47 protein-coding genes and 1 pseudogene are annotated in these 49,346 nt (G+C 69.6%); 13 read left to right on the top strand and 35 right to left on the bottom strand.

Annotation, left to right across the window (positions count from 1 at the left end):
* Positions 1–59: 59 nt before the first annotated feature.
* The 29 genes from AB0D66_RS28425 to AB0D66_RS28285 all read right to left on the bottom strand — a co-directional run bounded on the left by AB0D66_RS28425 (position 60) and on the right by AB0D66_RS28285 (position 33,899).
* Positions 60–836, bottom strand: a complete 777-nt coding sequence (locus AB0D66_RS28425; RefSeq protein ID WP_362309456.1) for a hypothetical protein — start codon at positions 834–836, stop codon at positions 60–62.
* Positions 837–912: 76 nt separating this feature from the next.
* Positions 913–2,034 (bottom strand): hypothetical protein, encoded by a 1,122-nt coding sequence (locus AB0D66_RS28420; protein ID WP_362309453.1) that lies wholly within the window; start codon positions 2,032–2,034, stop codon positions 913–915.
* Between the two features lie 278 nt (positions 2,035–2,312).
* Entirely contained in the window at positions 2,313–2,477 is a 165-nt protein-coding gene (locus tag AB0D66_RS28415; protein ID WP_362309450.1) for a hypothetical protein, read from the bottom strand.
* The gene (locus AB0D66_RS28410; RefSeq protein WP_362309447.1) at positions 2,420–2,707 is read right to left on the bottom strand and encodes a hypothetical protein; all 288 of its coding nucleotides are present in this window, start codon (positions 2,705–2,707) and stop codon (positions 2,420–2,422) included. Before AB0D66_RS28410 ends, AB0D66_RS28415 begins: the two co-directional genes overlap by 58 nt.
* Positions 2,704–3,108: a hypothetical protein gene (locus tag AB0D66_RS28405; RefSeq protein ID WP_362309445.1), complete on the bottom strand. Its 405-nt coding sequence runs from the start codon at positions 3,106–3,108 to the stop codon at positions 2,704–2,706. The genes AB0D66_RS28410 and AB0D66_RS28405 overlap by 4 nt, the downstream gene beginning before the upstream one ends.
* Positions 3,098–3,334 carry a hypothetical protein gene (locus AB0D66_RS28400; RefSeq protein ID WP_362309442.1) on the bottom strand — a complete coding sequence of 79 codons (237 nt, stop codon included), beginning with the start codon at positions 3,332–3,334 and terminating at the stop codon, positions 3,098–3,100. The genes AB0D66_RS28405 and AB0D66_RS28400 overlap by 11 nt, the downstream gene beginning before the upstream one ends.
* A 264-nt stretch (positions 3,335–3,598) precedes the next feature.
* Positions 3,599–3,955: a hypothetical protein gene (locus AB0D66_RS28395; RefSeq protein ID WP_362309439.1), complete on the bottom strand. Its 357-nt coding sequence runs from the start codon at positions 3,953–3,955 to the stop codon at positions 3,599–3,601.
* Positions 3,956–4,419: 464 nt separating this feature from the next.
* On the bottom strand, positions 4,420–4,755 hold the full coding sequence (locus AB0D66_RS28390; protein ID WP_362309436.1) for a hypothetical protein: 336 nt from the start codon (positions 4,753–4,755) through the stop codon (positions 4,420–4,422).
* Between the two features lie 83 nt (positions 4,756–4,838).
* Positions 4,839–5,408, bottom strand: coding sequence for a helix-turn-helix transcriptional regulator (locus AB0D66_RS28385; protein WP_362309433.1), 570 nt, complete (start codon positions 5,406–5,408; stop codon positions 4,839–4,841).
* 120 nt (positions 5,409–5,528) lie between these two features.
* Complete coding sequence (locus AB0D66_RS28380) at positions 5,529–5,990, bottom strand: hypothetical protein (RefSeq protein WP_362309430.1); 462 nt, start codon at positions 5,988–5,990, stop codon at positions 5,529–5,531.
* Between the two features lie 40 nt (positions 5,991–6,030).
* Positions 6,031–8,298 carry a hypothetical protein gene (locus AB0D66_RS28375; protein ID WP_362309427.1) on the bottom strand — a complete coding sequence of 756 codons (2,268 nt, stop codon included), beginning with the start codon at positions 8,296–8,298 and terminating at the stop codon, positions 6,031–6,033.
* On the bottom strand, positions 8,298–11,009 hold the full coding sequence (locus AB0D66_RS28370; protein WP_362309425.1) for a hypothetical protein: 2,712 nt from the start codon (positions 11,007–11,009) through the stop codon (positions 8,298–8,300). The genes AB0D66_RS28375 and AB0D66_RS28370 overlap by 1 nt, the downstream gene beginning before the upstream one ends.
* On the bottom strand, positions 11,009–11,413 hold the full coding sequence (locus AB0D66_RS28365) for a hypothetical protein (protein ID WP_362309423.1): 405 nt from the start codon (positions 11,411–11,413) through the stop codon (positions 11,009–11,011). Before AB0D66_RS28365 ends, AB0D66_RS28370 begins: the two co-directional genes overlap by 1 nt.
* A gap of 238 nt (positions 11,414–11,651) precedes the next feature.
* On the bottom strand, positions 11,652–12,758 hold the full coding sequence (locus AB0D66_RS28360) for a DUF4417 domain-containing protein (RefSeq protein ID WP_362309420.1): 1,107 nt from the start codon (positions 12,756–12,758) through the stop codon (positions 11,652–11,654).
* Positions 12,755–14,071 carry a ParB N-terminal domain-containing protein gene (locus AB0D66_RS28355; RefSeq protein ID WP_362309417.1) on the bottom strand — a complete coding sequence of 439 codons (1,317 nt, stop codon included), beginning with the start codon at positions 14,069–14,071 and terminating at the stop codon, positions 12,755–12,757. The genes AB0D66_RS28360 and AB0D66_RS28355 overlap by 4 nt, the downstream gene beginning before the upstream one ends.
* 55 nt (positions 14,072–14,126) lie before the next feature.
* The gene (locus tag AB0D66_RS28350; RefSeq protein WP_362309414.1) at positions 14,127–15,143 is read right to left on the bottom strand and encodes a replication-relaxation family protein; all 1,017 of its coding nucleotides are present in this window, start codon (positions 15,141–15,143) and stop codon (positions 14,127–14,129) included.
* Complete coding sequence (locus tag AB0D66_RS28345) at positions 15,140–17,614, bottom strand: ATP/GTP-binding protein (protein ID WP_362309411.1); 2,475 nt, start codon at positions 17,612–17,614, stop codon at positions 15,140–15,142. The genes AB0D66_RS28350 and AB0D66_RS28345 overlap by 4 nt, the downstream gene beginning before the upstream one ends.
* Positions 17,615–17,635: 21 nt before the next feature.
* Positions 17,636–18,151 (bottom strand): hypothetical protein, encoded by a 516-nt coding sequence (locus tag AB0D66_RS28340; RefSeq protein ID WP_362309408.1) that lies wholly within the window; start codon positions 18,149–18,151, stop codon positions 17,636–17,638.
* A 324-nt stretch (positions 18,152–18,475) separates the two neighbouring features.
* Positions 18,476–19,513: a bifunctional lytic transglycosylase/C40 family peptidase gene (locus tag AB0D66_RS28335; RefSeq protein ID WP_362309405.1), complete on the bottom strand. Its 1,038-nt coding sequence runs from the start codon at positions 19,511–19,513 to the stop codon at positions 18,476–18,478.
* Between the two features lie 13 nt (positions 19,514–19,526).
* On the bottom strand, positions 19,527–20,183 hold the full coding sequence (locus tag AB0D66_RS28330) for a hypothetical protein (protein ID WP_362309402.1): 657 nt from the start codon (positions 20,181–20,183) through the stop codon (positions 19,527–19,529).
* Positions 20,184–20,269: 86 nt separating this feature from the next.
* The gene (locus tag AB0D66_RS28325) at positions 20,270–22,900 is read right to left on the bottom strand and encodes a hypothetical protein (protein ID WP_362309399.1); all 2,631 of its coding nucleotides are present in this window, start codon (positions 22,898–22,900) and stop codon (positions 20,270–20,272) included.
* The gene (locus AB0D66_RS28320; RefSeq protein WP_362309396.1) at positions 22,897–25,485 is read right to left on the bottom strand and encodes an ATP-binding protein; all 2,589 of its coding nucleotides are present in this window, start codon (positions 25,483–25,485) and stop codon (positions 22,897–22,899) included. Before AB0D66_RS28320 ends, AB0D66_RS28325 begins: the two co-directional genes overlap by 4 nt.
* 41 nt (positions 25,486–25,526) lie before the next feature.
* Positions 25,527–26,135: a hypothetical protein gene (locus AB0D66_RS28315; RefSeq protein WP_362309393.1), complete on the bottom strand. Its 609-nt coding sequence runs from the start codon at positions 26,133–26,135 to the stop codon at positions 25,527–25,529.
* The gene (locus AB0D66_RS28310; protein ID WP_362309390.1) at positions 26,132–26,449 is read right to left on the bottom strand and encodes a hypothetical protein; all 318 of its coding nucleotides are present in this window, start codon (positions 26,447–26,449) and stop codon (positions 26,132–26,134) included. The genes AB0D66_RS28315 and AB0D66_RS28310 overlap by 4 nt, the downstream gene beginning before the upstream one ends.
* A gap of 27 nt (positions 26,450–26,476) precedes the next feature.
* Entirely contained in the window at positions 26,477–27,616 is a 1,140-nt protein-coding gene (locus tag AB0D66_RS28305; protein ID WP_362309387.1) for a conjugal transfer protein, read from the bottom strand.
* The gene (locus tag AB0D66_RS28300; protein ID WP_362309384.1) at positions 27,613–27,894 is read right to left on the bottom strand and encodes a hypothetical protein; all 282 of its coding nucleotides are present in this window, start codon (positions 27,892–27,894) and stop codon (positions 27,613–27,615) included. Before AB0D66_RS28300 ends, AB0D66_RS28305 begins: the two co-directional genes overlap by 4 nt.
* Before the next feature lie 101 nt (positions 27,895–27,995).
* Positions 27,996–28,934: a hypothetical protein gene (locus AB0D66_RS28295; protein WP_362309381.1), complete on the bottom strand. Its 939-nt coding sequence runs from the start codon at positions 28,932–28,934 to the stop codon at positions 27,996–27,998.
* 1,239 nt (positions 28,935–30,173) lie between these two features.
* Positions 30,174–31,865, bottom strand: coding sequence for a hypothetical protein (locus tag AB0D66_RS28290; protein ID WP_362309378.1), 1,692 nt, complete (start codon positions 31,863–31,865; stop codon positions 30,174–30,176).
* 1,305 nt (positions 31,866–33,170) lie between these two features.
* Positions 33,171–33,899 carry a GntR family transcriptional regulator gene (locus AB0D66_RS28285; RefSeq protein WP_362309375.1) on the bottom strand — a complete coding sequence of 243 codons (729 nt, stop codon included), beginning with the start codon at positions 33,897–33,899 and terminating at the stop codon, positions 33,171–33,173.
* A gap of 166 nt (positions 33,900–34,065) precedes the next feature.
* Between AB0D66_RS28285 and AB0D66_RS28280 the strand changes: the two genes are divergently transcribed.
* The 10 genes from AB0D66_RS28280 to AB0D66_RS28235 all read left to right on the top strand — a co-directional run bounded on the left by AB0D66_RS28280 (position 34,066) and on the right by AB0D66_RS28235 (position 40,727).
* Positions 34,066–34,353 carry a hypothetical protein gene (locus AB0D66_RS28280; protein ID WP_362309372.1) on the top strand — a complete coding sequence of 96 codons (288 nt, stop codon included), beginning with the start codon at positions 34,066–34,068 and terminating at the stop codon, positions 34,351–34,353.
* 165 nt (positions 34,354–34,518) lie between these two features.
* Positions 34,519–35,175 carry a WhiB family transcriptional regulator gene (locus AB0D66_RS28275; RefSeq protein ID WP_362309369.1) on the top strand — a complete coding sequence of 219 codons (657 nt, stop codon included), beginning with the start codon at positions 34,519–34,521 and terminating at the stop codon, positions 35,173–35,175.
* A gap of 94 nt (positions 35,176–35,269) precedes the next feature.
* A complete protein-coding gene (locus tag AB0D66_RS28270) occupies positions 35,270–35,638 on the top strand; it encodes a hypothetical protein (RefSeq protein ID WP_362309367.1) in 369 nt (122 codons plus the stop codon).
* A 52-nt stretch (positions 35,639–35,690) separates the two neighbouring features.
* On the top strand, positions 35,691–36,794 hold the full coding sequence (locus AB0D66_RS28265) for a DUF2637 domain-containing protein (protein ID WP_362309364.1): 1,104 nt from the start codon (positions 35,691–35,693) through the stop codon (positions 36,792–36,794).
* 397 nt (positions 36,795–37,191) lie between these two features.
* A complete protein-coding gene (locus AB0D66_RS28260; RefSeq protein ID WP_362309361.1) occupies positions 37,192–37,377 on the top strand; it encodes a hypothetical protein in 186 nt (61 codons plus the stop codon).
* Positions 37,374–37,925, top strand: coding sequence for a hypothetical protein (locus AB0D66_RS28255; RefSeq protein ID WP_362309358.1), 552 nt, complete (start codon positions 37,374–37,376; stop codon positions 37,923–37,925). The genes AB0D66_RS28260 and AB0D66_RS28255 overlap by 4 nt, the downstream gene beginning before the upstream one ends.
* 144 nt (positions 37,926–38,069) lie before the next feature.
* Complete coding sequence (locus AB0D66_RS28250) at positions 38,070–38,216, top strand: hypothetical protein (protein WP_362309355.1); 147 nt, start codon at positions 38,070–38,072, stop codon at positions 38,214–38,216.
* Positions 38,213–38,431, top strand: a complete 219-nt coding sequence (locus tag AB0D66_RS28245) for a hypothetical protein (RefSeq protein ID WP_362309352.1) — start codon at positions 38,213–38,215, stop codon at positions 38,429–38,431. Before AB0D66_RS28250 ends, AB0D66_RS28245 begins: the two co-directional genes overlap by 4 nt.
* A gap of 64 nt (positions 38,432–38,495) precedes the next feature.
* Positions 38,496–38,768 (top strand): hypothetical protein, encoded by a 273-nt coding sequence (locus AB0D66_RS28240; protein ID WP_362309349.1) that lies wholly within the window; start codon positions 38,496–38,498, stop codon positions 38,766–38,768.
* A gap of 213 nt (positions 38,769–38,981) precedes the next feature.
* Complete coding sequence (locus tag AB0D66_RS28235) at positions 38,982–40,727, top strand: hypothetical protein (RefSeq protein WP_362309346.1); 1,746 nt, start codon at positions 38,982–38,984, stop codon at positions 40,725–40,727.
* Between the two features lie 1,023 nt (positions 40,728–41,750).
* On the opposite strand, the gene AB0D66_RS28230 is transcribed toward AB0D66_RS28235, so the two are convergent.
* The 3 genes from AB0D66_RS28230 to AB0D66_RS28220 all read right to left on the bottom strand — a co-directional run bounded on the left by AB0D66_RS28230 (position 41,751) and on the right by AB0D66_RS28220 (position 43,402).
* Positions 41,751–42,011, bottom strand: coding sequence for a hypothetical protein (locus AB0D66_RS28230; RefSeq protein WP_362309343.1), 261 nt, complete (start codon positions 42,009–42,011; stop codon positions 41,751–41,753).
* A 79-nt stretch (positions 42,012–42,090) separates the two neighbouring features.
* Complete coding sequence (locus tag AB0D66_RS28225; RefSeq protein WP_362309340.1) at positions 42,091–42,534, bottom strand: hypothetical protein; 444 nt, start codon at positions 42,532–42,534, stop codon at positions 42,091–42,093.
* A 382-nt stretch (positions 42,535–42,916) separates the two neighbouring features.
* Complete coding sequence (locus tag AB0D66_RS28220; RefSeq protein WP_362309337.1) at positions 42,917–43,402, bottom strand: hypothetical protein; 486 nt, start codon at positions 43,400–43,402, stop codon at positions 42,917–42,919.
* A 541-nt stretch (positions 43,403–43,943) separates the two neighbouring features.
* On the opposite strand from AB0D66_RS28220, the gene AB0D66_RS28215 reads away from it, so the two are divergent.
* Genes AB0D66_RS28215 through AB0D66_RS28205 form a run of 3 tightly spaced genes read left to right on the top strand, consistent with a single transcriptional unit; the run spans position 43,944 to position 47,182 of the window.
* On the top strand, positions 43,944–45,425 hold the full coding sequence (locus tag AB0D66_RS28215) for a Mu transposase C-terminal domain-containing protein (RefSeq protein ID WP_362309334.1): 1,482 nt from the start codon (positions 43,944–43,946) through the stop codon (positions 45,423–45,425).
* Entirely contained in the window at positions 45,422–46,180 is a 759-nt protein-coding gene (locus tag AB0D66_RS28210) for an ATP-binding protein (protein ID WP_362309331.1), read from the top strand. Before AB0D66_RS28215 ends, AB0D66_RS28210 begins: the two co-directional genes overlap by 4 nt.
* Before the next feature lie 15 nt (positions 46,181–46,195).
* On the top strand, positions 46,196–47,182 hold the full coding sequence (locus AB0D66_RS28205) for a hypothetical protein (RefSeq protein ID WP_362309328.1): 987 nt from the start codon (positions 46,196–46,198) through the stop codon (positions 47,180–47,182).
* Positions 47,183–47,463: 281 nt separating this feature from the next.
* On the opposite strand, the gene AB0D66_RS28200 is transcribed toward AB0D66_RS28205, so the two are convergent.
* From AB0D66_RS28200 to AB0D66_RS28190, 3 genes and pseudogenes are all read right to left on the bottom strand, one after another.
* Positions 47,464–47,718 carry a helicase associated domain-containing protein gene (locus AB0D66_RS28200; protein WP_362309325.1) on the bottom strand — a complete coding sequence of 85 codons (255 nt, stop codon included), beginning with the start codon at positions 47,716–47,718 and terminating at the stop codon, positions 47,464–47,466.
* Complete coding sequence (locus tag AB0D66_RS28195) at positions 47,715–48,866, bottom strand: Helicase associated domain protein (protein WP_362309322.1); 1,152 nt, start codon at positions 48,864–48,866, stop codon at positions 47,715–47,717. Before AB0D66_RS28195 ends, AB0D66_RS28200 begins: the two co-directional genes overlap by 4 nt.
* A gap of 174 nt (positions 48,867–49,040) precedes the next feature.
* Positions 49,041–49,346: pseudogene (locus tag AB0D66_RS28190) on the bottom strand (IS701 family transposase); the annotation flags it as partial.

Raw genomic sequence — 49,346 nt, 5'->3', positions numbered from 1 at the left:
GTGGGCCCAGGGAGAAGTCCCTGGGCCCACGCCCCGTTCTGCTGCCACATCACCAACGGTCAGCTCTTCTTGTGCGTGCGCCGGGTCCGGCCGGCACGTAGTCGCCCTTGCCCCCTGCGCGAGTACACGTGCCTGGTGATCGTCTCCAGGAACCACATGTCCTCGAAGACCTCAGGCTTCTTCCGGTCGCCCGGCCTACGGTCCGGCGGCTCCAAATGCCCTTGCCGTTTGTACGTCTGCGCCGTCGCGCGGGGCAGCGGCTTGCCCCGGGTCGCGTTGCCGAGGATTTCGCCGTACCCGCCGACATCGTAGAGGTCCTTCGGGTCCCCGTCCGGAGGCGCGACCACGACCTTGGGGCCTTCGCCCGTGATCTCCGCCCAGACGTGCGCCCGGTGCTTCGCGACCCACGAGTCGACGACACCGGCTCGCCAGCGTCCGGGCTCAGCCTCCTCCGGGAACACGTTGGCGCCCGTGACACGGGTCCACGTACCCACCGTCGCTTCGGAGACCTGATACCGAAGCACCAGGCCGGCCTTCCCCAGAAGCTCGTCGCCCCCGCCGAGGCCCTCTGCTGCCTCGGCGACCAGCTCAGGTTCCCCCTGCACCGCCGGCTCGGACGCTGCGGTGCCCGACTTAACGCTCCGGGCCGGCCAGGACTGAGGCCGGCTCGCCTTCACCCAGTCGTCGACCTGCTGCGCGTCCCACTCCCCGTCGACGACGGGGCTCGGGAAGTTCAGCAACTTCACCCAGGCATCGACGATCCGCGGCACTTCACCGTAGGTCTCGCCGATTCCCGCGCGGTCGATCCGGGGCGCGGAACGCCTGCTGGGGCTCATCGTTCCACCATCCTGTCGTGCTGAGCGTGGGGCTGGGACGCCGACGCCCGGCGCCGCGGCGCCGGATCGTAGGCCATCAGCGGGCCCCGCCGAGCTGGCCGGGGCGGCGGATGAACGTGTAGGCGGTGGAGCGGTACCACTTCGGTTCGTCGACGGCCGGCTCCTGGCCGTCGCCGGGCACCCGGTCCGCCTTCGCCAGCAGCCCGTTGTACAGGTAGGTCCGCATGGTCGTCACGGTGGTGGCCTTGCCGCGGCCGCGGGCCTTCCCGTCGATCTTCCCGATCTCCTGCAGGGAGAGCAGGTCGGTGTCCGCACCCGCCGGCAGTTTCAAGTCCTCGCGCAGCGGGCCCCGCTCCTCGGCGACCGCGCGCGGAGCACGGGCAGCTGCCCCAAGGCGGCCGGGGCGGCGGATGAACGTGTAGGCGGTGGAGCGGTACCACTTCGGTTCGTCGACGGCCGGCTCCTGGCCGTCGCCGGGCACCCGGTCCGCCTTCGCCAGCAGCTTCTGGGACAGGTAGTTCTTCAGGGTGCCGACGGTGGTGTCCTTCCCGCGGCCGCGCGCCTCGCCGTCGAGCTCCCCGATCTCCTGCAGGGACAGCAGGTCCGTGTCCGAGCCTGCCGGCAGGTCCAGGTCGAGCAGCGCATCACCGGCGCCCGCGCGCGGCGGCTGCCCAGCCGGACGCTCGTTCGTCTGCCCCGCGGTGGCGGGCGACGCACGGCGAGTCCGGCGCGGTCGGCCGATGTAGGCGTAGGCGGTCTCGCGGAACCACATCGGCTCCGTGACCGTAGGCTGCTTGCCGTCATCCGGCGTGCGGTCGGCCGGCGCCAGGATCCCCTTGGACGGGGACAGGTAGCTGCGCAGGGTCGCGATCGGCGTGGCGTCCCGGTTCAGTGCCCGGCCCTCGAGCTCTCCGATCCGGCGCAGCGTCAAGAGGTCGCGCGGACCGCCCTTGGGGAGGTCGAGGGGGTTCTTCTTGCCCTGCTGCGACTGCAGCCACGGGCCGAGGTGGTGCTCGCGCACCCAGTCGTCGACAAGATCCTCGTCGTAGATCTGCAGTCCGCCCTGGCCCGCGGTGAACAGGACGTCCGGGAACCCTTCTTCCTGGGACCACTTCGCGGCCGCGGTGCGGTCCACGCTGTACCGCGCCGCCATCTTGTCGTAGTTGGTGTGGTTGCGCTCTGAACCTGCGGGAATCATGGTCGCTCCATCGGTGGGCCAGCTGGGCCGGCGGGTAGTGCCGGCTGGCCCCGCGCGGGGATGACCGGGCTCTGCTTGTGGTCACGGTCGGCGGATCCTTCCGCCGGCCGCTCTTGTGCGCTGGCCGTGAGGCGCAGGGGGCCTCGCGAGCGAGATTATCCAAACTCATAGACTTTCGCAATCCGGCCGGCGTGGCGCGTGTGAGGCGCCGGGAACGCCGGGAGGGCGGGCCCAGCCGAATGCTGGACCCGCCCTCACCTCCACGACGGCGGCCGAATTTATGACGCCAAACGGAAGGACCGGTCTGCGGCTCGCTTCTTCTTCTCCGCCAGCTTGGAGTCCAGCGCCTGCTGGAGACTGCCGAAGGTTTCCTCCCCCTGACGCTTCAGGAGATGCGGGATCCGATTGGCTGGAATCCCAACAAGGGGGGACTTGCTGAGCACAGCGAGAAGGTCGGGCTCGGTCTGATCGGAGTACCCGGCGGTGATGAGGGCCTCGACATTAGTGACGCCTGTGGGCATACATTGAAATTTGTGCCATCCGGAAGTTTCACGGCAAAAGCTGGAAGAGTCCAATTGAAGATACCCTCCTTTCGGAGCTGGGAATTCTGTGTGAGAAGCCACTTCCGGGCGCTCGCCTTCTGCGGTTCGGTGATCTCGGAAGTGTCGTTCACTTCATCGCCTTCGTAAGGTCAGGAGCGTCAGATCGCTGCGGGCAGTGGGGGTGCGGGGCGGTGCACGCGTGCACGCCGAGCGCGGTGACCCCGCCTTCGGCGCGGGCGAGGATCGCGAAGCCCTTGGCCAGGGCGGTCCGGGATGAGCCCTGGTGCTTGCCGCCGAACTGGAGGTCGTCGCCGTGGCTGGCTATCTGCTCCAGCGCGTAGGCCCGGGCCCGATCGATCTCCTCGGGGGAGGCATTGCGCTGCTCCGCGATGAACAGCGGAACCATGAAGAGCAGCCAGTCGGCGAGTCGCTCGCGAAATCCGTCGTCACGCGCGGACCGGCTCCGGGTCGGGCTGCGCTCCCCCGGGGCGAGCATCGCGCAGCCGAACGGGCCGTGGGATTCAGCGACCATCGCGAACTCCGGCGCCGGCTTCCTCGGTAGGAGCCGCAACGCCGAGCACCTCGACCAGGGCGATGTCGGCGACCTGGTCCAGGTTGGCGTCCGTGCACGCCGCGGCGAGCACGCCCGGCTGGAGTTCTTCGATGTAACGACGGATCGCCCCGGGCTGGGCAGCGAGGCCGTACGGCAGGCTGAACATGAGGGTGATGTCGTGCACGACGGTTCGAATCGCCTTCACGCGCACGACTGCGGTGACAGGGGCAGAGTCCATGGCTGCTCTCGCTTCTGGGGGCGGGCGGGTGTCCGGGGAGGCGCCGTACCGTCGGCAAGGCGGGCTCGCGCCGACTTGGGGGCGGTCGTTTGTCCGGCCGGGATACGCCGGCGAGTGGGGTGCGGTGCGCCGTTCATGCAGGGCGCCCCCGACTCGAAGAGCCAGGGGCGCCAAGGGAGTGCGGGTCGATACCGGAGAGGAGGTAGCCTCCGGTGGCGGACGGACGGAAGGTCAGTTGCCGCGCACGGGGCAGCCGGTGCGGTGGACGGGGGAGGTACGGAACTGCTGGGCCTCGTTCGCGCTCCGTGCCCCAAGGAGCCAGTCGCCGAAGTCCGCCAGGTTGTCGATCGTCACGCGCGGGACCGACGCGAGGCAGTCCGGGCTGGGTGCGATCACGCTGAAGGTGAGACGGGGTTCGCTTGCCTCGTAGGTGGCGATGAAGGCGTAGCCCTCGCGGCCGTGTGAGAGCTGGATGCCGGTGGCGCGGGTGTACCGCGTGCCGGGGAAGAGTCGGTGGTCCACGTCGTCGTAGACGCTCAGCCGGACCTTGTCCTCCAGGCCGAGTCGGTGGCGCAACACCGCTGCCACGCCTTCTCGTTCGGAGTCCGCACCCAGGATGGAGGGCTTCGTTCCTGTCGGTGCCGTGGTGGGCAGACCGGCGGCACGAGCGATCGCGGCCCGACGGGCCGCCTCCTCTATCGCGTCCAGATCAGGGCTGATGGTTCCGTACACGTCGTCTCCTCGATGCCGATCTCAGAAGGGGGCGCGGCCCGGACCGGCCGGAGGGGTGAGTCCGGTCCGGGCCACGTGGCCCCGCCGCCAGGGGGAGTGGCGGAGGGGCGAGCCGCACGAGGCGGCTCCTACAGGGTGGTTCGGAGTGGGGCGTTCTCGCCCTCACAGAAAGAACCATACCGACTTTCATAGAATTAAGCAATTTCTGATTTCTGGGGAGTAGAACTCCACCAGCGGCCGAACCCGGACGTGTAGCGCCTGGTGTCGCACAGCGGCGGCCCGATATCCCGCGAGCGGCGCCAGGGCATCGTGCCGACCCCCTATGCGGCGAGCGAACCCACCCGGTCCAGGATGTCCTGCGCGCAGGCGAAAGCCTCGAGCTTGTGCCCGTAGGACGGCACCCGTAGGTGCATGCACTCATGGGCGAGGGCACGGTCGGCGTCCGCTCTCGTCCCCACCCGGGCCAGGTTCAGCGCCATGAGCGGCACCTTCAGCCGGCTCCCGGGTTCGCCCCGAAACACCTGCGCCACGTAGTGGGAGTGGAACGGCAGGCCGGTGGCCTCGGCGTATCTGGCTGTGTCGAAGGTGAGGGCGAACGGGCGCTCCGCAGCCTCCTTGAACAGTTCCGCCCGCGCCCGAAGCCAACGCGTGTCCACGGGCAGCAGCGATTCGCACGCGGAAAGCGGGCTGCGCAAGGCCTCGTGGCGCGCAACAGTCAGCGGGTGCCCTCGGTGGTACGTCACGCGACCTCACCGACCCCGTCGCCCGCCAGCCGCTGCGCCAGGTCCAGGAGCTCCTCGGGGGCGATCGCGAAGTGCGTGGCCAGCCGCTCCAGAAGCCGACCCTCCAGGACCAGGGGCGTCGGCCGCGCCAGCTGGCCGGCCACTGCCTCAGCATGCGCGGCGATCACGGTGTCGACGTCCTCGTCGAACAGCCCGGCGAGAGCGTGGGCCACCTGCGGGGTCAGAGTCTTGGTCCGGCCCTGCTCGAGCATCGCGTACGTGCTGCGCTTCAGACCGGTGGCTGCGGCCGCCCCCACCTGGCCGGCACCCGCGCGCTCGCGCAGATCACGCAAAGTTGCGCGGGCCGGCCGCCGGAGGTATTCGACGGGGCAGCCGAGCGCCTCGGCCAGGCGGGCCAGCGTGCCAAGCTCCGGTGACCGTTCCTCGAGCTCGTACTGGTTCAGCACCGTCACCGTGACGTTGACCTCGGAGGCCAGCCGGCTCGGTGTCCATCCCTTCCGGGTACGGGCCTGCGCCAAGCGCCGGCCGTCGAAGTTGCTGACGCCGCGTCGTCGCTCGGTGCGCACGCTGCCACCTCCTGTCCTGTCTCGATGCCGGCTCGGGAGCCGACGGACCGCGGCCGGCGTGCTGCCGGCCGCGGAACCATCATGCCAAGACGCTCGGAGCGGCCCGGCCAGTGGCGTGGTTCACGAGAACTGCCCGTGCCACGAGTCCGCGTCCAGGGCGTTGAGTTGGGCTTCCTCCTCGCGGGTGAGGCGATCGGCGAAGTGGTCCCACCGCTCGAGCTCCGCCAGCTGCTCCCCTTCGGCCGGCTGGATGATGGCGGTTTCTCCGGACTCCAGGAGCAGTGTCACGTCCCCGTTCTCCTCCAGGTGGGCCCGTGTCCAGTTCAGCCCTCGGCGCCGGGCCGCACTGAGGTTGAACACGTAGCCGAGTTCAGCGGACTCGCCCCCGCCGACCAGAGGTCGTATCCATATCAGCGGCTCATCACGTTCCATGCGGTGGTGGCGGGCGAGGGCCTGCAGGAAGACCTCGTATCCCTCGTCGTGGATGATCCTCAGCTGGGCGCCGGCGTCGACCGGGTCGCCGGTCTCGCTGTGGTTGCCGGCGATCAGGTCGGCGAATCGGGTCTGCCAGGTGCTGCTCATACGGTCGTTCTCCTTGCGTGCAATGGGACGGGGGAGGCCACTACTTGGTCTTGACTACATCCTCGACGGGCTTGCCGCCCAGGTGGGTGATGCCGCGGGCCTTGAACGACTCCAGCAGGGCCGTGCGCTGGTGTGGCTGGTGGCACACGATGCGGCTGGGGGCTTCGGCGCCGAGCAGGTCGATTCCGTCGCGGAACATGATTTCGTTGTTGGACGCCCCGTGTGTGGCGATCGTCAGGGGGTCGCGGGTCAGGCCCGAGGCCTTCTTCTTGTCCGGGCTGACGCCGTACTTGTCGCCGTTGTAGGCGTAGTAGTCGGACCGGCGCATCAAGACGGAGGGGTCGTCCCAGATGAGCTGGCCGCCGAAGCCGGACTTCGGGGTGTTCGAGACACGGAGGAAGACGGAGTTGGCTCCGCCGGTGTACTTGTCCTGCTGCTCGGACATGCCGACGCCGCCGCCGATGCCCATCACCGCCCGCTTTTCCGTGGACGCGAGGACACCGGTGCCGAACAGGGCGACCATGTCGCCGCCGCCGATGCTGTGCGTCAGCGACCGTCCCTTGAACGCCTCCTTGATGTGCGCGGTCTTGCCCGTGACGTCGAACCGGGACCACGTCAGCCAGCCTCCGGAAGTCGCCGGCGTGGGGTCGTACCCGGCGCTCGTCGCCAGGGCATCCCCGCTACCGAAGCCGGTCGCCTTGGCCACCGCCTCCCGGAGTACTTTCACCTTCTTCGGCAGCACCTTCTGCGCGGCCTCCAGCTGGATTCGCTTGACCTGGTAGTGGAGCTCGTCCTCCCCGAGCCCGATCAGCGACTCGGCCCGCTGGTGGACGATCTCCTGCACCTGCAGGTCCCCCAGTCCCTTGGCCTCGGCGAAGGCGGCCTTCATCCCGGGGGCGTTCGTCAGGCTCTGAGCCGTCACGTTGTTGGCCAGATAGGTCCATTCGCCCTCGGCGGCAGTCATCGGTGCGTTGACCAGGTGCAGCTGCTCCAGGCGGTCCACGAGCTGCTTGCCGTGCCCGGCGCCGACCGGAGCGTGGACTTCGAGCTGCCCCCGCATGCTGAACTCCGTGCTGTTCGGATCGTTGGCCGCGTACGGTCGGTAGACCGCGCTCCAGCCGTCGCCCAGGTCGATCGCGTATTCCTTTCCGTTCGCCTTGCTGCGGCTCTTCCCGTCCCAGGACGTCTCGCCGCTCTGCTCGTCGAGCGAGGCCTTGATGCGGCTGGCGTCACGCAGCTGCGCCGCGAGGGTTCCCGGCTCCGGCTCATCGGCCGGCGCGGGTATCTGCTTGGTCACCATCTTGGTGACCGGCAGCCCGTGCGCCTCGAAGTGCGCCATCTGCGCACCGCCGTTCTGGATCTTCTCGCCGACGGTGTTGACCTGGTCCAGGTAGTACTGGGCCATCGCCTTCTCGTCGTCCGTCAGGTTCGGCTTGTTCAGGACGGCGTTGACGGCGTCCAGTGCCGTCTGGTGCTTCTGGATCGACGCCTCGGACATCGCCTCGCCGGTCTTGAGCTTGTGCTGGACCGAGGTGGTCGCCTTGGTCACCAGCTCGGCGAGCTTCTCCTTCTTGTCCAGGGCCAGGCGCTCCTTGGACGTCTCCTCGACCTGCACGTCCACCATCTTGGTGCCCGACACGCTCAGCGCGTCGAGCAGCTTTCCCTCGGCCTCCTCGCTCACGTGCGCGAGAAGCACCTCGCGGGGCCCGTCCGGCGAGACGTAGGAGACCAGAGCTGCCTGCGAGTTCAGGAAGTCCTCGCCGCCCACCAGGATCGGCGTGCCGACAGCGACACCGACGGGTGGAGCCTCCGGAACAGGCGTCAGCGGCGGGTCGGTCTGCTCCGGCTCCTCCTCGGCAAGCTCCTCAACCTCCTCCTTGGCCGCCGGCCCCGCGCCAGCCACCCCCTCGACGGTGCCCTCCGCCTCCTCCGCCACAGCTACGGCCGCGTTCTCGCCCTCGCCCTCGCCCTCCTGTGGTGCAGCCGGTAGATCGTCCGCCTCGTCGACGACGGTCACCTCCACCGGTGCGGCATCCGTCTCCGGAGGCGCCGCGGCGGGCATCTCGCCGGCAGCCTGCGTGCCGAACACCTGCTCACCGTCGAGCGTCCAGGCCCCTCCTTGCTCGGCGAGCGGAATCTCCCCTCCCCAATCGAGTGCCTCCGAGAGCGAGTTCAGCATCGTCGGGTCAATCTCGATGACGGGCTCGGGGGCCGTGGCCGAGAGGTTCGGGGGTGCCGGCGGTGCCTCGGTCACGACCGTCGGGGAGACGGCGTAGGACTCGTGGCTGCTCTTGGAATTCGTGCCCATCACTCAGCTCCGTGCTTCAGCGAGGCCCCGTGGGGCATGTTCAGGTCCTTGACGAAGAAGTCCGCGAATGCCGTGCGAAGGCTGTGCTTGCGTTCCACGGCGTGGTCGAGGAAAGCCTCCGCGATCTGCTCTGTGCTGACCTTCGCGGCCGGGATCCCATGCTTCTTGGCCGCCTGCTTGCGCATCGCGGGCACCCAGTGCACCCCGCTGCCGGACTTGGCGCCCTCGTGCGCGGTGGAGTGGAGCATGGAGCGCCACTGGCTGTCCGGGATCGCCTCGACGTTCTTGATGACCGTGTGGGCCACGGCGGGGTTGACCTTGACGCCGTCGGCCAAGCTGCCGCCGAGCGCGGCGGTGTAGAGCTTCTGGTGCACTGGGTCGTACGAGCCCCCGCCGGATGGGGCGTAGCCGAGGGAGAGCTTGTCGGTGCCCCAGTGCTTGAAGGCCTGTCCCCGGTCGATGTGCACCAGCCCGCCCGACGCGGTGCGAAGGACGTTGGCCTGGTGGCCGTCGTGATCGCCGACGAGCCAGGAGCCGACGTGGGAACGCACGATGGAGTCCACCTCCGGCTGGGTCCACTTGTGCGGATCGGAGGAGAAATGGGTAGCGCCCTTCAGCATCGGCTGGACGCTGCCGACCTTGCCGCCGATCTCCTTGACGTACACCGGGACCGCGGGGACACCGGCCAACGACAGGGCGTGGGACGCGGCAGCTTCGGAGTGGGCAATCACACCACCGTTGTGGTCGGCCTTGAACAGCCAGCTAGACCCGTCCGGCGCCGCGTGCAGGGTCTTGCTGTAGGTGCCGCCGAGGTTGGCCGGCGCTCCGGCGCCGAAGGTCCAGGAGCCGACTACGTCGGAGTCGATGCGGGCCGGCACATCCTGTGCGGTGGCCTTGGCCTGGTGGAGGGCGGCGACCAGAGCTTGCGCCTTCGCGTTGAACGAGCCCGGCGCTGCCGGCTTCTTCGGTGCCTTCGGAATCGCCTTCGGCGCCGGGGCCGCGGGCGCGGCCTGGGAAAGTTTCTGCGCCTGGACGGGACTGGCGCCCATCTTGATCGCGGCCTCGACCTTGCTCTCCTGTGTCAGACCGCCACCGACCGCGGCAGACTCGGCGGCGGCCCCCGCGGCCGGCGCGAGTTTGCCGTTGAGGGCGTTGACCGCTTCGTCCGAGGCGAGCGGCGCCGACGCCTTGGCAGCGGCGGCGGCCTGCTTCTTGGCGACGCCCGCCTGGACCTTGGCGTTGATCGCGTCCTTGTCCAGCGCCGGGTTGAAGCTGGCCGTGATGTAGCTCTGCAGGTGGGACCGGTTGGCGTTGTCGGTGTCCGGCATGCCCAGCTCACTGGCGACCGCCCGGAGATCGGCGACCTTCTGGGTCTTCGCCCACGCGTTCACCTCGGTCGTCAGCGCCTTGGGGTCGACCGTGTGCGAGGTGAGGAGCGCGGGGTTGGCGAAGCCGATGTCGACCGGAGACTGCAGGGTCTCGTGGATCCACCCCTGCGCGTCCTGCTGCATCGTGTGCAGCTCACCGGTGCTCTTTGCCCAAGCCGCAACCTGGGACACGGCTTCGGGATTGCCGGCGAGGTCGGGAAGTGTGAGCTCGGTATGGACGTCGAGCTTGCCGGTCTTGTGAACATCCAGCGCGGTGTCGAGGGCTTGGAGCTGGTCCTTCCGTCCCTGAGCGGTCGCCTTCAGGCTCTCCTTCTCGGCCTCGGACGTGCCGGTGCGCAGCAGCCCGACGAGCTCGACCGGCTTAAGGTGCTGCGCCTCGGTCAGCGACACCTCCCCGGACGCCAGGGCGTCCTTAACCAGCGGCTTCACCGTCGCCGTGTTGATCTTGGCGTGCGCCAGGGGGTCCCCGGTCCACACCTTGATCTGGTTCTGGATGGTCTCCAGCTCGGGCATATCGGGCGAGTGCGCGGTGAGGACCTGCTTCTCTGCGTCGAGGAGGTTCTTCAGGTTCTCGCTGTCCAGGACGCCCTTGGAGTAGGCCACCTCGTGGCTGGCCTGGTTCCATGCCTCCTGAGCGGCGTTGACCTGCTCGGGTGTCGCCGTCCATGTGCCCGGCGGGCTCTCGGGCACGCTGGTGGTGCCCTCGATCTGCTGCAGGTCGGCCAGGGTCATGCCGGCGACCGTCTGGCCGGCCGCGAGCTGCTCGTACCTCTTCTGCGCGGCGGCCTGGATCTTCTGCTTCGAGGAGATGTCGTCGCTGTAGTACGGGTCCAGCCAGTGGACGAGCGGGTGCTGGCCTTTCCCGGACAGGCCCACGAGCGCGGGGTGTTCGAATCCCTTGGCCGCGGCGATCTGCTGCAGCTCTTCGGGATCGAGCGTGTTGAGGTAGGAGAGGGACTGCGCCCGCAGGGCGTCAAGCTGGGCCTTGACCTCCTCGTCGCTGGCGCCCTCCTCCTTCATCTTCTCGATGGCTGCGCGGGCGGCCGCGATCTGGTCGGCGAAGATCTCGTACCGCTCGACCGGGTCGTCGGGGAGCTCCGGGTAGTTTCCCGTCGAGACGCCGTCGCCGATCTCGAGTGCGTCCAGGTTGTCCATGGCCACCATCAGCTCGGTCTTCGCCATGACGAGGCCGTCGCTGAGCTCGGGCTCGGGTGCGTCCGCGACGGGGGCCTGCCCGGCCCCGCCTAGCCCCTCGACGGCGTCCGGGGCATCGCTCGGTGCGATGGCGTACGACGCGTGCGAGCTCTTGGAGTTGGTACCCATCAAGCACCGGTCCGCGGGGGCAGAGCGGGAATGACCTCGCCGAGCAGCACGTCGAGGAGGAGTTCGGCGGCATGGCGCAGGTCCACAGCGCCCTCGGGGACTGCGGCCGGCGCGATCTGGCAGGCACCGGCCTCCGCCTCCCAGCGGGCGATCCGCTCCGGGGATATGCCTTCGGCCAGGCGCTCGCGCCAGGGGTTGGCCTCGTCGTAGACCAGGGGTACCCACAGGGTGTGCTGCGCCGGGTCGGCGCCCTCGGCGGTGTCCAGCGCGAGGATGGCGACGGGGTCGACCGCCATGCCCAGGGCAGGGTGCCAGACCGTCAGGATCCACAGCTGCCAGGTGGCCGTGGCTGGCGCCGGACGCTCCTGGGGCGTCTCCGGCTGAGGCGGGGTCGGTGTCGACATGGCGGAAGCCCTCCTTTTTCGGGGTTCGATGCATAGAGGTGTCGAACCGGGCGTCCGTGTGACTGAGATCAGCAGGGAGATTTCAGCTCGGCTGGCCGGGGCCCTCGTGCCCGAACGGGATCCGCCCGCCGACCGGGATCGGTCGGCGGGCGAATTGGGTGGGCAGCGGGCGCAACGGTCGCGACCTGGCCCACATCGCGCACACGGTGGACCGAGGGGAGCCGCAGGGGCCAGCTGCTCAGCGGCGTGGGAGGAGCGAAGCCATGAACTGAACCGTGGAGGCGAAGGCGTCAGACGGCCGGGCGTGGACGTCCTCGCGGCCATTGGCGGTCATGATCGCGCCGTGGATCGCGTATTGGTGCGGGTTCTGGCTGATCAAGGTCAGTCGGTCGCCGAAGAGCGAGACGACCTGGGCGATGCGGTCAATCCGGGACAGGCCGGTAAGAATGATCGGCATGTCGGCCGGAAGGTTCTCCGCGAGCCAGTACAGACCAGGCAGCGCCCACGTGTCCCAGTTGCTGTTCTCCCTCACGGTCTGGACGTTCACGGCGATGGCCGGCGGCGGGGCGTCTTCGATCCATGCGGTGTACCGCTTCAAGTCCTCCAGCCGGAACCAGTAGACGTTCGGCACGGCCGCCACCCCGGCGTCCGCGAACTCCTGGGCGATCAGCAGGCACCGGCGCATGTTCAGCAGGTGCTCGGTGCGCGGCCAGTTGCCGTAGATCGAGTAGTTGGGGGAGAGCACCAGGTCCCAGCCTTGGGCGGCGATCTCCTCGACCAGCCCGTCGCGCTTGCGGTAGGTCCAGAACGCCTCGACCAGCGGGTCCTCGCCGTACCCGACGAGAACAGCCTTCTGCCCGTCGCGCAGGGCGAGGGCCTCGCGGGCCTGCTTGCCGGCGAAGCGGGGATAGATCGAGTGTGTGTCGGGGCTGAAGACGCGGCGTAGCCCCACACCGTAGGCAGGCCAGCGCAGGCTCGCGTCCAGCTGGGTGACGGACGAGCCGTCGGTCATCGGGATGAACGACGGCAGCTCAGGCAACGCGCCGTCGATGGTGATGTCGTCGGAGGTCAACGTGCCGCCGACGTCGGCCATCCACTGCGCGATGTCGGTCCGGGAGCCGCACCGGATCGGGCAGCCGCCGCAGGCCCCGGCTGGGGAGCCGGCCTCGGTCGCGGCGCAGCCGCAGTAGGAGCAGTCCGCGTTGGTGCCAGAGCACAACGGCTCGACGGTTGCCGGACCGCCGCGCCCGTCCGGCCCGGCCCAGAACGCGCAGCTGCCGCAGTCGCAGCCGCGGCCGGGCAGGGGAAGGCCGACTCGGGGCATCGGAAGGGAAATGCTGGTCATGCGGCGTTCTCGCTCTCTTGTGAGGGGGCGGCCTCGTCGGCCAGGTGCTGTTCGAGCTCGCGGAGGGCGAGGCGCAGCGACCCGCGGTCGTACCTGCCGACCTGGCGGCCGGACCGGACCTCGGCGAGCAGACCCCGCAATCCGTCGAGGGCACTGCGCACGAGCTTGGGGTCCACTGGGGGAGCCGGCGGCGGGGGCGGGCTCGAGTTCTCTTCGGCGGCCGGTGGTACGGCGGTGACGGGCCGTTGCTCGTCCGCCTCGGGAGCGCTGTCGTCGTCCGTCGGGCCTGGTGTGCCAACGCCGCCCGCGTCGCTCTCCGGGGCCTCGGCAGACCTGTCCGGCTCGGGCACCCGGGTGAGCTTCGCGCGCCGGTTGGCGTTGGCACGCTCCAGGCGCTCCTCGGCGGCGTCTATGACTTCTTCCGGGTCCAGTTCCGGCGTCGCCAGGCTGATGTCGACCGCGCTGGGCAGCAGGTGCAGGCGGCTGCTGCCCTTGAGAGCGGCCCAGATGTCCGACGCCGCATCCTCACGGCCGCGGCGCAGCGCCGCGAACCGGATACGCGTGTTGAGGCGGACCGCCTCCTCGTCCATCTCCTCGGTCAAGTCGCGCGGCAGTTCACGGAATGCGCGGACGAGTTCGGTGGCCTTGCGTTCGGTCAGCTGGAGGCCGAGCCGGCTCAGGACCTCGGTCCATGGCGCGGCGCAGCTCTGATCTGTGCCGCGGATCTTCTCAAGCGCCTTGAACCGTTCGACGGCGTCGGTGATCGCGTAGACCTCGCCCGGGACAGGCTTGCCGGACCGCAGCAGTTTGCCCACCAGCACAGCGCACCGCTGGTACATCAGCGCGGCGGCTTGCTCGCCCGGACGCAGCGGCTCCCGCGCGAAGTTCTCCACGAACCTCCACATGTGCCGCTCTTCGTCGCTGAGCGGCCCCGGGCACACGACGGCGGCGAGCGACGCGAAGTGCGGGTTGTCCGGCAGGTTCTGGGCTCCCCAGCGCATGGCGCGGAGTCGGCGTTCGCCGGTGACCAGGCGGATGGTCGGGGCGCGGCCGGCGACGGTGATCTCTTCCGCCAGGACGGGTTCGAGCATGCCCACGACTGACATGGACGAGATGAGGTCGGACAGCTCTTGCGGAGCGGTGGCGTCACCGGGCTTGCGCCCCTGGGGCTCGGTGAAGGGGCTGCCCGGGCCGCGCATCGGCAGCATCTCGAAACGACGACGACGCAACTTGGCGCTGCGGTGCAGGATCTCGGTCATCTGAATCATGCTGCTGCCCTCGGGCGGCGCATCTTCCACCGTGGCGATGCTCATGAGCTGGTGTCCTTCGTGGGGTGGTCGGCGCGGCCGCGGTAGGCCGCGCGCCGACTCACTGAGCGGTCTTGAGGTACAGGTCGGTCAGCGGGTGCCGGTTCTCGGGCGTGCCGCGGAGCAACGGGGTGAAGATCGGCTCGAACGGGCCGCGTTCCTGGAGTAGCTGCAGAGTCGTCACGCCGATCGACAGCCGGCCCGCCAGGCGCGCCAGGCGCGGATCCGCCCGGGTCAGGGCGTAGAGGTCCTCAGTGCGCGCGGCGAGCCGGGCGCCAAGGGTGGGCGAGGGCTGGCCGTCCAGAACCACCAGCAGTCGGGGGAAGACCGGATAGGTGTACTGCCACGACGGCCGCGTGGATGCCGCCGACCGGCGGGCCCGGTCGGGGTGCTGCGGCACGTACTCGTGCAGGCGGCCGTACGCCGCGACTTTGGCTGCCAGGCGGGCGACGGTCATGGTGGCGCGGTCCAGCTCGAGGAACAGCGTCAGCATCGCCCGCTGCCCCCGCCGCACGTGCACGTAGTTCAAAACGGCGTCGGTGATGACGTGGTCGTCCTCGAAGCGGCGCTGCCCGTCACGGATCCGGTGGGCAACCTCCGGCGTCCAGTCGAGCGGCCCGCACTCGTGGCCCAGCCTGGCGGCGTGCCGGGCGAAGGCGATGCCGGTCTCGGTGACCGCCAGAGTGTGCAGCTGGCGGGCGCCGGCGACCGCTTCCGGCGTGATCCGGTAGGGACGCGGCCGAAGCTCTCCACCGTCCTCCACGGACTGCGCGCCCTCCTCGGTCAGGAACCACAGGTACGGCGGTTTTACTGGCCGTCGCGTCTTGCCGTTCGGCTGTTCGGCCGGCGTCGGCCGGTGGCTGGCCCAGATGCGCTGTACCAGGCCGGCCGCCAGGAGTTCGCGCAACTGGCGCCGCAGATAGGACGCGTCGCCGGCCGTCGGCAGGAGCAGTCGCAGCATCTGGTCCGTGGACATCACCCGGTGCTGGTAGAGCACGTGGAGCACCCGGGTGCCGAGGCAGTGGAAGCTGGCGCGCTGCACGGGCGCGGCCGCGGGGGTGTCGATCGTCAGTGTCATACGACCACCGTGCCGGTGCCCGTGCCCTGGTCGTCGTCCTCGTCGTGAGGAGGCTCGACCTGGTCATCCACAGGCTCGTCTTCGTCGCGGGGAGGCTCCGCATAGGGGGATCCGCTGATGACAGTGCCCGGGTCCTGGCTGATGCGGACTCTCCCGCCCGCAGGCGTGTTCCCGGCCTGGGCCGTGCCGTTGGCGGCCGCGCCGGTGTCATCCTGCTCGCCGTCGGCGGGCAGGTCGTCGTCATCGTCCGGCGGCACCGGAATGGAAGCGAGGGTGCGCAAGATGCGCTTGTCGAGCTTGCGGAGGTCCTCGAGGATGTCGCGGACCGGGCGCCGGCGGAGGTTCCGGTCTACGGCCGCTGACAGCTTCGGCAGGTCCTCGGAACGGTCGTAGTCCTTGTAGAGCTCCTCGACGCTGGCGCCGCGCACCCGGAAGGGGTCGGTGCGCCCGTCGGCGAGAGTCACCGACATTACGTAGTTGTACGGCCGCAGGGCGGTGATGGTGTCCGGGTCGACCTTCTTGCCCCAGCGGCGGGTCACCAGCTGTGCCTCGTCGACGTCGCTCGCGGTCGTCGAGAGTACCGACAGGTTCTGGAGCAGTCCCTGGCGCGTCGTGGGCGACAGCCGCTGCGCCATCTGGGTCATCGCAAGCAGCTTGACCCGGAACTTCCTCAGCTGCTCGGCGATGGCGGCCAGGGTGCCTTTGGACGCCCCGTCGACCGCGGTGAGCTCGTCAATGAAGCAGTAGAAGTCCTTGCGGTCCGCCACAGGTATGTCCCGTCGCGACAGGCCGGCGCGGAAGAGGTCGTAGATCAGCAAGCAGGACACGATCCGGTCGGTGTCGCCTGTCCCCGACGGGCAGATGAAGACGATCTTGCCCTCGTCCATCGCAGTGCGGATGTCGTACGTGGACAGCGACGAGCCTAGGAACGCCTTGACCGCGTTGGAGGAGTCGAGGCGCTCGATGATGTTGGTGACGACCGGCGTCGCCTCGCTGGGGTACTTCTTGTAGGTCTTCTCCCAGAAGTCCCGCAGGTTCTTCGACAGGTACGGGACGACCGCGTCGCGCCACACCTCATCGGTGAGGATCGTGCGGATCTGGAAGATCGTCGGTGCGAGCCCGGGCTTCCCGGCCTTCGACAGCAGCAGGGACAGCTCCACCAGCGATTCCACCGACCGGGTGAGAATCGTCTTGGCACGGCCGGCCGAGTCGCTCCAGTTCAACGCGCTGGAGAACCCCGTGACGATGTACTGGACGATGTCCGGGATGTCGTCCTCCTTGCGGTTCTGCATCGACAGCGGGTTCCACGACGCGACCATGGTGCCCAAGTCGGGCGAGGTCAGGTCAATCTCCTGCAGCCGCGGCGCGATTTCGCGGTGCGCCAAGTAGGGGCGGGCGCGCTGCCATCCGTCGCCGTGCGGGTCCAGGAACAAGATCCCGTGCCCGTTGTGCGCCAGCGCGATGGCCTGCACCAGGCTCATCTCCGTCTTGCCGTAGCCCGCCTTGCCCAGGAACAACGCGAAGAGCAGGTAGCGCAGCGGGATGCCGGCGAGCCGCTCCCCGCCGCCGGGCTTCGACACCCAGCCCAGGGGCAGCAGGTCGGGCTGACCAGTCCACGACGGCAGACCCGGATGGGGCGGAGGGACCACGCCGCCGGAGCGCATCACGTTCGCGGCCCCGTTGTGCTTGGTCGGGGGCTTCAGCAGCCCGGCGATCTCCTCCCCGGTGACCCACCCGCGCCGGCGCGGGGCGAACAGCCCCGTCTCGAACCGGCGGTCGAAGTGCTGGCGGTAGATGAGCGCGTCGGAACGCAGCCGGGTAATGCCGAGGTTCAGCCCGACCGGCCGCAGGTGGTTGTCGCCGGCCCAGCCCTCCAGCGCAGCGAGAATCTGGTCCAGCAGCAGACGCGGGCGGTTCGGGTCGGTGGAGCAGGTACGCACGAGGAGCTGGAGGTCGAAGACCGGATCAACACCCGGGTGGAACTTCCCCATCGCCGCTTTCATGTCCGTGCCGTTGAGCATGCGCTGAGCCCGGGGGCGGCTGCCCGCCGAGGACCGCTGGGCCTGAGCTCCGCGCATCTCGGCGGCGATCTCCGACCCGATCGAGGACAGTCGGTCCAAGCTGAAACCCGACCCGCCCTGGCGCGGCATCCCCGGAATGGACGGCATGTCGTGCGGCGCCCGGCGCGCGGCGGCCAGGAGCCGGCTGCGCTTGCGCGCGACCTTGCCCGCGGCGACGGGCACCAGATCCAGGACGAGGTCGGCTCTCTCCTGCAGGGATTCGCGGACGTCGGCGACCGCCGCGGCCAGTGCTTCGAGCGGGTCGGGCTTCAGCGGAACGTCGCGCAGCGCCAGGTGGTCGGGCAGCGCCAGCGCCAGCTCGGCTCGCGCCACGTAGAGTCGCTGCCCCTGGCTGGGCGTGGTGTCCTTCGACAGGCTCATGGCCTGTTCTGACGGCTTCGACATGATCATTCCTTCGTGCGGTGGGGGCGGTCAGGCCGCTGCGGCTGCGGGACCGGTGCCGTCGTTGTGGACTCCAAGGCGGATGACAGGGCGCTCGGGGGTGCTCTCCTCACCGGTGACGGCGCGCAGCTCGCACTGGGCGTAGCCCTGGTGACGCAGCACGGTCGTGGCGCGGGTGGGTCCCTCGACGCGCAGGGTCAGCGGCCCGCCGACGGACATCAGCCGCACCCGCATCGCCGTTCCGCGGGCCGGCAATGCCCAGCGGGACGTGCTGCGCTGGGCCATGGAGATCTGCTTCGCGAAACGGATCACGCCCTCCAGCGTCGGATCGAAGCCGTTGGTGGGAAGCACCTCGAACGCCTGGCGGTCCTGCAGGGTTGACCGGCTCATCAGCCGCTGCACCGAGCTGAGGGTGATCGCGAAGCCGAAGACACAGCAGATGACCCACCACAGGTTTCCCAGCGCCCACTCCTGGGCGCTGGGGGCGAGCTCGGGAAGATCGTCGACGCTGCCGATGAGCTTGTCGATGATGTCGTTCGTGGTCATCGAACGCCTCTCCTTCGCGTCTGGGATCCGGGCGGCGGAGAAGTCGAAATGCTGAGGGACACGGGCGGGCTCCAGGAACGTCAGGCGGAGGACGGTAGAGGTACATAGAGGTGGTGCAGGCGGCAGGGGTGTGACATCTCGAGAGCGAGAATTTCGATCGCGGTCTCGCACGACCCGAGCTGCCCGGACGCCACGTCCTTCCGGAGGCTGATGCGACGGCCCTTGAGGGAGGCGCCCCGGTCCGCAGGCATCTGTGTTGCCGTCAAAGCAGTCCGCCCGCGGTGGGGACCTCCGCGGGCGGACCGGAACAGCGAACAAGCTGGTCTATGCGATGTGGCGCATGGCGATGATCTTGGGCGCCCATTCACTGAGGGGCTTAATTCGAACTGGGGATCCATTTTTGGGAGCTTCAATGACCTCGCCGTTGCCGATGTACATCCCGACGTGTTCGGGGCCTCTGGAGCCGGGTCGGGTGAAGAGGAGATCGCCGGGGCGGAGGAGTTCGGAGATGCTGTTGACGGCTGATCCGGAGTGGACCTGGTCGTAGGTGACCCGCGGGAGATTCACGCCGGCCGATCCCCACGCGTACTGCATGAGGCTGGAGCAGTCGCAGCCTCGGTTGCGCGCGTGATCGAACGGAGGCTCGCAGTCGCCGCCCCACTGGTACATGGTGTCCAGCGCTGTCTTCGCCGTGGCGATCGCCTGCTCGGCTCCACCCGAGCCCGGGAGAAGCGGTATGCCTCCCTTGTCGTCGACGGCGGCCCACTTGGCGGCGAGCTCGCGGATGGCTTTGACGTATCCGCGGGTTTCCTTAAGGGGCGGGATACCCCCGGCCTTCTGAACGGCGTAGGCCCCGGCGTTGTATGCGGCCAGCATGTTGTCGGTCTTGTCGCCCGGCACGTCCTTGACGTCGCCGGCCAGGAAACAGTCGTAGGCCATCTGGGCGGGGATGGCGTCCTTGGGGTCCCAGACGTCTTTGTCGCCGTCGGCGTCCCCGTCTACGCCGTGGCCTGCCCAGGTGGTCGGGATGAACTGTGCGATGCCGTCGGCGATGGGATCGCCGGTTTTGGGGTCCTTGGACTGGGCTGTCGGATCAAAGGTTGACTCGGTGTAGAGCTGCGCCGCGATGAGCGAAGGAGTGATCTCGGGACAGCCGTAAGCGCCTATGTTCTTGAGGATGAGCTCTCTGACCCAGTCGGGGACGGGAGCGTCCTTGGCGATTCCGCTGCCAAACCCCGCGTTGCCGAGGTCGTCCGCGCCTTCCTTGTCGGCAACGGCCATGGCGACGGCGATGACGGTGGCGATGATCACGCCGATGATGACGGAGCCCAGGCAGCCGAGGGCCTTCAGCACGGTCTTCACGGACGGGCCCTCCTCACGCGAAGGGCAGTGCGACGACGCACCACTTGCCGGACGGGTCGCGCCGCGCCTCCAGCGCGACCTGTTCCTCGTCGCGAGTTGGCTGCGTGCCTGCCGAGGTGACGGTGACGGTGTAGTGCACGCGCAGGTAGGCGAGGTCGGCGGTCGGGGCGGGCGCGCCGTCGGGGATGAGAACGTCGCTGACGGCGGCGGTGACCTGAGCCTTGGCGTCGGACCAGCGCTTCCACTGCCTCGCAGTTCCAGACGTCGAGGCAGAGAGCTGGTCGGCCAGTGCGGGCGATGCGAAAGCGGCGGCGCGTCGTCCGGCGTCCTCGTAGGAGGCGTCCTTGCCCTGTCGGGCATCGTGGCTCGACCAGGCTTCTACGAACGCGTGTGCGAGGTTGGAGAGTTCTGCGGGGACTGCCGCGACAGGTTCATCGCGAGCTGGTGTGGCAGACGGCGAAGGTGTTGCAGGTGGTGGCGGCCATTGTGCAGGGGCCGGGACTGTCACCGGCCCGGTGGCGGCCTTCGGTGCCTGGGGATTCGCCGTGGCGGGATTGCCGTCGAACGGCCAGATGAGAAGGCCGACACCGAGGCCGGCGAGTAGGAGAGCGGTGACCGCGATCGTCGCGGTGCCGAAGCGGCTCTTCTGGTCGCGCATGGATTTCGACATGAGGGTCCCCGGAAGCTGGTCGGTGTGGTGTGGGCCAAGAGGGGTGAGGGCCGCTTTGGTGCACTGCAACGGCCCTCACCGGTCTGTCAGCTGGTCGACCTCGGCGGTCCGGCGGGACGCGTGACGCGACGTACGCGCTTCGGTGCCGCCCGAGCCGCCTTCTTCGGAGGCTTCGAACCGACCGAGGGGGCGGCGCTCGTAGGTGTTGCCGGCCCGGCCTGAGCCGCAGCCGGAGGCGTGGCGGGAACGGACGGAATGGAGGCAGGGCCTGAAGTTGAGCTGCTCTTCGACGCTGCGGTGCCCTGACCGCCAGCACCCGCCACGGTGATCTTCACGTTCGGCTTCGGCGCTGTCTTCGGGACGGCCTTCGGCCCGGGCCCGGTCATCTTGCTGGCGGCCGGCTGGGCGCCGGCCTTGGGCTGGGCCACAGGGGGCTTCATGCCGGATTTGGCCGCCGGACCCACACCTCCGGGCACACGGGGAGCGGTGACAGCGGATGTGCTCTTGGACGGGGTGGTGGGGGAGGCGGGTACCAAAGGCTGCGCCAGACCGAGCTGCGCGTTGGCGGCGTGCCGGCCAACGAACCGTGTGGCGGTGGCGGTGTTGCGCGCGTACTCCTGGCCGAACGCCACCGCCTCGCCGACCTTCTTGTCGACGCGGGCAGCAGCCCGGTTCTTGGCCGCGACGAGCTCGCCCTTCACCGCAGTTGCCCGGGCTCCGGCGGCCTGAAGCCCCCGCTTCGTCGCGGCGACACCGCGCGGAATCCCGACGGGAGCGCCGATGGTGGCCATCAGGCCGAACTTTCCGGCCTTGACCCCGTACTTGCCGGCTATCAGCGCGGCTTTGCCGGTGGCCATGGTGGCGCGTCCGCCGCGGGTCTGGGACAGCTTGCTGGTGGCGGCAGTGGCGAGCCGCTTCTTCAGCGACTGCTTGGCCGCGTTCTGCAGGGCCAGCTTCCCCGCGGCGGCCGCGCCGCCCGTACCGACGACTGCAGCCGCGTTGCCGGCGATGCGGGCTGCGGCCCTAAGGCGGCCGCCCTTCTTTCCGGCCTGTGGCGAACCGGTCCACAGCTGCTTGGCGGTGCGTCCGATCGCGCCGAGGGGCTTGGTGACCTTGCTGGCCTCCCCGCGGGCTTCTCCCCACACCTGCTTGAGGCCGGGGGCGGTCTCGGCGAACCTTCCGTAGCTGCTGAACACGGACTGGCGGGCGCCCCCGATGCGCGCGTTGTGCAGCCGGCGGTTGAGGTTGACGGAGATCTGCCGTGCGGTCTCCTTGATCTTCTTGTGGCCGGCCAGTCCGGCGATCGCGGCGATGTCGATCGAGATGAACTTGACCGCGAGGATCGATCCGGTTTTGGCCTTGATGAGGGCGAGGATTATGAGAATGAAGATCGCCAGGAAGAGGATGGACAGCACGACCGCGACTGCGGCTTTGGTGATGGCGGCGACCCAGCGCCACAGAACAGCCCGGCCGCCGCCGGGAAGGATGCCGGCGCAGAGCGCCCAGTGCCCGCGGATGGCTTCGAAGGCAATCCACCCCTGGGCGACGAGGAAGCCGCCCGCGACCAGGCATATCAGGACGGAGACGATGATGGCGGCCAGAGCAACAAAGACTGCACTGAAGGCCATGTCAGCTGAAGCCTTCTTGGTGTCCAGGGCCTTCTTGTCGCCGTGCCCGCAGGTCTTGGCGAACTTCTCGCCGGCCTTGGTGACCGCTTCGAGGTCGGGCGTGCCGGGTGGCTGGGTGATTACGTCCAGCTTGAAGAGCGGCTTGCCGGCCTGCATCCACTTGTACTCGACGAGCTTGTATTTGGCGAAGGCCGCAGAGCACTCCTTGTCGAAGACCTCGCCGTAGAGCATGAGCTGGGTGGGCTTGACGATGAAGGCGTCGACGAGGGCGTTCGTGATGGGCTTGCTGACAGTTTCGGGTTTCGCCTGAACCTGCTTGGGGTCGTCCGTAAGAACGAGGCTGGAGACCTGCAGAGACAGATCCCGCGCTCCTCCGATGAGGCCCTCTTCTGACAGGAGCAGGGAGTTCCCGCCCGGGCTGGGCTGGTCCTGGGTCCCGAGAAGGACCTGGGCCGGGGAGATGAGCAGGGTGGTGGCGACAGCGGCGATGACGAGGGACATGCCAGCCTCGGCGAAGCCGCGCGAGCGCTGCTTGAACATGATGTGCCAGCCCGCGTACACGGCCGCGAACGTCAAGAACAGCCCCGGCAAGCCCAGTCGGTTGATCACCTGGTCGCGGATGGTGCCGGCGATGTCATCGACCGGGCCCACCAAGACCTTGGGCAGGCCGAAGTCGAGGGCCCAGTCGACGAGCCAGCCGGCAAAGCCGATGAACCATTTCGCGACGCCGAAGAAGAACTGGGCCAGCACGTTCCAGATCTTCAGGTCGATGTCGTTCCAGTCCCCCGAGTCGGACCGGACCGTGTACGCGCTGATGGGGACGCCGTATTCGTCGGTCACGTTGAAGGGCTGAAGCAGCCCGTCGCTGGCGTCCTTCGGTGGCGTCGTGACGTCAGGCGTGGGAGCCGGGGGAGTGGCCGCGGGAGCGGCAGGAGCAGTCGGTGCCGGGTCGGGCGGCGTGGGCGAGGGCTCGGCGAACGCGACCGTGGTGCACAGGGCCATGAGGAGCGTCGCCACGATGACCATCAGCCACCGCAGTCTCCATCGAGGCATTTTGCCCTGGAGGCCCGTCGAGACGCGGGCGCTCATGCGTAGCTCTCTTCAAGCAGAGCGGTCTCGTCCTCCGTCGCCTGCCCCGGCGTGGTCAGGATCGCGTCGGCTGCATGCTCGTCGGCCGGAATGAGGACCTTCATGCCGCCGATGCGCCGGCGCAGGTCCCGGTAGATGCATTCGCCGGCGCGCAGGATCCGCTCGGTGTCGGAGAGGTTGATCGGGCTGAGGTTCTCGGTGATGAGCTTGATCATTTGCTCGTCGGTGGGGTCCAGGTCGAGGAATTCCAGGCAGCGGGCTGCCAATGTCTTGCCGCGGTGGCGGAAGACGAAGACGTGGGATAGCAGGGCGCGGATCTTGTCGCCGATCTCGCTCTTCGGGCCGATGTCGTAAGGGTCGTGGGATCCCGCGAACGCCCCGGCGAAGTGCTTGCGTCCGTCTGCGATGAGCTCCAGGAGAAGGTTCGAGCCTTCGGCGCTGGAGGTGAGCCACCAGCACTCGTCCAGGAACACGCCGCAGAACTCGTTGGGGTTGGAGAAGGCAACCTCGCGGCAGAGTGCGGTGATCAGGTACATCAGGCGCCAGCCCATGCGCTTTTCGATCTCGAGGCTGGGCAGGCGGTGCTCGGAGAGCTCCTCCTTGGTCGGAAGACCGATCCCGTCCACGGCGAAGACGATGGAATCGGCGTCGGTGATCTGCACGACCGGCAGGGTCGGGTCGAAGATCACCCTGCCCAAGTCCTTCTTTGCGAGAGCGCGGAGTGTTCGTACGAGTTCCGAGGCGGCGGCGCGGACGTTGTCGTCGTTGGGCTCGTCGGGGTCGGGCGTCTTGGCGCGCAGGGCGAGATTCTCGACGAGGGAGGTCATGCTGGGGTCCGGCCCGAGCCGGGTGGTCTCGATGGCCTCGGCGAGGGTGACGCCCTCGATGCTCATGGAGCCGATGTCCAGGAGCGGGGTCAGGAAGCTCTCGCAGTAGCGGGCGGCCCGCGGTCCGCGGAAGACCCGAAGGGGGTCCAGGGAGATGCCCGCGGTCTCATCGACACGGATGATCTGGATGCTGCCCGGGCAGGCAGAGGCGAAGCGCGACCATTCCTGCTGCGGGGTCCTGTCGATGACGAGCGCGCGGCCGCGGCTGCCCACGCTGTTGGTCCGGTGGCCGGTGGACAGGATTCCGTACATCGCGGACTTCATGGCCACCGACTTGCCCGACCCGAGCTCGCCGACGAAGGCAGCCGAGGCGGAGGCGTTTACCCGCGGTCCGTGGCTGAAGTCCACGAGGACGGGGCGGACTCCGCCGCCGTTGAGCCGCAGGCCGTAGAGGTTGCCGGTGTCGTCGCCGAGGGCTGCGCCGCAGAAGGGCAGAGCCATCGCGAAGTCGCGAGCGAGGAGGTACTGGGTGTAGTCCATGACCGGCTTCGGCGTCGGCACGCCGGGCAGCATGGCGTGGAACAGGGCTTCCTGATCACCGACCGGCCTCGTCAACGTGTAGTCATTTCCTCCGAAATGGTTGGCTAGGGCCGACGCCTTCTCGTTAGCCTGGTCGGGGTCCGCGCCCCAGACGCAGGTCATGACGGTTGCGCGTATCTCCACTTCGGTGGAGGAGGCGGTGAGCCGGTCGCGGTACTCGTCCAGCGCGAAGCTGGCCTTGTCGAGGGAGGCGGGGACGCCGGCGGTCTCACCGTCGTACTCGCCGCGCTGATGGGCCAGCTCACGCTGCTGCCGGCGGCTCCTGGGCTCGGCCTTCGATCCGGACTCGATGTGCAGGCGGACCGCCCAGTCGACGGCGAAGCCAAAATCATCCAAGGCGGACAAGTACTCGGAGCCGGGGAAGATGAAAGCCTCCGGCATTTCGGAGAGGACAGAGAAGGCCTGGTAGCTGTCGCCGTGTTCGCTGGTCGCCTTCAGGTAGCGGCGGCGGAAGGGGTTGACCGGCGCCTTGGAGACGTTGTCGCTGCGGCCGCCCTCGTCGAGGATCACCTGGGTGTGGGCGGTAGCGGTGTGACCGCGGCCGCGCAGGGCGCGCGGGGTGCCTTCCTCCGGCAGCATCGGCTCGCTGATGCCGCGGCGTGCGCTGTGACCGTAGATCCAAAGGATTTCGCTCTCGGTGGCCGGGCGCAGCTTGATGCCAGTGGGCCAGGAAGCGGAGAGCCGGCGGGCCTGGTTGAAGCGGAGTTCCTCTTCGGACCGGCTCACCGGCGGGACCGGCAGGCCCAGGGTGGCCAGCAGCTCGGCCTGGGCGGCGGAGGCGGTGGCCTTCGCCGTCTGCTTGAAGTCGGCGTTCACCAGCGGCATGGCGATGAAGTCGACGCGCCCGGTGAGGTCCCACTCCTCCAGCTGGTCCAGAACCTTGAGTGAGAGGTCGATGTAGTCGGGCGACTTGTCGAGGTCGACCCCGGAGGTCATGCGGGTGACGACCGAGGCCGCGTCGACCTGCGGGCACAGCGACAGCAGGAGGACTTCGCCGCGCAGGCTCTTGAACAGGGCCTCCAGCGCGTCGAGGCGCTCTCTTTTCGTAGCGCGGGAGGCGTGGGTGTAGTTCTCGCTGTCGACCTTCCATACGCCCCACACCGCGGCGTGCTTGGTCCAGATCAGGTGGCCGCTGATGTGCCGGATGGGCAGACGCATGGCTGGTCCTTACGTGGTTCGTGGATCGGTGGTTCGGGGGCTCAGCGCTCGTCGAGCAAGGCGAGCAGGGCCTGTAGGCCCGTTCGGGCCGGGGCCGGGGGCCGGGGGCCGGCCCCGGCCGCAGGCGCGACTGCGGCCGGGACGGGCTGTACGGCAGGTGCGGGCTGTGGGACGCGCTGTCGCACCGGTGCTGTGGCCGCGGGCTGCTTGACCACGGCTGGTTCATCCGCCGGTGCCTGGGCTGTGGCCGCTTCGAGGAAGCGGACCGTGCACTGGCCGGTGGCTATCCGAGCCCGGGTCCGGCGTTGGGGCCGGCCGCCGAGCCGACCCCCGGGCGGGGCCGAGGCGTAGACCATCAGGCTGCGCACCGCCCGGGCGGGGTCTCGCCCATCCAGGCGGGCGTACCGCAGAATCCAGGCCAGCCCCCACGGGACGGCGATCATGATGAGGGCGTTGCCGATGCCGAAGTACGCCCACAGCTGCCGCGTGAGCACCAGGAGCAGGAACGTTCCTGCCATGGTCACGATCTGGGTGATGGTGTAGGGGCCGCCGGGAAGACGGCCGGCGCCCGGCAGTTTGCCGATGACCAAGGGGTGCCGGCGCGCCCGGGTGTAGGAGTGGCCGATCAGCTGCTCTTCGTCGGCGCTCACTGGGCCGGCCCGTCATCGGTGGCCGGGAGAGCGAGGACCTGGACGGTGTGGGTGCCGGCCGAGTTGATCTCGGAGCCGACCTTGCTCTGCAGGGACGGCATGTTGACGATGCCCCACAGGACGAGGGCGCCCAGGAGGAAGGCGACGGCGGTGGCCACCCAGGACTTCGTCCTCCAGTAGGCGCCGATGATGGCGACGATGACCATGACGGCGGCAACGGCCTTGACGAGGTTGCCCACGGCGGTGGTCTTGCTGTCGGCCCAGGTGAGGATGTCGCTGGCGAGGATGACGGTGTTGGGGTCGGTGGTGTGCACGGTGGTTCTCTCCGTTGGTTGTTGGGATCAGGAGGCCGACGGCGACGGCGAGGCAGGGATTTGGCTCTCTGCTGGTGCCGGGCTGTCGGAGTTCGGGGAGGCGGTCGGTGTGGGGACCGCCGGTTTGCTGCCGGGCTGCAGGAGGGGCGCGGCGCCGAGCGAGGCGACTTCCCACCGCCCGCCGCGCGATCGCAGCGTCAGTGCGTAGGTCATCGGGTGGTCGGTGCCCGTGGTGTCCGTGGCCGCGACCTTCGCCAGCACCTGCCTGGCCTTGCCGTCGCCGGGGACCGCGTTGTCGGCGGCCTTCTCGGAGTCGTCCGAGAGTTCGGTGATCTTGATGGCCGTGTACGGGGCAGGGGCCACCGGCAGCAGGACAACGCCGGGCGAGGTGTAGCGGTTGAGGTCGCCCTTGCCCGCGAGGTAGGCGCTGAGGAATCCGGAGACCGTCTGGGTCGCGGGGTCGGTCGGGTTGCTGCCGCGGCTGGTCGGGTATCCGAGAGCGCTGGGGGTGAGCGAGGCCGGAGCAGCGATCTGGGCCGGAAGAGCGGTGGCGGCGTAACCGAGGACCAACTGACCCTGTGCGGCGCCGCCGGCAGCCGGAGTGCCGAGCACCTGGACCGCGACCTGGAAGTACTGCAGGCCTGCGTCGGTGACCGTTCCCTTGGCGTCCTTGTTCGCCACACGGGCTGCGACCGTCACGCTCCAGTAGCCGGCGCCGACTTCCTGGCTGGCCACGGCGACCGTGCGGCTCGAGCTGCGCGAGCCAGGAACGCTGGTCAGGGTGACCGAACCGGAGTAATACGGCGCCAGGGTCTTCTCGCTGCCCCGGCCGGCCTCCAGATACGCGGCCACGAACAGCTGGGCAAATCCGGACGGGCCCGTATCGGAGGCGGGCTGCGTGACCGGGGCCGCCGGAGCCGGCGCTCCCTGAGCGGTGGCCGAGGAGCCGAGCAGGCCTGCGAGGCCGAGGAGGGGGCCGGAGGCGATCAGTACCCACGCGCCGACCCTCACCAGCTTGGCGATCCCGGACAGGCCCGCGCTGGTAGCGGTCCATCCGGTTTCCAACTCGCCGTTGTCGGGTGCGGCACTTGAAGGCTGCCCGGTCGCTTCCGCCCAGTCGTCGACCTTGTTCTCCGGGGGGACTTCTTTTCGCTGGCGCCGCTTCATGACGCCTGCCGCTCGGCCTGGGCCGTGATGACGGTTCGGATCCGCTCCCGCAGCTCCTCGGGGGTGCGCTGGAGCATCACCTCCCAGGACTGCAGGGCGGCCTCCGAGTCCTTCTCCATGTAGGCGCGCAGCGCCTGGTGCACCCTTCGGTCCAGGGGATCGCGTACGAGAGCGGTCCCCAGATGGGTCAGATGGCGCCGTGCCTGGGCGACGCGTGTCTCGTCGTCGTCGAGGAGCGGGCTGGAGGCGCCGTGCGGGCCGGCGAAGGAATCGGACATGGTGGACTCCCGGTTTCGGTTCGGGGAAAGGCGGTCAGGGGCAGGGATCGCAACTAGAGGTGTGGATCAGGCCCGCGGTGTGACATCGGCGGGCGAAAGATTCAGGACGCGGTTGCGAGATAGGCGTTCCTGAGGTCGTCAGCGCGCAGAGGACGGACGGCCCGACTAGCCCTCTGCCGAACCCGGTCTCCCTCGGCCCCCATGGCACGCGTCGTGCGGTAGGCCCTATCCGGGTCGAGCGAGGTGCTGAGGTAGTAGGCGGTGATCCGCTGAGCGTCGATCACCTTCAGGGACCGAACGTCCACGGCCCACATGACGAGGCCGAGCAGGTCCGTGCGGCCCTCGCCGACCGTCAGCTCGTCTTCGTCCTGGCTGACGAGCTCAAGCTCTGCGGCGTGCGCCAGGAGATCGGCGAGCTCAGCCTGCAGCTCGGGGTCCGCAGCAGAATTGGTTCCGACGAGGGGAAGCTGCGGGTCGCTCGCCAGGGGGGCAAGCTGTTGGGCGATCTTGCGGAGCTCGCTCCGGTCGTCGAAGTCGGCGGCAAGGGTGCTCTGAGCGAGATTCAGGGTGTCCATCGCCAAGTTCGCGACGATGGATCGCGGGCGGCGGTCCAGCGGATAAGTCCCCACGGCCTCGAACAGCGCGCTCAGAACCGTGCCGAAGACGACCTCCCAGTCCAGGCCAGGCCGAAGCTGCGACTTCGCCAGCAGAATCGCCCGGGGAAGCAGGACACGGACGGCGACCTTCCATGCCAGGTGGCTGTCCGAACCGCCGGCGGCCGCCCGCCGCAGAAGGCCGGACATCACCTCGTCGTGCGCGGTCCAATTGCAGGCGCGCCACAGAGAGACGAGCTGGCTGACGATGTCCTCCGGTGTGTGAACGTCCGCAAGTCCGATGTCCTCCCGGGCCCAGCGGGCAATCTGTTCGGCCGTGTGGGCGTCGAGGCCCAGCACTTCCCAGTCCTGGTTCATGCGCTGCAGGGCGCCGTACTCGGACCCGGAGTAGCTGGTGGGAGAGGCAGAGCGGGTGTTGGCGGCCATGTCCGTGTCCGTCCTTTCGCGTCATCTGGCTGATGTCGCTCAACCTCTCCGCACTCCCCTTGTCCGCGGTCTGATCGCCCTCGGCGGTCGAAGCGGTCCAGGGGATTCACGGACGTGGTGCGGTCGGACAAGGGGTGCGCGGACAAGGGGTGCGGCGCGCGGACAAGGGGGCGCGCACCAGCGCACCGCACCACCACCGATGGGTGGTGCGGTGCGCTGGTGCGGCGCGGTCGCCAGTTGGTGCGCTTTCGGAAGTGCGGTTGGTGCGGTGCCGGCCGCACCGAACCACCGGAGCTGGTGCGGTCGGAAGGCGCTGCCTCCGCACCGCACCAGACCCGTCTTGATCAAGGTGCGCTGGTCCTGGTGCAGCCGGCTCGTATTGGTCGCGGCGCCCATCCGCCTCCGGTACTCCGTAGCCCGGCCCAGAGGCGCGCTGGCTGCAGAGCGTGATCCGAAGGGAGAGATCTCCCCTGCAGAACCTCCTCGCGGTTCGGGGAAGGAGGACCCGCAGCCGCTGTGAAGGCGCGCCGCTCGTGGCGCGGGAGCGAGACCAGGACAGAGCTGGTCCAGGGGAAACGCACTCGGCGCTGAGCTGGACAAGGGGGCGTTAGAGACCGGACAAGGGGGTGCGCTGCTTGGCTTGAGGCCGTGCCGTAGGCCGGACAAGGGGGTGGCCTGTCTGGCTCGACCCCGGACAAGGGGGGAAGCATCACCGTGGCCGCCCGGACAAGGGGGTCCGCCCGGGAGCGGACAAGGGGGTAGCCGGAAGCGCGATTCCGCGGACAAGGGGGCTGGGCTGATCACGTTCCGCAACCACGGAACCGGGGCGAGCCATCCGACCGGCCACCGCACCCAGCCGCTGAAATGGGCCGGCCGCACCGCCGCAGTGGGCGCACCTGCGGCGCGGGTGCCCTGAGGTGCGGGAGCTCGCGCACCGCACCGATCGCCACCGCACCCGCACCCGCACCCGCATCACCGCACCCAGACCACCGCACCGCACCGCACCACCGCACTGCCCGTGCGGTGCGATGGGTGGTGCGGGTGCGCACCCAGTCGGTCCGCTCGGCGTCCTCCGCACCACCGCACCTTCAAGACTCTGGTGCGGTGGTGCGGTTCGTCAGCTGGCCGCGCACGAATCGCTTCTCGGACGCACGCTCCTCCCGGGGCTGACCGCACCGCGCCCCGCGGCTGGTGCCGTGACCCTGGCATGGCCGGACCCGGGTCGCGCCGAGCGGGCCGTCACGCGACCTCCGCGGCAACCTCCAGAACGCGGTGCCGCGCGCAGACGCTCCGGGTAGGCAGCGCCTCGCGATCGCAGACCGAATCATCCCCACCGGTGCACCTCGCTCGGCCGGTCGTTCGGGCGGGGACACCGAGCGCCGCTGCCTCCGCTCGTTCCGACACCTCCGAACGGCAGAGCGCGCAGCGTCCGTCGTCCAGGGCCCGGTCGGTCAGAAACATCCGCGCACCGCACTCGGAACACGCCCCGCGCGGCGGTCCCAGCGGTTCGGGGCTGGCGGCCCTGGCCGCCGGGAGCCGGATGGCCTCGTCCAGGGCGCAGTCGGTGCAGGTTCCGAACGGACCGGGGCGGGTGCCGTGCTCGGGGCACAGCCCCTCCTGGAGGCGCTGAGCTCGCTGGCGGGCGGCGAACCGGTCGGCGACGACTTCCGCGCACACCTCGCAACGCTGCCCGGTCGACCACATCACCCCGGCCTCGCAGTCCTGGTGGCCGCACCCCCACCGCGGCAGGGCCACGCCGAGCAGCCACCGACCGGGATCCCGGATTTCGGAGGTCATCGTCTGGGCGAACCGTGCCGTGAGGCGGTGGCGGAGGCGTTCCGCGGCCATGCCCTCACGCAGCTGGCGGCCCACTTCCCTCGCGATCTTCCGCTCGACGAAAGCGTTGCTGACCTGCTTCAGCAGCCAGTGCACCGGCTCCAGCACGGCGTAGATCTCCGGGCTCATGGTCAGATCCGGTCCGGTGTACGGCGACTCGGACGTCGGCGCTCGCTCGCCTTGCCGCTTCGGGATGGAGGGCTGGCTGCTGGCACCCGCGCGGAGCGCGAGACGAGCCGACGGCTGGTTGTGCTGCGTAGCGCCCGACGGGTTTTCCACAGGCCGAGAGCCCTTTACTACCTCAACCTCGCCTACGGCGGATGAGTCAAGTGCGCCCGCGTCCTCGGGTCGGTCAGTCATAGGTGATTCCTCATTCGCGAGGGATCCCTCACCAGGCTGCGGACCCGATCCCTCACCAGACGGAGAACTACCCGACTCGCCGGCCGGGTCCTCCACCGGTCCCTGACGCTCCTGGCCGTCGCCTTCCGGGGTCTGGGGAACGTAGGCGGAGTCGGGTTCTGCGTCCTGAGCAGCGGACGCGGCGATGTCGTGCGCGATGAACTGGTGACGCCCGTGGGCTCCCGCCCTGCGCACCACGGTCAGCCATCGCGACGCTTCGAGCTCGTCCACCACCTCACCGGCCGCCGTGGCGGTCAGCGTCTGCCCAGCCTTCTTGCCGGAGTGGTGGAACAGGGAGCCAGCCAGCTCCCCCTCGGTCAGCGCGATCGCCACCGCCTGCGCGTAGGCGATGACGGCGTACGCCCTCAGCTGGCGGGGCTTGAGGTCCTCCGCGGCCGCCACCGGCACCCACACGAACGCCTCCGACCGCGACACCGGCCTGGTCCGACGCAGCGCCGAAGTTCCCCGCCCGCCACGCAGCGTGCGCCGCTGCGAGACCAGTTCCACCACGCCGTCCGGCCCAGTGCGTGACAGCTGGGCAAGTCCCCTCTCCACCGAGGCCTTCGAGACGCCCAGGTAGGAGGCGATCGTCGCCGACTTCGCCTGGCACCCTTCCTCGCGCATCCCGAGCGCCTTCACCTTCACGTACACGGCCAGGGCGATGTCCGCGTAGAACGGCGAGGTGACCAGCCGCATCGGCACCTTCACCCGCTGCCGACGTATCGGTGCACCGGGGACCGGGCAGGCGTCCAGCCCCGCGGTCACCGCTGCCGCCGCAGGGCATGGCTGCAGGGCGCCGCGGGCTTCATCGGCCGGCGGCGCGGCCTTCGACTCCCTCGCAGGAGCCGCTTGCTCGGGCGAGGAAGGAGCTGGACTAGAAATCAGAGTGGTGGTGGGCACACTTCTCCTGGCACAACGGCCATGGGGCGTTGCGCTCGGTGTCGCAGCCACGCCGGTCACGGGCGGGCTGTTTTGTTGTCGATGCGGGCGCGGTCCTCGGCCGGTCAGAGGTTGGTGTCGGCCATAGAGGTGTGCGGAGCCGGTTCGGTGTGACGAGAGAAGGGCAGAAGATTTCGGGCCCCCTTGTCCGCAGCCGATCCGCCGTCCGCCTCTGCGGCCTCCCGGACCAGGGCGGGACCCGGGCTGACCTGCAGGACAAGGGGGTGGCGAGCAACGCCTGGACCCCCCTTGTCCGCAGGGCGGAGCGAGAGGGTCAGCCGACTGCGGGAAGAGCCCTGACTCGAGGGCCCGGCCCCGGGGACCCGGCACCTGGACAAGGGGTGGTGCCCCGGGCAATGAGCGCTGCGGGACGGCGCCTCCGCGCGATCCACAGCCTCTCGGCGGGCTCGCGGGAGGTGACGCAGCGCGTGTGCGTGATCACGGACACGCTGGCGAGGGCAGGGACGGGCCGCTGCGACGGGTGCCTGAGCTGACAAAGGGCATGGCGGTACTGCAAGATGTACTCCGTCCTCTCCGGGCCTGGCCCGGGGTACGACAAAGCCCCGCTTGGGGCTGCTGCTGGTGAGGCAGTGATCACCAGACCGTGAGGTCTGGACCTCGCTCAGGGGAGCGGCTAACTCCCACTGGGCGGTGAAGACCGGATCGAGGAGCGGCTAACTCCGAGTCCGGTGGAGAAGGGCGAGGAGCGGCCTGGCAAAGGCGCCCGCCCGGTTGGCTACGACATCCCGCCCCCCTCGACAGGGGTGGTGCGCCCGTCGCGCGAGCCGCACAGCAGAGCAGCCCACCGCGACGGCGTCGGAGACGCCGGTCGATCAGCGGGCTGACTGAGTGCTTGCGCGTGGGTGCGGGTACGCTTCACCACGAGACACCGCCTTATCGGTTCTCGGTTCGATAAGCCCCCGCGACTTGCTCAAGGTCGCGGGGGCATCGTGCATTTCGGGGCCGACTGTAGATCGTCTGGAAGCAGCCTATCCCCATACGTCTCGCATACGGGTAGCCGATTCATGGTCGACGCGGATGGTGCGCGCCTACCAAATACCGTCACGGGCCGGTGACTTCCGAGACAGAGCCGGATGATTGCGACAGGAAAACGCGATCAGCGCGAACCGTCATCAACTCGCAGAAGACGGGCTCGCTGTCGTGGAATCCCGTCCGCTGGATGACGTGGACCGGCGAAGACCCGGACTTCAGCAGCTGAGCCTCGTTGGTGGTGGCCGCCCGGGTGGACCAGCGGCTGCGTAGGCCAGTCACGGCCAGGTCGTGCTCAGCCAGCGACTGTAGTTCGTCGACATGGACCGGTTCCGAGAGCCGGCGGACGATATCGGCCACGGACCGCGGGACGTGGAACTCTCGAAGGGCCCACGGCACACCCGCGTGCCGGTGCACCGTGCTGCGTACCACCACCGTCATCTCCTCCGGGCCCTGTAGGAGGCCGGCGACATCCGCAGGGGCATGCCGCACCTCTGTGCGCAGTTCCTTGCCGGCGCCGAGTTGCTGCTCGCCGGCGGGAAGGACCTGACCGTCCTGAGTCCAGGTCACCTCGAAGGCCGTGGGCGCGCCCATGACTTGGTAACCGCGCTTGGGCAGCGACTGGACCAGGCCCTCCTCAACGAGAGGGGCGAGGCCAGCCAAGACCGTGTTCCGGGCCACGCCGAACCGGGCAGCGAGCACCCGGCCGGACGGTAGGAAGCTCCCTGGGGCGAACTTGCCGGCCACGATGTCGAGGCGCAGTTCGTCAGTGATCTTGTCCTGCTGGTACGGGTTCGGCATGAGGCACATCTTGCCGCACCAACGTGGGCGGTTCCGGGCCCTGGTCCGCCTCATCGGGCATCCCCCTTGACGTGAGCGATCTTCAGGTGCACCATCATCACATATCTGGCTCATCTGGACTAAGCCAGATGAGCCAGATATGTGAATACGAGTGATGGAGACCGTCATGAACACCCGACCCCCAATCGCCGCCGCCGTAGCCCTCGTCGCAGCCCTCGCCCTCGGCACCACCGGCTCCGCCCTCAACGGAGGCAAGGCCGACCAGCCCTTCATGGACGCGCCGAAGGGCCAGATCAACAAGCAGCCGATGGACGTCGTCGTGATGAGCGACGGCTTCTCGAACCTCGGCACGAAGTGCGACGGCCCGAACCGCGTGTACGTGATCTTCCACGGCAACGACAAGTACGGCTCGGTCACTGTCGTCCCGAACGATCCGCGCTGTACCACCCGCTGACCCGCCTCGACCGCGCCGAGGCGCGGTACCCGCGGGACGGAGCGGCCGCCAAGGCCGCCGAATCCGCCCCGCCTTCGCGCGTCTTCACGAAAGCGGCCTCCGGGGCTGGACCCCCGGAGGCCGTGTGGAGCGCGCCGCCCACCACCTCGCAGGAGACGACGACCCATGAACAGCATGATGGCAGGACCCCCGGCCCCCGCCGACGCTCGATCCGCCCCCGAAGGCACCGACGAGGCGGGGATCGCGCTCTATCTCGCCCAGGCCGCCCCCATCGCAACCCTCGCGGCCGACGGCTACCTCGCAGGCCGCGACGGAAACCTGATCGCCCGACAGCTGCGCCGGCCCCAGCTGAACCAGGCCCTCGGGCACTCCGTCTGCCACGCCGTGGCGCCGGCCCCCGACAACTTCTACCAGCGCGACGAAGAGCCCGACGGCGACTGGCGGCGCCGCAGGGCGCCAACCATCCGTGACCACTGCGCGGTCTGCCCCGTCCGGGCCGTCTGCGCCGAGCGTGCCCTGAGGGACGACGACCCGTACGGCGTCCGCGGCGGCCTGACCCAGCAGAAGCTCGCACTGCGCCTGAAGGCCGAGCACCAGCGCCTGACCGCCGCCCGCACCGAGGACACCCGCGCCGCCCGCGACCAGACCAAGCGGATCAAGGCCGCGGCCGAGGTCCAGGACATCGCCCAGCAGTACGTCGGATCCTCGGTCCCCGCCGGCAAGCGAGCCGCGAACACGGCGGCGACCCTCGCAGCCGTGCAGCGCCGAGACATCCTTCGTCGGGCCCACCGGGCCGACGCCGGCTGGACGGATGCGGCATGACCCCGCCCCTGATGATTCCCTCCGTGATCGCGACGGCCGCCGGCGCCTCCGCACCCCAGGGACCGGATGCCGGCCAGCACAGTCGAGGTGGCCGATGATCCGCTTGATCAGGCCGACCACCCTCTCCCGCCTCCTGAGGGCGGCGGCAACCGCACGCCACGAGGCCCGAACCGCCCACCGTGAACTGGCCGAACTGCACGGCCGCTACCGCGCCCTGGTCAGCCACCTCGCCCGGCGCGAGCCCGCACTCCTCCTGCCCGTCCCGGTTCCCGCGGCCACCGCGAACGACGACCACGTCGGCCCGCTGCCTGTCCTGCTGCTCATGCTGTGGCACCAGGCCGCCGCCGAGCGCGAGGCGTTCCGCGGCTGGGTCACCGAGGAGCCGCCCCTCGTCGCCGCCGCGGAACTCCTGGCACGAGCCGCCGAGGCCGCAAGCGCAGCCGCGCGGAAGGACAGCACGTGACCACCGACCTGCTCCCGGGCACGAAGCTCCCCGTGACCGAGCTCCTCACCTCATGGCAGTCGTCGCCGGCACCATCGTCCTCACCCTCGGCCCGACCCTCGCCCTGCGCCGTCGACGGACCGTCATGGCCGCCCTCAGCGCGGAGGAACGCTCGACCGCAGCCGCGCTGCGCGGCCGCCGAATCGAAGACCGCCTGACCATGGTCATCGCGGCCGCCGCCGCAGCGCTCTCGACGACCGGCCTCCGACGCGTGGGGCGTCACCAGATGGGCCTGAGCGATCCGTTCGACCTCCTGCCCTTCATCGCCCTCGACATCGCCGCCATGGTCTGCGGCCGCCGCGCCCGCCGCCGCGCCCGCGAAGGCGAAGGACCAGGCCTTTCCGGAGTCCTCTTCTGGGTACTGGCCGGCACCAGCTCCCTCTTCTCCGCCGCCGAAGCAGCCTCCCCGCTCGGCGCCCTCGTCCGCGCAGTGTGGCCGGTCCTGGCCGCGGTCCTGTGGGAGCTCGGCTCCCTCGAAGAACGCCGCGCAGCCCGCAGCCACCGGGCCCGCCCAGACTGCCGCCTGGCGCTGATCCGACTCTTCCACCCCGTCGAGGCCGTCCGCGTCGCGCTGCTCCTCGCCGCCCGCCATGACCTCACCCAGGAAGAAGCCACCACCGAGGTCCGCGTCTCCCGTGCCGCCTTCCGCTGGTACCGGCTCCGCCGCGCCCAGAAGGCGGTCCGCAAAGCCGGCCGCCCGACCCGCTGGGCGTTCCGGTACCTGGAAACGCGAGCCGACACCCGCGCCCAGAACGCCAGCGAGCGCGCCCGGTGCGCCGACCCGGCCATTCTGGAACAGGTCGTCAGCCGACTACAGGGGCGCGTCCGGCAGGCGGAATGGGCCGGTATGAATCTCAGCTCCGCGGCAGCGTTCGAGGCCATGCGCGGCACGCTGATCGGTATCCAGCAGCCGTTCCGGCCCATACCGGTGCCACCCATACCGCCGCGTCCACCGACCCGATCACCACCGAAGAACCCCAGGTGGATGACGGTATGGACGCCCTGGACAGCACCGACGTCCTCACGGACGAGGAGGTGCAGGAACGCTTCGCCCAGCTCGTCCCACGCCGCCCCGACGGCAAGCTCGCCTGGGGCATCAACAAGTGCGCCCGCGTGATCGGCATCGGCACGCCTCGGGCCAGCAAGTTCCTCACCACCCAGGACACGTGGCTCCCCGCAGCTGTGGCCCGGTATGGCAGCACGACCGCGGCAGCCCGCACCGAGGCCCCGCAGACCGAGGCACCGCGCCTGGACGACCACATCGAGCAGGCCCTCGCCCTCGCCAACCCGGACCCCGAACCGGGCAGCCACCGCGAACCGGCGCCCGCATCACCCACAGCGCAAACCCTCGACGACGAACTCCTGCGCGCCGGCCTGACCGGGGATTACCAGCTACTCCCCGGCAGCCAGCTCCTCGTCCCTGCGGGCGCCGACCGACGCTGACCCACCCTCCCCGCTCGACGGATGCCGGCCCGGCCGCCCGCGAGCTCCCGAACCCCTGTGAGGACCCCGCCATGACCCGCACGGCCACCGCATCCGCCCTGTCCTTCGACGACCACGTCGCCGAGGCGCTCGCCCTCGTCGCCGACCGGCGCTCCCCGCGCACCGTGGACCGGCCCCAGAGCACCAGCGCCCGCGGCCTCGCCCGCGTCATCCCGCTGCCGCCCCGAACGGCCGCCGACACCGGGACACGCCGATGAAGATCTCGACCAGGCTTCACCGAACCGACCCGGCCGCCGCGTCCCCCACACCAGACCCGCCCAGCGGCAACTCGGTGGCGATCGGCGGAGACGAACTCCGGGCCCGCACGTACGTCAAAGCCGCCCTCGGGGAAACCGACACACACCCCCCGGCCTGGTGGAGCACCCACTCCGCCCAGGAGAGCGAACCCGCAACTGCCGCCCACCAGGTCGAAGTCCACCATCACCACTACTACGCGGAGACACAGTCCCCGGCGCCCGCCCGGGACCGGCTGATCAGTCTCGCCTGGGTCGTCGCGGATAAGCCCCGCCTGGCCGCGGTGGCCGCAGGGGCGCTGCCTCAACCCGCCTTCTACGCCCTGGCCCAAGACGCCGGCACGCTCGCACCGGTCGGTATGGCGTTCATGGCAGGCATGGTCACCGGCTACTGGCGTATGAGCCACCCCAACGTGGTCACCCGCTGGCTGTTCGTCCTGAACATCTCCGCCGCCGTGTTCTACGCGCCCACCTTCCTTCCTATCGTCGCCGCCCTGACCGGAGTTTCCTGATGTTCGCCTCCGCCACGTACGTCACCATCGGCGGTCTCACCGTGGCTCTGTCCATCGTCGTCTGGCGAGCCGGTCCGCTTCTTCCGCCATGACCACCGCAGCTGGAAGGCACTCATCACCTTCGGCCTCGGCCTGGCCCTGGGCATGCTGTCCGTGCTCTGCACCGGCGGAGCCCTGGGGTACTTCTTCGGCTTCGCCGCCCACGTCATGAACATGGGCGGCGACAAGGTCCTGTACGGCGCGACCGGATCGGACACCCCCGCCATCCACGCGGGGCCCACCCCGGAGTGATCACCCCACCCGGCGCCATGGTCCTGGTCCTCCTGTGCGTAGGCCTGGCCACCGCCTGGAAATCGATCACCAAGTCGGTCTCCCTCGACTTCGGCCTGGGTGCCGCCTCCGGCAGCAGCCTCGGCCTGTCCGCAGGAGGCGCCGGCCTGGCCGCCGCCACGCTCGTCCCACTCGTCAACGGCATCGGCAGCCAGGTCACCGGCCCGTTCAACTGATCCAGGCCGCGGTTGTCCGGCGTCCGCCCGCTCGGCAACCGCAGTCCCCGCCAGGAGTCACCGCATGTCCGCCACCCCTGCACCCTTCGACGAGCACGACGAGGAAGCCGTCGCCGTCGAACCCATCGACGACCCCAACGAGGAACACCCACCGCGCAACCCCACCCGAGCCGCCGTCCTCACCAGGCACGCACACAAGGTCGCCGCACGCGAACGAGCCGTACTCGCCGCCGGAACCCGCCACACCGCACGGCAGATGATCCGCTGGTGGAACGCCCAGGACCTCTCTACCGAGTACCTGGCCGCCTTCCACCTCAACCACCAGCACACCCAGTAGAAGAGCCACCGCACCGCCGACCTGCAGGAGATCAACGGCCAGCTCAAGCACTGGAAGAACGCCAACGAGCACCAGGCCCACCGCCAGCGGACCCTCTACACCCGCGAGGCAAACGCCGTCCGCGCCGCAACGTTCACCCCCCGCCAGCCCACCGGCGCCGATCTCGCAGCCACCCGCACCGCACGGGCACGCAACCGACGCCTTGGCACCACCGTGCTACTCAGCATCTCCGTCGCCCTCGCCACACAGAACCCGACCCCCGCCGCCTACACCAGCGCCGCCGCGCTCCTCGCAACAGCCACCGCCTGGACCCAGGGCCGCCGGCCCACCCTGCTGAACCCCGCCCCACCCCGCCTCGACTTCACCCTCCCCGAACCGCCACTCGGCGCCGCCGGACCGGTCCAGACCGCAGACCCGTACCCGATCGCCCGCGCCACCACCGCCGACGAAGCAGCAGAGTGCATCCTGCGCGCCCTGCGAGCCGAGAACATCCCTGCCGCCGAGATCACCGACGTCGAACGCAAGCCCTGGGGCTGGCAGTTACCGTCCGTGTCTCCAAGGGCACCCCGCCGCGATCATCGACAAAGCCCAGACCTCGAAACACTCTTCGACCCCGGCAAGGGCGACGTCATCGTCCAGCCCCTGAAGAACCGCACCGCCTGCGCGACCCTCCTGCTGCGCCAGGGCGACATGTTCGCCGACCTGCCGGACGCCCCGCACCTCGCCCCCAAGTCGATCAGCATCACCGACTCCGCCGTCTACGGCGGCTCCGCCAACGGACAGCCCCTCGCCTTCCCGCTCGCCGGCCTGATGGGCGAAGTCATCGCACGCTCCGGCGGCGGCAAGTCCACCCTGCTGCGCGCCCTCGTCGACGTCACCACGGCCTGCCGCGACGCGGTCACGCTCTTCCTCGACCCCAGCGGCGACGGCCCCGGCCCGTACGAAGACGCGATCCGGCTCACCAGCCTCGACCCCGCGACCATCGAACGCACCCTGTTGTGGCTGCACTGCCTCGCCGCCGGCCGCGCCCGCATCCGCCGCAGCCTCGGTATGGGAGACGCCTGGCAACCATCCGCCAAGTACCCCGCCATCCTGGTATTCATCGACGAATTCCCCAAGTTCACCGAGCTTTCCAAGGTCCTGGTGGCGTCCCTTCTGCTCATCGGCCGTCAAGAGGGCGTGTGGATCGTCTTCGCCGCGCAGGGCGCCACCACCGCCTTCCTCGGCTCGAACCTCGCCCAGCAGCCGGCCCTGAAGATCCTCGGCCCGTGCCGCGACGTCGACGTCAAGGCCGCCCTCGGCGGCGGCATGATGGACGAGGCTGGCTACCCCACCGCCTCAACGGCAAGTCCGGCGACGACCTGCGCCAGTGCGCACAGGTCTACATCGAAGGCGCCCCCGGCATCCCGGACGAGCAATGATCCACAAGATCCACCACATCACCCTCGACGAGGGAAAACGCCGAGCCGTCGAGCGTGCCGCGGCCGGCCTGGTCGAGATCGACGAGACCAGCCTCGCCGCCGCGCAGGGTGCGCCGCTACCGGAGTTCGCCGTCAGCAACGACCAGACCGCCGAGCCGCCATCGTGGGGCGAACTCCTCCGCCTGAGCGGGGCAGCCGGCGCCCCCGAAGCGACGCTTCCCGCCATCGCGCAACACCTACTCGACGCCTTCGCCGTCCACGGCGACCCGCCCATCCTCACCGTCGGGCAGATCCTCGAGCACCTGCGACGGCCACCGCCCGTGGCCTCACACCGCTTTCGCGGGACGGACGGAGAGCGAGTCGCGCCAATCTGCGATCCAGCCAGGGGGCGGACCGGCTTCCAATCGAGCCCTCGGGCCTACCTCGCCGGGCAGACGCCTGTACGGGGGAAGCCAGGAGTACCGACTTCCCTCCGGAGACCCCATCCGATCCCGGCTCCGCGCTCAAGGCTGCGCCCGGCGACACCGGCCGCGTTTGACAGGACCGTCCGCAACTCGTTGGCACTTCGTCTTCTGAACCTCACTCCGTCCCGGAACCACCGCGGGGACGAACCGCATACAGATCCCGGCGCGCCCGCCACCTGCGAGGACACCTTGGACACCTCGTGCAGGGAGTCCTCACAGATCGAGTCTCCGACCAACCCCGTTCGGAGGGAGATATCTCCTCCCCGACTTCCCGCCGTGCTCCGACAGAGAGAGATCTCCCCTCCGCGCCGGCCCAGCCAGCCGATGACGGCACCGTCGGAATGTGGCCGTGGGGGGGAGAGAGAGATCTCCCCCATCGCCCTGGTGGCGGGGAGGAGATCTCTCCTCCCCGCCACCAGGGCCACTACGGCCGATCGGGGCCGGCGGGAGGAGAGATCTCCCTTGCGAGCCCAGGAGCTGTAGACGCTTGGGTAGCGCGACCAATCGAGTCCCCTTTGGAGTCCCCTTTGGAGTCCTCCTTGGGCTCCCCTTTCGGATCCCGTTTCGAGTCCCGTTTCGAGTCCCATTCCATTCGAACCGATCGCCGGCAAATCAGCAGGTCACAGGCGCAGACAAGGGGTTGGCGGCACGCCGACTACTTCCCTACGGGCCTATGGCAGAGCTGGATGGACGTGCGAAGAGACATCAACTGGAGGGGGAGAGGAAGCGGAGCCGGCGCGCAGCGAGACGTGGGTGAGCAACCGAGACGGGCGCGGGAACGGGAGGACGGACGACGGACGTAGGAGGAGAGGGGTGGAGCGGTACGGACGACAGACAGAGGAGGAGCAGAGGTGGAACCGAGGGAGGGAGTAGGCGAGGGAGGGGCAGGAAGACGAGTGGCGCGGAGCGGAGCGGCGGGTTGGCCAGATGAGACGACGGGGAAACGGGACAGCAGGAGGACGAGGCAGGCGGGATAGGCGCGTTCCGCGAGGCGGGGCGGGAGCTGGGCGGGGTGAGCGCAGGGTGAAAGCGCAGAGAGCCCCGCTCACGTGGTGAGCGGGGCGGGGGCCGGGTGCTGGGCAGGGTTGGGGCGGGCGCTACGCGGCGCGCTGCTCGGCGTCGGCCAGGAGGGACCGGCCTACGTCTCCTGCAGCCTCTGCGGGGCTCTGCCCTGCGCCAAGAGCCAGGAGGTAGCGGGTGGTAGTAACCGCGACCGCCTCGGGCGTGCTGAGCACCTTGTGGACCACGGGCGCTCGAACGCCCCATTTCTGGGCGATCAGCGTACTGGCGACGGCAGTGATGAACACGACGGCATCCGCCACGCCGTTGGGTGCGTTCGGGGTGAGCGAGTCGCTCATGGTCCTACTCCTTCCTGGCTGGGGGTTGGGCCGGGCGGCCCGGGGGCGCGCCCCGTCGGGCGCACCCCCGGGCGACAGGTCACGCCTTGGTCAGTGTGGCCAGCTCGGCGGACAGGTCCGCGCGCTTGAGGTTCAGCGCGGTGATCGCGCCGGTGAGCTGCGCGGCGGGATCCATGCCCGGCGTGACGTCCGGGCTGGTCATGCCGTTCTCGGGAAGCTCGTCGCGCTCCTTGGTCAGATCCGCGATCCGCTCGCCGATCGACAGGATGGCGAACTTGAGCCTGTCGATCTTGTCGGACTTGGACTTGGCGTGCTGCTCGGTCCAGGGGGTCTCCGACTTGATGAACGCCGCGTACTTCGCGGTCAGCTCGGTGAGATCGTCGCGGTTCATCCACTGGACAACCAGGGCCGTTACCAGGTCGGCGGTGCGCAGCGCCGTCCGGCCGGAAACCTCGACCGCGCTGACGCCGGTGGCGTACTGAGCACCGGCCAGGTCCCGAAGCCAGAAGGCTCGGCGACGCATCGGTGATGTCCAGGGGGTTCACCATCTTGTGCCCGACGACAAACGGGGCGTTGGCACTCCCCAGCACCGGAACGTCCGTGCGCTGGTGACGGTCTTCGGCCGAGCCAGCGCCGAACTGGAAGTTCACCAGGCCGAGAACCGTCGGCTCGGCGTGGTAGTCGGGGTGGACCACGAACGACCCGACCGGGACGACACCCTCCTGGGTGATCCGCTTGACCGCGTAGGTCACTTCGCCGTTCTCGCCGATGCTGGCCTCGGCCGAGTAGGTGGCGCCGGTGGCGGTGGTGAAGGTCTGAGTGGTCATGCTGTCCTCCTGTGGACGGGTGTTGCGTGGGCCGGGACTGCCGTTCCCGGCCCCTTGTGATTACTACGTTACATGGATTCATAGAATTAAGCAACAGGCGGGGTGTGAGTGCAACGCGGACCATTGCTTCCCGCAGCGCCTCGTGCCCGACGGTCGGGGCCTTGACTGCGAAGACGCATGTGGGGCGAACGTTCCGCTGGCGATGGGGCGAAGGTCTTGGACCTTGGCACCGTCGACGAAGTCGCCGTTCTCGGTGTGCCAGCGAACGTCCACCCAGCATGTGTCGAAGGGTTCGTCGTCCATGTCGGGCACGCTCGGGCCGGTGGCGGTCCCGGGGATGGCCTCCTTTTCGGTGACATCAACCACCCGACGCCCTTTCAGGGCCTTGGTGGCCAGGAGTTCGATGTGCTCGGTTGGCTCTGCCTTGAAGGTGCCGACTTGCTGTGACGTGCCGCCGACCTCTTGGAAGGCGTCGAAGACTGCGTGACCTGCCGGATCGATCCGAATGGAGTAGGAGAACGGCAGAGTGGCGACGGTGGTTGGAAACACGCTGGGTTCGGACATGATCGCTTCCAGGGAATAGGGGGCGGCGGTCTCCGGCCTGAGTGGCTGGGCCGGCTTCTTCCGGAATGCGCCAGCTCTCGGCTGACTGATTCCTGCGGCGGCGTTTCTGCCGACCCCGCGAGCACCACAATGCACAGATTCGTAGAGTTACGCTACACCATTCGGGCGGGGAAGTCGGGTGGGTGTTCTCGCGTTGTTGTCTGGTGTGGTTCTCGTTTCAGTGTCCTGGTGGGTGGATGCGGCTGAGTGGCTGATTGGCGTTGTCTTGCAGGGTGTTCGGGGTGGTGGGGGAGGGCGTTGGGGCTGGACAGTGAGATGAGGGTGGGTGGTCAGTGGTTGAGAATCGGCTGGTCAACAGGCTGAACGCTCCAATGGAGTAGTCTCTCCCTTCTCGATCATTTTTGGTGGGCCGCGGATGCCCGTTGTGGTGGGAGAGCGTGTTGGTGGGGGCTGTGGCGGATGCTGAGGTGTTGCGGCCGGTCGCAGTGCGCAGGCTGCTGGCACTCGCCGAGCGGGGGAGTTGACGGCCGGTCATCGGCGGATGGTTGCTGACACGCTGGGGGTGTCGGAGCGGCCGGTGCGCCGGTGGCTGGCGGTGGCGCGCGTGGACGGCCGTCTGGAGCGAGCTGAGCGCTGCCGGTTCACTCTCACGCCGCAGCTGGCTCGTCGGCTTGCGTTTCATCGGGGGAGCGTGGCCGGGTTGCACCGGGAGTTGGTGGCAGAGGCGGAGGCGGCCGGTGGTGGGGCGGTGCCGTCGCTGGCGACGTTGTACCGGGCGGCTGCGCGGGATGTGTCGCCGGGGCTGCGGGCGGGGATGCGCGGTGGCGAGGCCGCCCGCCGAGATCATGACGTGTTTCTTCAGCGCCCTGCCGGTCACCGTAATGAGGTGTGGGAGGCAGACCACGTTCAGGTGAAGGGCGAGGTGGATATCGACGGGTCGCCGGGGCGTCCGTGGGTGACCTGGTTCATCGACTGTGCGACGCGGGTGATCTGCGGGTTCGCTGTGACCGCGCAGGTCCCATCGAGGGAGTCGGTGCTGGTGGCGCTGCGGGATGCGATCTCGCGTGAGGGGGAGCACGGCCCGTTCGGCGGTCTGCCGGGGGCGGTGAGGGTGGACCGCGGCAAGGACTTCCTGTCCCGGACAGTGGGTGAGGCGTTGGGTGCGTTCGCGGTGCCGGTGGTGGACCTGCCCGGCTACAGCCCGCATCTGAAGGGCACCGTGGAAGCGCCGAACACGGCGGCGAAGCAGATGTTCTTCGCCTCTCTGCCTGGTTACACCGCCGCTCCCCGCCTGAAGGGCGGCAGGAAACCGACCGCCGAGCAGCAGCTTTTGCCGCTTGAGGCGCTCATCGAGCTGCTGGGGCAGTGGGTGGCCTGGTGGAACACCGAGCACGAGCCCCGCTCGCTTGCCGGCCGTACACCCGCGGCCGCGTGGGAAGCAGATCTGACCCCCATCGAGGACGCGGAGCCGGGCGCGCTGCACATGTTCACCCTCGAGGACGGCGGCCGGGTGCGGACCTTGGGTAACAAGGGAGTGCGCTGGCGCAGCCGGCACTACGTCAACGCGTGGATGACCGGGCAGGCTGGGCGGAAGGTGCGGCTGCGTTACATGCCGCACCACGAGCACGAGATCGAGGTCTACGACGCCGTGAGCGGGCGGCACTTGGGGTCGGCGTACCTGTCGAACCGGGCGAGGCCTGAGCAGATCCGCGAGATGAAGCGGGCCCGCGCCAGGGAGGCTGACCGGCTCAAGCGGCTTCTGGCCGCGGCCGAGAAGGACCGCGCCACCCGCTATGCCGCCGCTACCCGCGGCACACCTGCCGAGGTGCTCGGCACGGTCACCGAACTGGAGGCCGAGGCGCATCTGCGCGCGGTTGCCGCCGCGGACCTGACCGAGGTGGCACTGCCCGGCTATCTGCCGCTGCCCGCCAAGCTGCCCGCGTCCTGGACCGCACCGGACACGGCCCGGCCGGCTGCTCCCTGCCCCGAAGACGACGACGAAAGCACGCTTGCGCCGCGATGAACGCCATACCCGCCGCACACCCTTCTGAACGTCCGCGACGCGGCCCGCTTCCGCCGCCGCGCGCCGACCACTACCTGTCGCTGCCCGACGCGCACGTGATGGGCACAGTGGCGCTGAAGGAGACGCTGGCCAATCTCGGGGAGGTGATCGCCGCCCGAGGGATGATGTGCGTCTACGGGGCGGCGGGGCTGGGCAAGACGATGTCGGTCAACGCCTCGCTGCGGGAGCTGGCCCCGGGGGCGACGCGCCGGATCGAGTTCCGCGGGCGGCCCACCGTGCTGGATATCCGCCACAACCTGTTCAACGTGCTCGACCTGCCGGGTAGGCCGCCCAGGCAGCCGACCGCGTTCGACACCCTGCTGAAAGACGTGCTGGCCGATCAGTTCCGGGTCCTGGTCTGCGACGAGGCGCAGTGGCTGCGGGAGGAGTCCTTCGAGTATTTCCGGCACCTGTTCGACGACCTCTACACCGACATCGCGGTGGTCTTCGTCGGCGGCGGCAACACCTACGAGGTCCTGGCCGCCAAGGACCCGATGACCTTCTGTACTGCGACGACGTGGCCGCCCACGGCGTCTTCCGCACCTGGGCCAAGATCACCTACCACCTGGGGCGCGCCCTTCAGGCCACCCTCGGTCTTGAGGTCAACCGGGACCTGCTGCGCTGGGTCTTCAGCAAACTCGGCCGCCGCACCCGGCCATGAGCACTCCCGGACCCGCCCGCCGCATCTGCCCGCCGCGCCCTGGCGCCGACGATAAAGACGCCCACGACCCGTGAACGATATATCCTCTGACGTCACTGTCCTGCTCGACCCCGGTGACGACGCCGCTGTCACTCGCGCGGCGCTCGCCGGGCACGCCCCGACGGCCGGCTGCGTCACCGTCCACCCCACCCCGGGCACCACCAGCGACCGCTACTTCGCCCACGACCTCCTGGCGGCGCTGGGCAAACCCGCACGCCTCCCGGGCTTCCCAGACGCGCGCGCTCCGGTGTGGGAGGCCGCCACCGCCTGGCTGGCGGCGCTCCCCGTAAGGCGCCTGACGGTCCTGCGTGCTCACCTGCTCACTCGTACCCGCCTGCAACGCCTGCTCGACCTGCGGGCGTTCACCAGAGCGCACCTGGTCCTGGTGTGCCACCGCTCCCGTCCGACCGCTGCCCTGCGTGACGCTCTTACCGGCGTGCCCCACAGGCTCGTCGAGGCATCGTCTGCCGGCGGCCTCCTCGCCGGGGCGGCCGTGCCTGGCCCGGGCCAGCCTGCCGCGCCGCAGCGGGCTGCCGGCCGCTGGATCACCATGCCGGCGCTGGAGCGGCTGGCGGACTGGGACGGGGAGGGCCACTGCATCGGATGCGTTCCACCGCCGATCAGGTGGCGTTACCGGACCCGGCCGCGACCACGCTCGTCTGAGACCGGCGCGGAGATCGCCCGCCGCATCCACGGCGTCACCGCGCATCCCCGTCTGGCCGCCGTGCTGGCCGCAGCCGTCTTCACCGGCGCCGCCGGGCAGCAGCTGGGCACCGCGCGCCTGGCGGACTGGCGCGAGGACGACTCCACCCTGGCCCTGCACGACCCCCTCGGGCAGATCGACGGCTGCGCTACCCACCCCGTGCCCGCCTGGGCGACCGTCTTCCTGCGCCGCAGCCCGCTTCACCCGCCTCACCCCTGCACCCGGCGCACCTGTGCTCATTCGTCCCGAGGAGCACCCTGGCCTGCTTCGGCTCGCAGAACAGGCCCGGCTTCGCCCACCCCAGCCGAGCATTGACCAGGAGCGCGGCGCCGTTCCTGGTCGTGGGATCGAGTGGTTCTACCGCGAGCTGGCGGAGTCAGGCATGGACGCAGAGGTGTCCCAGCACACCCGGCGTCCGCGACCGCGTGTACGGCCTGTCAACAAGCCCCAGGCCGACGCATCATGACCAGGCCACGCGGAACCCGCGGCGTGAGCTGCTCCCCCGATGCCGAGGTAGCAGGGGTCGCCGAGGGCCGCGTGGACGGAAGGTCATGCGTCCGGGGCGGACTCCGCTGCGGTGGGCCCCGCCGCTGGCTTCAGTTCCAGCGCATACCGAGCTGGTCGAGGGCCTCAATGCGCTGTGGGTGCAGTCTCGCTCGGCGGGAGCGCTGGTTGGAGATCCATATCCCGAGCTTGATCTCGGTACCGTCGGTGATCTCTACATGCTGGCGGGGGACGTTCAGGTGTCCTTCACGCTGGGCGTAGGCGGCCGCGGCGGCGAGGTTCCGCGCGAACTTGTGGTCTTGAGTGAGACGCGGCGCGCTCTGGATGCCGCCACCGCTGGGCGTCACGCCGAGCTCGGCCAGTAGCCGGCGCTGTCCTCGTGGAGAGTGTCCCATTGGCTGAGCTGGTGGGTCAGCCAGGCGCCGACGTCTTCCCCGGCGATCATGTGACCCGGCTCGATTTCCGGCGTCTTCACCGCTCCTCCCGCGGTGAGGTACCGCTTGAGGAGGGTGTAGCGACGCTGCCACACCAGCGGCCACGCGGGGCACCAGCACGGGTCAATGTCGGCCAGCGCCGCCTTGCGCGTGTCGGACAACGCGCCCTGGCTGCCGACGGCAAGGCGTGCCTCCCGGCGCCGGTTGGCCAGCCACGTCCCGACCGGATAGCCGTCCATGACGGCCTCGTGCCCGGCCGCGAGGTGGCCGTGGACGGCGTGGTAGGCGCGAGCCATCGACAGCCCAGCGCTGAACACGTGGTCGGGGTGGCTCCACACCATGCCCAGGCGTTCCAGCGCGTCGATGCGCACGGCGGGCAGGCGGCCGGTCTTGTTGGCTTTGCGCTGCTCGGCGATCCACCGCCCCAGCGGAAATGCGCCGTCCTTACACTGGTAAGGGACGTTCAGGTGGCCGTGGGCCGCATGGAAGCGGCGGGCGGCTGTCCAGCCGCGCAGCCATCCGCGGCGCTCGATGTTGATCACCCGCAGCCTGACGAACTCCGCGATGTCGGCGGGATGGCGGGCGGTGGCGAACAACAGCGGCACCTTGACCGGTGGGGCCGCGCCCGTGTCGCCCCCGCCGGGCCAGGCGGCGAGCCGGTCGATCACGTCAGTGTCGTGGGCAGCGAGCGTGGCCAGGACCTTGACCAGCGGCAGATACGAGCCAGATGACAGCCAGTCCTCGCTGCGCTCGTCGGGGGACAGAAGGACCGGCACGACCAGGGAGGCGACCTTGTCACCGCGTGGACCCTGCCGCAGCGCGCGTCCGACCGTCTGGACGGTGTCGACGATCGACTCCCTGGGGTCGGCGAAGACCACCGCGTCCACCTCGGGGATGTCCACCCCCTCGGCCAGCACCCGGGCACTGGAGAGCACACAGCGCTCCACCACCACCCCGTCCGCGCCCCAGCCGCGGGCGAACTGGGCCAGTGCCTCGCGCCGGTGGGCCATGCCATGGCCGCCGTGCAGCCAGCCGGACCACACCCGCCGCGGATAGACCACCGGTTCTGCAGCCCACAGCCGACGGGAGATACCCGGCGAAGCCGCAATCCTCCGTGATCGGAGTTTCACCGTTCCTTTAGTACTCCGGCAGCGGTTCGTGTCCTGAGCTGGTTCTTCTCAGGTAGTGACTGCGCTCGGCGGTGGCTTGGCGGCGTCGGCGCCAGTGGGACCAGTTCAGTGCGTGATCTCGTGGGCGAGGGCGTTCTGGTCGGTGGTGGGGCAGGAGATGCTCCAGGAGCCGTCGGATCTCTGCCACGGTGAGAGCGGCGATGTCGCAGGGGGAGTCGTTTCTGCGTCCCCCTTTGCCGCCTCGTCGGCGGCCAGGCCGGCGAGGAAGGCGTGGGCGAGCATGGCCAGAGTGATGTGCCGGTACCCGCCCACATACCGGCGGACCTCGTACTCGTCCAGGCCGCACTCGTTCTTCGCGGCCTGGAAGCACTCCTCGATCGCCCACCGCATCCCGGCCACCCTCGCCAGGTC

Source organism: Streptomyces sp. NPDC048270 (assembly GCF_040652335.1).
Lineage (GTDB): Bacteria > Actinomycetota > Actinomycetes > Streptomycetales > Streptomycetaceae > Streptomyces.
This window is presented reverse-complemented; position numbering and strand designations above follow the sequence as displayed.

Excerpts from the sequence above, each read along its gene's own strand:
- AB0D66_RS28425 (WP_362309456.1), bottom strand. The coding sequence starts at position 836 with ATGAGCCCCAGCAGGCGTTCCGCGCCCCGGATCGACCGCGCGGGAATC.
- AB0D66_RS28420 (WP_362309453.1), bottom strand. The coding sequence starts at position 2,034 with ATGATTCCCGCAGGTTCAGAGCGCAACCACACCAACTACGACAAGATG.
- AB0D66_RS28405 (WP_362309445.1), bottom strand. The coding sequence starts at position 3,108 with ATGGTCGCTGAATCCCACGGCCCGTTCGGCTGCGCGATGCTCGCCCCG.
- AB0D66_RS28380 (WP_362309430.1), bottom strand. The coding sequence starts at position 5,990 with ATGAGCAGCACCTGGCAGACCCGATTCGCCGACCTGATCGCCGGCAAC.
- AB0D66_RS28375 (WP_362309427.1), bottom strand. The coding sequence starts at position 8,298 with ATGGGCACGAATTCCAAGAGCAGCCACGAGTCCTACGCCGTCTCCCCG.
- AB0D66_RS28370 (WP_362309425.1), bottom strand. The coding sequence starts at position 11,009 with ATGGGTACCAACTCCAAGAGCTCGCACGCGTCGTACGCCATCGCACCG.
- AB0D66_RS28365 (WP_362309423.1), bottom strand. The coding sequence starts at position 11,413 with ATGTCGACACCGACCCCGCCTCAGCCGGAGACGCCCCAGGAGCGTCCG.
- AB0D66_RS28360 (WP_362309420.1), bottom strand. The coding sequence starts at position 12,758 with ATGACCAGCATTTCCCTTCCGATGCCCCGAGTCGGCCTTCCCCTGCCC.
- AB0D66_RS28355 (WP_362309417.1), bottom strand. The coding sequence starts at position 14,071 with ATGAGCATCGCCACGGTGGAAGATGCGCCGCCCGAGGGCAGCAGCATG.
- AB0D66_RS28350 (WP_362309414.1), bottom strand. The coding sequence starts at position 15,143 with ATGACACTGACGATCGACACCCCCGCGGCCGCGCCCGTGCAGCGCGCC.
- AB0D66_RS28345 (WP_362309411.1), bottom strand. The coding sequence starts at position 17,614 with ATGATCATGTCGAAGCCGTCAGAACAGGCCATGAGCCTGTCGAAGGAC.
- AB0D66_RS28340 (WP_362309408.1), bottom strand. The coding sequence starts at position 18,151 with ATGACCACGAACGACATCATCGACAAGCTCATCGGCAGCGTCGACGAT.
- AB0D66_RS28330 (WP_362309402.1), bottom strand. The coding sequence starts at position 20,183 with ATGTCGAAATCCATGCGCGACCAGAAGAGCCGCTTCGGCACCGCGACG.
- AB0D66_RS28325 (WP_362309399.1), bottom strand. The coding sequence starts at position 22,900 with ATGAGCGCCCGCGTCTCGACGGGCCTCCAGGGCAAAATGCCTCGATGG.
- AB0D66_RS28320 (WP_362309396.1), bottom strand. The coding sequence starts at position 25,485 with ATGCGTCTGCCCATCCGGCACATCAGCGGCCACCTGATCTGGACCAAG.
- AB0D66_RS28305 (WP_362309387.1), bottom strand. The coding sequence starts at position 27,616 with ATGAAGCGGCGCCAGCGAAAAGAAGTCCCCCCGGAGAACAAGGTCGAC.
- AB0D66_RS28300 (WP_362309384.1), bottom strand. The coding sequence starts at position 27,894 with ATGTCCGATTCCTTCGCCGGCCCGCACGGCGCCTCCAGCCCGCTCCTC.
- AB0D66_RS28295 (WP_362309381.1), bottom strand. The coding sequence starts at position 28,934 with ATGGCCGCCAACACCCGCTCTGCCTCTCCCACCAGCTACTCCGGGTCC.
- AB0D66_RS28290 (WP_362309378.1), bottom strand. The coding sequence starts at position 31,865 with ATGCGGCTGGTCACCTCGCCGTTCTACGCGGACATCGCCCTGGCCGTG.
- AB0D66_RS28285 (WP_362309375.1), bottom strand. The coding sequence starts at position 33,899 with ATGCCGAACCCGTACCAGCAGGACAAGATCACTGACGAACTGCGCCTC.
- AB0D66_RS28280 (WP_362309372.1), top strand. The coding sequence starts at position 34,066 with ATGAACACCCGACCCCCAATCGCCGCCGCCGTAGCCCTCGTCGCAGCC.
- AB0D66_RS28275 (WP_362309369.1), top strand. The coding sequence starts at position 34,519 with ATGAACAGCATGATGGCAGGACCCCCGGCCCCCGCCGACGCTCGATCC.
- AB0D66_RS28270 (WP_362309367.1), top strand. The coding sequence starts at position 35,270 with ATGATCCGCTTGATCAGGCCGACCACCCTCTCCCGCCTCCTGAGGGCG.
- AB0D66_RS28265 (WP_362309364.1), top strand. The coding sequence starts at position 35,691 with ATGGCAGTCGTCGCCGGCACCATCGTCCTCACCCTCGGCCCGACCCTC.
- AB0D66_RS28260 (WP_362309361.1), top strand. The coding sequence starts at position 37,192 with ATGACCCGCACGGCCACCGCATCCGCCCTGTCCTTCGACGACCACGTC.
- AB0D66_RS28255 (WP_362309358.1), top strand. The coding sequence starts at position 37,374 with ATGAAGATCTCGACCAGGCTTCACCGAACCGACCCGGCCGCCGCGTCC.
- AB0D66_RS28250 (WP_362309355.1), top strand. The coding sequence starts at position 38,070 with ATGCTGTCCGTGCTCTGCACCGGCGGAGCCCTGGGGTACTTCTTCGGC.
- AB0D66_RS28240 (WP_362309349.1), top strand. The coding sequence starts at position 38,496 with ATGTCCGCCACCCCTGCACCCTTCGACGAGCACGACGAGGAAGCCGTC.
- AB0D66_RS28230 (WP_362309343.1), bottom strand. The coding sequence starts at position 42,011 with ATGAGCGACTCGCTCACCCCGAACGCACCCAACGGCGTGGCGGATGCC.
- AB0D66_RS28225 (WP_362309340.1), bottom strand. The coding sequence starts at position 42,534 with ATGCGTCGCCGAGCCTTCTGGCTTCGGGACCTGGCCGGTGCTCAGTAC.
- AB0D66_RS28220 (WP_362309337.1), bottom strand. The coding sequence starts at position 43,402 with ATGTCCGAACCCAGCGTGTTTCCAACCACCGTCGCCACTCTGCCGTTC.
- AB0D66_RS28215 (WP_362309334.1), top strand. The coding sequence starts at position 43,944 with ATGGTTGCTGACACGCTGGGGGTGTCGGAGCGGCCGGTGCGCCGGTGG.
- AB0D66_RS28210 (WP_362309331.1), top strand. The coding sequence starts at position 45,422 with ATGAACGCCATACCCGCCGCACACCCTTCTGAACGTCCGCGACGCGGC.